We start from the raw sequence: 47,215 nt of genomic DNA, 5'->3' as shown, positions 1-47,215 counted from the left end.
GGTTTCGTCGCGCGAAGCGCCGAGGGGTTCACCCTCTCCCGAAGTGCGGGAGAGGGTCGCGCGCTGTCCGTCCGCGAGGCTGTTTTCGCGGACGGTTCACGCGCGGGGTGAGGGCTCGGGCGGCAGCCTTCTTGCCGCTCCCGCCCCGCATGGCGACGAAGATCCACCAGACGGTCCACTCCGAGAAGCGCGTCAGGCACGGGCGCCGCATCGTGCTGGACTTCCGCGTGAAGGACGACCTCGTCCCCGGCATCCTCCTCCTCCCCGACGCGGACGGGCCCGTCCCCGGCGTGCTGCTGCTGCACGGCTACTCGTCGCGCCGCGAGCACATGGCCGACGAGGTGGGCAAGGCACTCCTGGAGCACGGCGTGGCCAGCCTCTCCATCGACCTGCCGCTGCACGGCACCCGGCACGACCCGCTGCAGCTGCAGGCCGCGCGCAACCCGCTCGCCGTCTTCTCGCTCTGGCGCCAGGCGCGGCGCGAGTGCGCCCTGGCGGTCAGGTACCTGGGCGCGCGCGGCGAGGTCGACCAAGCGCGGCTGGCGGTGGCCGGGTACTCGCTCGGCAGCTTCCTGGCGGTGCTCCTGGCGGCCGACGAGCCCGAGCTGCGCGCCGTGGTCCTCGCCGCCGGCGGCGACCTGCCCGACGGCACCCCGCTGGCCGCCGTCGCGCGCACCTTCGCCGACCCCCTGCGCGCCGTGCGCCGGCTGGCCCCCCGCCCGCTCCTGATGGTGCACGGCAAGAACGACCGCACCGTCAAACCCGCCCAGGCCGAGCGCCTCTTCGCCGCCGCGGGCGAGCCCAGGGAGATCCGCTGGTGGAGCGCCGGCCACATCCTCCCCCCCGAGGCGATCGACTACGCCGCCCGCTGGCTGGCCGACAGGCTCGGGGAGGACCAGGCGCGCCGGACCGGGTGACGCTTGCGGAGATCGGCCGCCTGCTTTTATTCTTGGCAGGATTGTCCTGCCGGTACCTCTCGCCCGCCCCATCTCTTCTTCCCATGCAGAACGCTTCCTCTCCCTCGCTGGCCGCGCGCGCCGTGCTGGCCGTGGTGCTCCTGGTGGGCTTCTACCTGCTCGCCCTGGCGGTCGCGGCGGGCCTGCTCTGGATCCCGTACGCCGAGTGGCGGTACCTCGACCACGTCAGCGTCAAGATCGCGCTCTTCTGCGTGGTCGGGGCGGCGCTCGTGCTGTGGGGGATCGTCCCCCGCCCCGACCGCTTCGACCCGCCCGGCCCCCGCCTGGCCCCGGACGAGCACCCGCGCCTCTTCGCGCTGATCCGCGAGGTGGCCGCCGCGACGGGGCAGGCGATGCCCGCCGAGGTGTACCTGGTCCCTGACCTGAACGCCTGGGTGGCGCAGCGCGGCGGGGTGATGGGGCTCGGCAGCCGCCGGGTGATGGGGCTGGGGCTCCCCCTCCTGCAGACCCTCTCCAGCCGGGAGCTGCGGGCCGTGCTCGCGCACGAGTTCGGGCACTACCACGGGGGCGACACGGCGCTCGGGCCCTGGATCTACAAGACCCGCGCGGCCATCGGCCGCACGCTGCAGGCGCTCGCGGGGCACAGCACCGTGCTCATGAAGCCGTTCGAGTGGTACGGCCTCGGCTTCCTGCGCATCACGCACGCGATCTCGCGGCGGCAGGAGTTCGTGGCCGACGCGCTGGCCGCGCGCGTGGCCGGCTCCGACGCCATGATCTCGGGGCTGAAGGCGGTCCACGGCGCCGGGAACGCGTTCCACCCCTACTGGCTCACCGAGTACGCGCCCGTCCTGGAGCGCGGCTTCCGGGCGCCCCTCACGCAGGGGTTCGCGGCCTTCCTCGCCTCGCCTGAGGTGGTGCGGGGCGTGCGCGAGAGCCTGGAGGCGGAGCTGGCCTCGCCCCGGTCCGACCCGTACGACACGCATCCGCCGCTGCGCGAGCGGATCGCGGCCCTCGCCGGCCTCCCCGCCGGGGCCCCGGGCGACGGCGGCGCGCGGGCGCTGGACCTGCTGGACGACGTGGAGCGCTGCGAGCGCGAGCTGGTGCAGTGGCTGCTCGACGGCAGGGCCGCGTCGCTCCAGCCGCTGGCATGGGAAGACGCGGCGGAGCGGGTGTGGATCCCCACCTGGCGCGAGCAGGCCGCGGAGAACGCCAAGCGCCTGCGGGGGATCACCCCCGAGTCCGTCGCGGACCAGGCGGACCCGCCGACCTGGGCGCCCCTGCGGATGGGCTTCGCCGCCTCGCCCTCGCTGCTGACCGACGAGCACCGCTCCGCGGCGGCGGGGATCCTGGGCTGCGCGCTGCTCACCGCCTTCCACGCCGCGGGCGCGCCGATCCAGGCCCCGGTCGGCGCGCCCGTCACCGTCGAGGTGGACGGGACGGTGGTGCGCCCCTTCCAGCTCCTCCGCGACCTCGCCGCGGGGACGGTCACGCGCGACGCCTGGCGCGAGGTCTGCCGGCGCTCCGGGATCGCGGGCGTCGACCTGGGCTCGCCCGTCCCGGCGCCCGCCGCCGCCGTCTGAAGCGCGAGCGGCGGGCCGGCGGCGGGACCCGCCGTGGACGCGCGGGGGTGACGCGATGACCTGGCGGCGCGCCTCGCTCTACCTCCTGGCCGCCATCTTCGTCGCCGCCGGGGTGCTGCACTTCGCGATCGCCGACTCGTACGTGCGCATCGTGCCGCCGTGGCTCCCCGCGCCGCGGACGCTCGTGTACGTGAGCGGCGCGTGCGAGATCGCGGGCGGGGTGGGGCTCCTAGTTCCGGCCACGCGGCGCGCGGCCGCGCTCGGCCTGGTCCTCCTGCTCCTGGCCGTCTGGCCGGCCAACTTCCAGATGCTCCTGGACGCGCGCGAGTCCGGCGCCCCGCCCTGGTGGCAGGCGCTTCTCCTGGCGCGCCTGCCGCTCCAGCTGGTCCTGGTCTACTGGGTGTGGTGGGCCGCGGCCCGCCCCATGCCGGCGAGGTGATCCCCGAACAAATTGCTCACGCAGAGCAGAGGTAGCAGAGGAAGCCATGCCAGGCGGTGAGTTCTCTGCTTTTCTCTGCTGACTCTGCTGACTCTGCGTGAGATCCGCTGTTTCTCCGGATTCGGCATGTGACGGAGCCGTCCGGCGCGTGCTGGCACCGCCCCTGCGTTACCTCCGGCCGTCGTGGGGTGGAACCAGCACGAGACGGACGGCATGGCACACAGCGGCGGGGATCACGGGAAGCAGCCAGCCCAGCGCAGGGAGCGCTCGGGGAAGGCGCTGGTCGACGCGTCGAACGTGGCGCACTCCAGCGAGGGCGAGAAGGCGCGGCTGCGCAACATCGAGCTGGTGGCCGAGAAGCTGGAGGAAGAGGGGCTCGAGCCGATCCTGGTGGCCGACGCGGCGCTGCGCCACCAGATCGACGAGCCCGAGCGCTACGAGGCGCTGCTGGAGCAGGGCATGGTGCGCCAGGCGCCCGCCGGCACCGACGCCGACTACTTCATCCTCTCCTTCGCGCGCGAGCTGGACGCCTACATCGTCTCCAACGACCGCTTCCGCGACCGCATCGAGAGCTTCCCCGACGCGCGCGAGCGCGCCATCCGCTACATGATCGTCGAAGACGAGGTGGTGTTCGAGCGCCGCAACAAGCGCCGGCACGGGCGGTAGCCCCGCTTGTCCGGCTCCCCGCGCCGGGCTAGAATTCTTCCTCGCCGCCGCCCCCCGCGCGCGGTCCCACGCTTCCCATCCTCCACACCCGCAGCAGTTCCTTGAGAGACATCACCCTCTACCAGGGCGACGGCCAGGGCTGGGTCGAGGTCGTCACCGGCTCGATGTTCAGCGGCAAGAGCGAGGAGCTGATCCGCCGCGTGCGCCGCGCGCTGATCGCCCGCCGGCGCGTGCAGGTGTTCAAGCCCGCCATCGACGACCGCTACTCGGGGGTCGAGGTCATCAGCTCGCACGCGGGCTCCGACGTGCAGGCGGTGCCGGTCAGGAGCAGCGGCGAGGTGGCGGCCCGCGCGCACCCCGGCACGCAGGTGTTCGCCATCGACGAGGTGCAGTTCCTGGACGACGGGATCGTGGACGTGGTCTCGGTGCTGGCCGACCGGGGGGCGCGGGTGATCGTGGCGGGGATCGACACCGACTTCCGCGGCGAGCCGTTCGGCCCCATGCCCAAGCTGCTCTCCATCGCCGAGGCGGTGGACAAGCTGCACGCCATCTGCATGGTGTGCGGCGCGCCGGCCTCGCGCACCCAGCGGCTGGTGGACGGCGAGCCCGCGCCGTACGAGAGCCCCGTGGTGCAGGTGGGCGGCGCCGAGAGCTACGAGGCGCGCTGCCGCCACCACCACGAGGTCCCCTCCGCCCAGCGCTACCAGACGTCGCTGCTGGACCAGATCGGCGGCTCGGCACAGGAGGCGGTGGTGCTCACCCTCGAAGGCTTCCGCAAGCGCGCGTAGCCCGGTCTCCGGAAGACGGTGAAATCGAAGGGGCTCCCCCCGCCGCTGGGGGAGCCCCTTCCTCTCATCCCTCGCCGACCCCGTTACGGGCCGGCGGTGTCGGACATGATGGCCTCCCGCGTCGCGGGGTCGATCGGCGTCATGTCCACCGACTCGTCGCCGGTCGGCTCCGTGTCCGGCGTCTTGGCATCCGTCGGCGCGGCGGCGGCGTCCGAGGGAAGCGAATCGTCGATCCCCGGGACCGGCTGCGTGCCCTTGGGGCGGCCCTCCCAGCAGTACTGCAGCTTCGTCTGCATCACGCTGGAGCAGCGCGGGTTGTTGGAGCCGCGGCACTGGGCGGTGGACCAGGCGATGCTCCGCCGGAACTCGTCGGGCTGCGGGACGGCCTCGCAGAACCCGGGCGTCTCCCTCGCGGCGCGCAGGCAGCCTTCCAGGAACGGGCGGACGTTCACCATCCCCTGCAGCCCCTCGCCGCCGTACGCCAGCGCCAGCCCCACGCACCCCTGCTCGTCGGTGCCGCTCCCCGCGCGCCGGCCCTCCTCGACCACGCCCTCCATCCGGGAGGCGATCCTGCCGGAGTTCTTCGAGATCCACCAGACCGCGGCGCCGACCACGACGACGCCGAGCACCAGCAGCGTCCCGCAGCCGATCAGCAGGTACTTCGCCCACGGCGGCATGCCGGACGAGCGCGGCGGCGGATATCCCTGGCCAGGAGGCGGACGATACCCCTGGTGCCCCTGGCCGGGAGGTGGAAGATGACCCTGGCCGGGAGGCGGAGGAGTGCCCGGTCCGGGGGGCGGAGAATCACCCGGGCCGGGAGGTGGAGCATGGCCCCCGCTGGGAGGCGGAGAATCGCCCGGGCCCGGGGGTGGAGAATGGCCCGGGCCGGGGGGCGGAGCATGGCCCCCGCCGGGAGGTGGAGAATCGCCCGGGCCCGGGGGTGGAGAATGCCCCTGGCCGGAAGGCGGAGGATCTCCCTGGCCGGAGGATGGCGGAGAATGCCCCTGGCCCTGCGGCGGAGGAAATCCCTGACTCGAAGGCGGCCCCTGGTTTGGCGGGGGACCCTGGTTCGGAGGAGGTCCCTGGTTGTTCGGAGGCTGGTTCATCGGCGGGCTGGGAAACGGGTCGGGAGCTGACCTCACGATACCGTCCACCCAAGATACTCCTCACCCCCGCACCAGGCGAGACCGCCGCGATCCAAACTGATTGGAATCACGCAGAGACGCGGAGACGCAGAGAAACCCCGGGAAGTTCTCTCTGCGCCTCCGCGTCTCTGCGTGAGATCTTTTCAGGACTTGTATCCGAACGACGCTCTGCGGAGTGGAATCAGGCCGCCTCGCCCAGCAGGCGCCGCAGCCGCTGCAGCCCCAGGCGGGTGCGGGTCTTGACGGTGCCCAGCGGCTCCCCGGTGGCCTCGGCGATCTCGCTCTGGCTCATCCCGCGGAAGTACGCCATCTCCAGCGCGCGGCGCTGCTCGGGGGGGATCTCCTCCAGCGCGCGCCGCACCGCCGCGCGCGTCTCGGCCGCCTCCACCTCACGCAGGGGGTCGTCCGCCGCCACGGGCACGGGGCCGCGCGGCTCGGCGGCGGCCGCGGCGTCGTGCGCGTCGCGCAGGCGGCGACGGGCGCGCACCCGGTCCAACGAGCGGCTCCGGGCCATCATCACCAGCCAGCTCCCCACCGCCGCGCGCCCGCCGTCGTAGCGGCCCGCCTGGCGCCACGCCTGCCAGAAGGTCTCCTCCACCACCTCCTCGGCCTCGTCGGGGTCGCCCAGCACGTGCAGCGCCAGCGAGTGCACCCCCGGGCACCAGCGGTCGTACAGCTCGGCGAGCGCCGCCTCGTCGCCCGCGGCCATGCGGCGCACCAGCGCGGCGTCGTCTTCCACCGGCTCCGCCGCGGGGGCACCGAGCGCTTGGCCGGCGGGCGCGCCGCGCCGGGAGCGGGATTCCGCAGGCCGCGCGGGGTGGGAGGCCGCGCGCGGCCACCAGGAGATGGCGGCTGGAACGGGGAGGGAGAGCGCCATGTCCATCGTCATCGTCACCTGAGCAAGAGTTCGGAAGGAAGATGATCCGGTCGAACACGAAGTCGATCGAGGGATCGTGCCAGCCGGCATCCGTGCCGCTGCCGCGCCCAACCCACCTGGCAAGGTGAGAAGATTCTTCGGCCCTGCGGCGATCCGTGCGGATGCCGGTTCCGTGTGGCCGGGCCTCAGAATGACAGCGCGCAGCCGCTGATCGGCCGGATCGGCCTCAGCCGTTCGCCACCGCCTCGGGCGCGCCGATCCGGGCCCCGACGTCGACCGTGGCGGCGCCGGCCGCGGCCTGGATGATGGCCTGCAGGCGCGGGATCACGTCCAGGTGGTGGTGCACGGCCTTCCACTCGCGCCCCTCGCGGCGCAGCACCAGCGTCGCCCGCGAGCCCACCTCGATCGTCTCCGGCCCGATCGTCCCCTCGCCGCGCTCGACGCCCGTCACCACCGCCACGTCGGGCGTCACCAGGCGGACCACGACATCCTCGGCCTCGATGCGGCCGCCGCCGAGGTTCTGCGCCCACGCCTCCCAGGCGCCGCGCACCTCGTCCCAGCCCAGGTGCCGGCCGCCGCCGGGGTGCTGGGCGGTGGCCTCGGGCCCGTGCGTCCACAGCTCCAGCATGGCCGAGGGGTCGCCGTTCAGGTCCTGGTTCAGCGCCTGGTAGAAGCGCTTGACGGCCGCGCGGACCTCCTGTTCCGTGCTCATGGTCGTTCCTCGTTCGATGGTGATTCGGGAGATGGGCGTCCTTTCGATGAACGGGGACGCCGGTTGAAGCCGGACCTCAGGCGCGGGCCACCCGCACGCGGCGCGGCGCCCGCCCTTCGCTCGCGCGGGGGACGGCGGCGCCGTGGCGGACTGCCCAGGCGAGCCACGCCGTCCCGATCCCCGTCACCACGCCGCTGCCGACGATGAGCACCCACGGCAGTTGGCTGAGCGGGGCCGGGGGGAGCAGCAGGAGCACGGCGCCCGCCACCAGGCACGCCGCGGCGCCGAGCGGGATCACCCCCGCGCGCAGCAGCGCCACGGCGAGCAGGATCAGCCCGGCCGCGATCACGACGCCGGTGACCACGATCAGCGGGTGCGGCGGCGAGAGGATCGGCCCGTCCGCCGCCACCAGCTCGGGGGCGTGCACGGCCAGCACGGGCCAGACGTAGGCGGTGATGAGCCCCGTGCCGGTGAAGAGCGCGGCGCCCAGGAAGGCCACCGCGTGCGCCGCCGTCTCCAGCCGCCCGGCCGCCTGCCGCCGCTGCGCCGCCAGCCCCGCCACGCCCACGAGGAGCGCGAGCCCGGCGGTGAAGTGGAGGGAGTGCGAGAGGATCCACCGCCCGCTGCGGCCCAGCTCCGCGCCGTCGATGTGCCCCCATGGGTGCGTGGTGGCCCACAGCACGAACGAGAGCCCGGCGGCGGCGAGCGCGGCGGCGGTCGTGCGAGCCAGCGTGCGGTCCTGCATGGCACTCCTCCGGGTGGATTCGCTGCGGCGGGCGGCCCGGAAGCGAAAGCGGCCGCCCCGAGGGACGGCCGCCATGGTAGTCCTGCCGATTGCTCACCGGACAGTCCAAAAACTGCTCATTTCCTGTTCGACTTTTCTCCGCGCGGCGGCTCCCGGCCCGGTGCGCTGCGACGGACCCTGCGCTGATGCCGCTTCCATATGGAACTCCAGGACTCGCTCTTGTAACCCAGGTACGCCGGGCGACGGCGATCGGATGGCCGGCTCCCGGTCCTGTCGAACCTTTCAGACTGGTTTGAGTCTCACACGGAGTTAACGGAGTCAACAGAGAAAAACTCCGTTAACTTCGTTGACTCCGTGTGAGGCATTTCGGATCTCGATCCCGAGCGAATCTCCGTCTACAAACACTTCGCCCCCGCCGGGAAAGTCCCGGCGGGGGCGAGTCGTCGTGTATCGGTGGACCCGATTCGGCTCAGAGGCCGAGCATCCGGTCGACGCGGGCCTCCAGGGCGGGCTTGGTGGTGCCGGCGATGGCGCTCTCCAGCAGGTCCACCAGCTCCTCGCCGAAGTCGTCGGGGCAGCGGCGCGCCACCCGCACCAGCGGCGCGAAGGCCAGCAGCACCGTGCGCGAGGGGTCTTCCTCGTCCTTCCAGTCGTCGCCGCGCCAGCCGTCGTAGTTGGCGCTCGACTTCCACGGCTCGTCGTCGTCCTCTTCCTCCTCCATCTCCTCCGGCACCATCCCGTCGGGAAGGCTGTGCACGGGGATGGAGATTCCCACCATGGCCTTGATCTCGGCGCCGGGTTCGTCCGGCTCCTCGGCCAGCAGCCCCAGCTGCACCGGGTTGCGCAGCGTCTGCTGCAGCAGCTCCAGCGTCTCGGGCGGCAGCATGGCGCGGAAGCTGGGGCGCTCGTTGCGGTCGACGTAGAAGGCCATCGGGACCAGCTCGGTGCCGTCGGGCACCAGCCCCTCGGGGTCCACCTCGCGCATCACGAGCTCCACCGGCTCTTCGCGAATGTAGACGTGCATCTGTATCTCCATGGATGGGAACCGCTTGGGCGGCGCGGGCACACCCGCCGCGCCGACCGCCTTCATACACCGGCTCCGGCCCAGGTTCCGCCGGCCGGGCGCCGGACCGGGCGCGGGAATTGCCGCCCGTCCCGCCCCGCGTATCTTCCCCCCGGCCCCACCCGCCGAACGCGCCGTGGACGCTCCGGGGGAAATGTAGCCGCGCGGCCCCCGGGAAGCACGAACTTTCTACAGGGCCGCAGCCCCGCGCCACCCGCACCCGCGCCCGATGCTCCCCGTCGTCCAGCCCGACGCCCGCGCCGCCCGCCTGGAGCGGGCCCTTCGCGAGCGCGTCCGGGGCGAGGTCCGCTTCGACGCCCACTCGCGCCTGCTCTACAGCACCGACGCCTCGCTCTACCAGATCCTCCCTGTGGGCGTCGTGGTCCCCCGCGACGACGACGACGTGGTGGCCGCCGTCACCCTGGCCGCCGAGGCGGGCGTCCCCGTCCTCCCCCGCGGCGGCGGGACGGCGCTCGCCGGGCAGACCGTGGGCGCCGCGCTGGTGCTGGACTTCTGCAAGCTCATGAACCGGGTGCTGGAGATCGACCCGGACCGCCGCCGCGCCCGCGTGCAGCCGGGCCTCCGGCTCGACCGGCTGAACCGCGCCGCCGCCCCCTACGGCCTCCACTTCGGCCCCGACCCGGCCACGCTGCGCCAGTGCGCCCTGGGCGGGATGATCGGCAACAACTCGTGCGGCGCCCGCTCGCTCGTCTACGGCAAGACGGGCGACCACGTGCACTCGCTGCGCTGCGTGCTGCACGACGGCGCCTGCGCGCACTTCGCCGCGCTGAAGCGCGACGCGCTGGCCGGCGCCCCGGGGCGCGAGGGCGAGCTGGCGCGCGCGGTGATGGCGATCCTGGAGCCGCACCGCGCCGAGGTCCTCGCCCGCTACCCGAAGATCCCCCGCCGCGTCTCGGGCTACAACTTCGACGCGATGCTGGCGGACCCGGAGCTGAACCTGGCGCGGCTCGTCGTCGGCTCCGAGGGGACGCTGGCCACGGTCACCGAGGCCGAGCTGGGGCTGGTCCCCGTCCCTCCCGCACGCTCGCTGGTGCTCCTCTCCTTCCGCGAGCGCTTCACCTCGATGGACGCCGTCCCCGCCATCCTCCAGGAGCGGAATCTCACCGCCCTGGAGATCGTGGACTCGCGGGTGCTCAGGGGCGCGCGGGAGATCCACCTCTACCGCCCCACCGCCGCCATGGCCGCCCCCGACGCGCTGGGGGTGCTCTTCTGCGAGTTCTCGGGCGAGGCGAAGGACGAGGTGGCGGGGCTGGCGCACGACTTCGCCGCGCGGGCGGGCGCGCTCCCCGGATCTCCGCACGCGGGCGTCTTCCTCTCCGAGGCCGAGCAGAACGCCGCGTGGGCGCTGCGCCAGGCGGCCACGGGGCTGCTCTACCTGACCACGCCGTCCAAGGACATCAAGCCGCAGGAGTTCGTCGAGGACACCGGGGTGCCGCCGGAGCGGCTGGGCGACTACACCCGCCGCTTCGAGGAGATCGTGCAGCGGCACGGGACCACCACCGGGTACTTCGGCCACGCCGGGCAGGGGTGCCTGCACATCCGCGTGGACCTGAACCTCAAGCGCGGGGACGACCGCGAGCGCATGCAGCGCATCGGCGCCGACGTCGCCGAGCTGGTGGTGGAGTTCGGCGGCTCGCTCTCGGGCGAGCACGGCGACGGGCTCTCGCGCTCCGAGTTCCTCCCGGTGATGTTCGGCCCCGAGGTGATCGAGCTGCACCGGCGGGTGAAGGCCGTCTTCGACCCCGAAGGGCGGATGAACCCCGGGGGGAAGATCACCCCGCCGTACCAGCGCATGAGCGACAACCTGCGCTTCGGGCCCGACTACGCCATCCATCCCCCCGAGACGTGGTTCCGCTACGACGAGGGGGGGTGGGACGTGGCGGTGGAGAAGTGCAACGGGATGGCCGTCTGCCGCAAGCTGGACGCGGGGACGATGTGCCCCTCCTTCATGGTGACGCTGGAGGAGGAGCACTCCACCCGCGGCCGCGCCAACTCGCTGCGCGAGGCGATGCGCGGGAGCCTCCCCGGGATGCGGAGCCACGAGGTGCTGGAGGCGCTCGACCTTTGCCTGGAGTGCAAGGCGTGCAAGACCGAATGTCCCGTGGGCGTGGACATGGCGCGCTACAAGGCCGAGTTCCTGGCCCAGCACCACCGGGTGCACGGCACCAGCCGCGAGGCGCTCTTCTTCGGGCGCATCCACGACTTCGCGAAGGCCGGCAGCCTGGCGCCGGGGCTCGCCAACCTGGGGAACCGCGTCCTGGGGGGGCTGATCAAGGCGGCCGCGCACGTGCACCCCGACCGCAAGCTCCCCGAGCTGGCGCGCGAGCCGTTCCGCCGCTGGTTCGGGCGGCGGACGGTGAGGAAGGGGGACGGGCGGCCGGAGGTGGTGCTGCTGGACGACACCTTCCACAACTTCTTCCAGCCGGGGCCGCTGCGGGCGACGGTGGAGGTGCTGGAGCGCGCGGGCTACGCGGTGCGGCTCCCGGAGCGGCAGGTGTGCTGCGGGCGGGCGGCCGTCTCCAAGGGCCTGCTCGACTACGCGCGCGACCGGCAGACCGAGCTGCTGGAGACGCTGACCGGCGCGGTGGAGCGCGGGGCGTGGATCGTGGGCGTGGAGCCCAGCTGCATCCTCACGCTCCGCGACGAGCTCCCCGACCTGGTGCGCGACGAGCGGGCGAAGCGCCTGGCCGGCGCGGCGGTGACGCTGGAGGAGTTCCTGGCCGCGCTCCCCGACTGGCGCCCGGGCCGCCTGGAGCGCCGCGCCGTGGTCCACGGCCACTGCCACCAGAAGGCGATCGTCGGCATGGGCCCCACGGCCGAGGTGCTGTCGCGCGTCGAGGGGCTGAAGTTCACGGTGCTGGACTCGGGGTGCTGCGGGATGGCGGGCTCGTTCGGCTACGAGCGCGGCCACTACGACGTCTCGAAGGCGTGCGGCGAGCGCGTCCTCTTCCCCGCCGTGCGCGCGGCGGCGCCGGACGACCTGGTGGTGGCCCCCGGCTTCAGCTGCCGCACCCAGATCGGCGACTTCTGCGGCGGCCGCAAGTCGATCCACACCGCCGAGCTGCTGGCGATGGCGCGGGAATGAAGGACCTCAACAACTATCTTGGGGGACAATCATTCGGCATCGCTCTCTATTCCACAGGTGCTGGCTCGTATACAAACGTCGGTCTTGACCAGAGTAATTCCGAGCGGCACTTTAGCTCCAGTGAGATAACCGAAGCCTTCGCATCGGTGGATTATGATTAGCTTAGAGCCTGTTGCTGAAACTGACAATCAGACTGTCAGGCTGTCTGAGGAAGAAGTTGGGCGGATTCTCGATTTGTACCGAACAGAACACAGGTATATAGCCAATGCGAAGATCTCGAATTTGAAACTAAGGTGTATGATCTTGCCAAGTAGATACCCATATACGGAACACGAAGTATTTTCCTATGTGACCGCTCCGACGGCCACGCTGTACATCGCCCAAATGGCATACGTGCTTATTGGCGGGTTGGTTCTAAGTGCGAACGCATCGGTTTCCAAGTATGCAAATTGGAAAGAGTTTGTCAGATGGCGTGACCACGCGAGTCTTCGTTTTGCAGAAGTAGCCATGCGCTTTCGCGGCTCACTCTCGAACAGCGAGATCCATGAGGCTACAATGGGCATTACAAACATACGTCGTCTCGGGACAGCTGTGTTTTGCACTCTTGAATTTAGCATTGGCGATCGTTTATTTGGACAGGTTCACGCGGTTGAGATCGCAGAGGAGCAATGAGAGCATTTAAATTCGCGGTCCCCCAAGAGAGAGTACAGATCATATTAAATACACTCTACTCGCTGTTCCTTGGGCTCCTCGCAACTCAGTTTGTCTCACAAGTCCAAGATACAAAAGGAAATCTTACAGATGTAGCTGTTCATCTGACGCGGGAGAACTGGCTCGGAGTGGCTTTGCTCGTGACTTACTTCGTGTTCGATTGGCTGACTGCAACTATCACAGTTGATTTGAGGAGACAGATGAACCACCTTCTGATGATCGTGCTTCTGTTCTTTATCAGTTACTTGGGTATTCTCGTTGTCTTCTCGTTTGTGCCGCAGTGGAATTTTTATATACTATTCACAACGTACGCGGTAACTGTGCCTTGGTGGGACCTGCTAGTTCCTCGAAAATCATCATCTGATCCCCCACATTCGCAAGGCCGCCCTAGCGACATTGTGGCGCAACAAGGCGCGTCCCCTCTTGATCATGGCTATTGGGCGACTAACTGCATTCTAGGCCTGCGTTTGACTACCGGATTTATGTTAGTTGGCCTCCTTTTCTTTGAAAGGTTAGGTCCTTCTGAGTTGGATTCGGGATTTCAGCGAGAGATGCTCGCCTTAATCGCGGTGTATGTAGCATTGAAGATCGCACGATATCTTGCTTACGCGCACTATTTTCCGTCAACCGATGGAGGGTCGAGATGATCAATCCCGTTCTTCTAAGTCTAACTATAGCAATCTATTATGCCTTGGTGTTTGGGGTTAGCAGATTGCGAAACCGACGTTTGGAGAACGGAGAACCAACTCAGGTTTTCATTACTGCACCTAAAGAAACGGGTTGGTTCACGCTGTCGATGTCTCTCCTTGGTACTATCGTCGGGGGAGGCATGTTCATCGGCGTTGCGCAACTTGGCTATGAGGGAGGAATTACGCCGCTCGCGTTGGGCATATCGTATCTGATGGGCTCAATCATGATGGGAGTACTGGCTGGACCAGTGCGCCGCGTGCTCCAGGCGCGGGGAGTCACGACACTGTTCGAGTTGTTCGAGGTCTTGTATCCGACGAAAGGCTGGGTGAGCTTTAGTGGATTATTTGCGATCGCTACTCTCCTGGTGTTCTTCTTGATGCTTGCCGCTCAGTATGTGGCTATTGCGATCTTCCTGAGGTTCTTCTGGGGAGTCGATCTTGGCCACGGAATATTGATTGTAGCGGCCATTGTGGGCGGCATCTCTATCCCTCTCTACATCGTGACTGGTGGATTGAGACGCGATCTGATAACCGATTGCTTTCAGGTTGTTGTCATTTCTATAGGTGTTGGATTGCTTTTGGCCAGACTCTCGGTAAACGGTGCTTCCGAACACATCAAGGCGTTGCCAGAGAGTTACTTTCACTTGGGATCAGGTGGTTTCATCTTCTTTGTTGGGTCGTTGTTCTTCGTTGCACCTACCTTTCTCGTGCGTTTTGATCTATGGCAACGCATAGTGACAGCGCGAACAGACGAAGCCGCAAGATTCGGTTTTGTTCTTAGTGGTGTATTGAGCTTCTTTTTCTTTGGAGCTTTTGGTTTGTTGGGACTGTCAGCAAAGGCTGAAGGACTTTCAAGTGCTCAATTCGCTGGTCTTGACATTATTGGCCTCCTGACTACTGATGTCACCTTCCCACTGGTCGTCATTGCCTTCTTCGCTGCGGTACTTTCTTCCGCTGATACGTTCTTGAATGTAGCCTCGATTTCGACTGCTCGCGTTGTTCAATCGGTTAGGAGACGCGCCCGCCTTGCCCATGCCGGCACTGAGTTTCCCAACGAGAAGCAGTCTGATGTGTCGTTGCGAGTTGTCAAAGTGAGCGCCTGGATGGTCGCGCTAATTTCAATGCTTTTCGCTTTTACACTTCGTGATATCGTGGACCTTTTCGCTTCCGCATTTGGTCTTCTCATCGCGTTTGTGCCTGGGTTGGTTGGAGGATTGCTAAAATCCACCCCGCCACAAAAGGCAGCGCTATGGAGTTCTGTAGTAGGGGTTGCGACGGTCTTTCTATTGACGTTCTTCGTACCGCGTGAGGCCTTCTTACCCGGCATTGCGCTAGCGACACTCACCTATTTAATCCTGTCCAGAATGTCTGGATCTAAAGAGCCATATGAAACTGCGAATCAATCAACCGCTTCCACATGAGAGTGCTAGTTGGGCCGCGAGCTGGATCAGAGATATGTGAATGCGTCTCAGAGTTCTACCGCGTTTTGTTGGGCTTTTCCGTTTCACGATGGAGGACGACAGCGGCCACTTCCGCTGGATCGTCGAGCCGCGGGTGCAGGACGGCGAGGCACGCCTGGAACTCGGCGGCAGCCGGGGCTTCGACAGCCTGACGGATGCCGCGCTCGACCAGATCGTGCGCGACGTGAACGCGTGGTACGACGCGAGAGGCTGATTTCGCGCACGACTTCCATCAAACACAACGAGGCGCGAGCGGAACCCACTCGCGCCTCGTCTTTTTCAATCGGATCCGCCCGCTTTCAACCCCCGCAGCCGATCGGCTGGGTGCTGATGACGAAGTTGTCGAAGTAGCGCTCCTGGGCCTTGGGGGCGCCGTCGTTCCAGTAGTTCTCCAGGAAGACGGCGTTGATCCCGTAGGCGCTGTACGAGCCCAGCCAGTTCAGGTTGCTCCGGCGCGCCTCGAGGCTGCCGTTGACCCAGAACTCGAAGACGCCGTTCGCCTGGCCGGCGTCGTTCAGCCGCACGTGCGTCTCGATGCAGTACCACTGCCCCACGTGGGCCGAGTCGAACAGCGGCGTGGTGCCCGTGGCCACGCCCAGCCAGCGCAGGTTGGCGAAGTCGTTGTACATGGTGGTGCGCAGGTTCCCCGCCTCGTCGGTGCCCGAGGCCGGGTCCAGCACCAGGTAGTTGTGCCCGGTCCCGCCGCTCCAGTGGTGGGCGATCATCGCCTGGGCCCAGTTGGAGCCGGCCAGCACGGTGGCGCGCGACAGCTTGTAGCCGCCCCCGCCCGTCCACGCCGGCTCGTGACGCAGGTACACCCGCCAGTAGATCTCGCGGTAGTTCGCCGTGCCCGCGTCCAGCGGGCGGAAGTAGCTGGACGGCGTGCGCCCGAAAGCCGCCCTGAGCGACCCCGCCGCCACCTGCCCCGCCACCCCCCAGCGCGCCCGCATCCCGTGCGAGTCGGCCACCCCCACGCCGGCCGCGCGTGAGAAGCTCCCGCTGTTGGTGACGAACTCGAAGTAGCGGCTCAGCCGGTCCTGCTCGAAGTCGTCGCACCAGATCCACCCCGGCCCCGGCGCCACGCACTCGTTGATCACCACCCCGCCGGACGGCGGAGGAGGAGGGGGCGGAGGCGGTGGCGGCGGGGCGGGCGCGGTGCCCTGGACCATGATCACCGATGTGTCCGCGGCGCTGCGCCAGGTGGCCACGATCTGCGCCGTGCCCGCGGCGCGCGCGGTGACCAGCCCCGTGGAGCTCACCGTGGCGACGCCGGTCTGCAGGCTCGTCCAGGTGGTCCCGCTCGCCTGGATCACGGCGCCGCGGCGGTCGCGCACGGTGGCGGTGAGTTGCACGGTGGCCCCGACGGCGCTCAGCGTGGCCGAGTCGGGGGTGACGGTCAGGGTGCGGTTCTGGACCGCGGCCGAGCCGGACGCGACGGCCACGGCCGCCAGCCCGGCCGCGGCGAGGGCGAAGAGCGCGCGCATGATCCCACCTCCGATTCCGTCCCCCGACAGCAGCGCGTCTCGCCGGCGCCCTGAGGTCGCCCGCGAGGCCAAACCCGGACTGGAGACGCATGAACCGTGGCAGATGCCAGATCCGCGGAGCAGCGGAGGAGACGAGAAGCGGGGATGCAAAACGAGACGCCACCCGCGCTGCAGCACGGGCGGCGTCTCTACTGGTTCGACAGGCTTCCTAACGAAGAGCCGGTCCGTACGGGCTTCTGGAGAGGCTGCTGCATCGGGCTGTCGACCCGACCCCCGGATTCATCATCCGGCTCCTTTCGGACCCCGTTCGACCGGCTTGCGCCGCGCCGTCGGAGCGCAACAGCGACGTCCTGTCCTTCTCAGCCCTTCGATCGGACTCCCGCCGATCCAGGCGCATACGTCGCAGAGCCTTTTCCGCGTTCCCCGGTTTCCTGACGGTCCCCGGGCGCGGCTCCCGAGCGTCCCCGGGATGACTCGCGCGCTGCACAGGAATAGGTATAATCTCCGGCCGCAGAGCCGTCAAGAGTCTTGTCCGCAACGACGACGCGATCTTGTAAGTCGTTGCTGTTTCTTGCTTTCGGTTTGTATTTGGATTCGGCGTGTCTACGGCGCCAAAAATCTAATTCGAATGTTTACGGGGCAGCCGGACCGGCGAAAAACGGCTCCGCGCGCTGCTTTATACGGCCGGGTCGGGAGTGCCCGTAGACGAATTCGCGCTCCGGGCGCGCGCCTCCAGCACGGCGGCGGTGGCCACGAACGCCAGGAGCCCGGCGGCCATGAACTGAGCGAACACCGTCCACCGCAGCGCGTCGGTCATCAGCGCCAAGCGGTGCTCGTACCACAGCTCCTCGAACAGCAGCGGCTCGACCACCTGCGCGCCGAGGGTGGCCAGGAGCAGGTTGGCGGCCGCCGCTTCCCACAGCCGCCCGGGCGAGCGCCGGCGCAGCCAGGCCGCCGCCAGCGCGAAGACGGGGATCGCCAGCGTCCAGTGGCAGTCCAGGTCCAGGCTCAGGCGGTGGTGCAGCGGCCGGGCGGCGTGCCAGTCCACGTGGATGACCGCCACCAGCAGCAGCACGAGCGGCCACGAGACGAGCGAGCGGCGCATGATGCCTCCGGAGGAAGGAGGACGGGGCGGGCGGGTCGAAGGTCCTCTCCAGGCCAGTCTACCGGCCGCGCGAGAGCCGGACAAGGCTGATCCGGGAGGCGCGCTTGCGAGAACGTGATCCGGCACCTCCGTCGTCAGCGCCCGGGCGGTGCTCCCTGGCGGTTCGGGGCCACGATCTCGGCGATCGATTCCACCAGGTTCTCCAGCTCAGTGCCCTGGTTTTCCAGGTTCGTGAGGACTGCCACGCCCACCCTCGCGTCCGGCACCCAGTAGATGATCGAAGTGGCACCCTGCTGATTCCCGCCATGCCACACGGCATCGGGGCGCGCATCGGTGCCGATCGCCCAGCCGAACCCGAATCCGGGCGGCCGGTATCCGGGCGGCAGCGCGACGCCCGCGAGCGTCCGCTCCATCACACCGGCCGACAGCTGGTTCGTCTGCATGCGCGCGACGCTCTCACGGCTGAGAAGCGCGCCGGTCGACAGCGCGGCGAGAAAACGCGCCATGTCCCCGGCCGACGAGACGATCCCGCCGCCGGGCATCCTGCACGACGTGTCTACGAGCTTCGCGTTGCGAAGCGCCCCCGCGCTCGTCACGCCGTAGCCCGACGCCCGGTTGGGGATGATGTCCGTCACTTCGTCGGCACGGGTTCGCGACATCCCCGCGGGGCGGAAGATGTGCTCGCGCAGGTAGTCGATGTAGCGCATGCCCGACGCCCCCTCGACGGCCAGGCCGAGCAGCACGTAGCCGTACGTCGAGTACGTCACTTTCTCGCCCGGTGCGTGCAGCAGCGAATCGCGACCGAACATTTCCAGCGCCTGCTTCAGCTGGTCGCAGTGGCGGGTCGTGTGGTATTCCGCATCGTCCTTGTGATGCCGCACGCCGCTGGTGTGGGTGAGCAGCTGCCGGACGGTGATCGGACGACGCTTGCGCGGATAATCCGGCACGTACATCTGGATCGGCGCATCGAGGTCGATCCGGCCCCTTTCGACGAGCTGCATGACGGCGGCGGCGGTGATCGGCTTCACGTTCGACGCGATCCGATAGACCGTGGTGGTCCTGGCGGGGACGGAGTTCTCGAGATCCGTCATGCCGAACGCCCGCTCGTAGACGATGTCTCCGTCCCTGCTGATCGCGATGCTCAAGCCCGGGATGCGCAGCCGCGACATCGTCGAAGTGATGGCCTGCTCGATGGTCGTGACCTGCGCCTCGGGCAGCTGGGCGCGAACGGGGGCGACTCCGCACAGGACGGCGGTGGCGAGAGCGGGGAGGGACTTCCACATGTTGCCTCCTTGGAGGGCTGCGTTCCTGCGGGCCCGTAGCACGTGAAGTGCCGCCGGGGAGTCGCCGCCGCGCCCGTCCCGCAGTCGTAGCGGACGATTTATGCCGATTCGAGAACCTGATCCGGTAATCTGGCTCGTAGGGAACTTCGATCGCGAATACCGAAGCAGATCGTCAATCAGCTTCAATCGCCCATTTCAACCGTCCGATTCAATCCCCCACTGCAATCAGGTCGTCCCCGGGCCCCGGTCGGCACGCATGCGCGACGGTGGTCCGCGCGCGGATACGGGGGACGGGTAGCGTAAATGCTGGAAATTCGCTAGATTTAAAGCTTGCTCGGGAGCCGATCACGGGTGCTCGCGGCCGCCACGCAAGCGCGGCCGACCTCGCGGGAGCACGAAATCCCCGGGCAAATCCACGAAAACTTAAGGCGCGACGCGAGAAAAACGGCGAGAATGCCGCGCGCCTCCATGCAGCGGACCCGGAAGAGAAAAGCCCGGGCCACACGAGGAAACGAATGCGATTCAACGAGCTCAACCTCGCACCGGAGCTGGTGCGGACCGTCACGGAGCTGGGGTACGAGACCCCCACTCCGATCCAGCAGCAGGCGATCCCGCTGGCGCTGGAAGGGAAGGACGTGCTGGGCCGCGCGCCCACGGGCACGGGGAAGACGGCGGCGTTCATGCTGCCCTCCCTGCACCGGATGCGCGGCAAGGAGGGCCTCAAGGTGCTGGTCCTCTGCCCCACCCGCGAGCTGGCCATCCAGGTGGCCGACAACGCGAGGGAGTACGCGAGGGGCGTCGAGATGTTCGTGGGCGTGGTGTACGGCGGCGTGCCGCTGGACCGCGAGATGCGCGACCTGCGCGCGGGCTTCGAGGTGCTGGTGGCCACGCCCGGGCGCCTGATCGACCACCTGGAGCGCGGCAACGTGGACCTCTCCGAGGTCGAGGTGCTGGTGCTGGACGAGGCGGACCGGATGCTCGACATGGGCTTCAAGCCGCAGATCGACCAGATCCTGCGCCGCGTGCCCAGGGAGCGCCAGACGCTCTTCTTCTCGGCCACCATGCCCAACGCGGTGAAGTCGCTGGCGTACGAGATGCTGCGCGACCCCGTCACCGTCGAGGCGGCGCCGAAGGTCACCACGGCCGAGGGGGTGGAGCAGTTCGTCTACCCCGTGGAGGGGCGCCAAAAGACCGAGCTGATGCTGCACCTGCTCAAGGAGCAGCAGTGGGACTCGGCGCTGGTGTTCTGCCGCACCAAGTTCGGCGCCGACCGGCTGGCCACCCAGCTCACCCGCGCCGGGCACCAGGTGGAGGTGATGCACAGCGACCGGAACATGACGCAGCGCGTGCGCGCGCTGGAGAAGTTCCGCGAGGGCGAGGTGAAGATCCTGATCGCCACCGACGTGGCGCAGCGCGGGATCGACGTCGAGGGGATCAGCCACGTGATCAACTACGACGCGCCCAAGGACCCGGAAGGGTACGTGCACCGCGTGGGCCGCACGGCGCGCGCGGGCGAGACGGGGATCGCCATCACCTTCATGTCGGGCGGCGAGATCGGCGACGTGGCCGCGGTGGAGCACCTGCTGGGCCGCCGCATCCCCCGCGTGCACGTCCCCGGCTTCAGCCTGCTGGGCGAGGGCGACGAGTCGCAGATGGAGCTGCCGCCCACGCCGCAGGAGCAGCGCGCCACCCGAGGCCGCCGCCTGGGCGCCCGCGCCGGCAAGGAGCTCACCCCCGAGGAGCTGCAGAAGCTGCTCAAGGTCGGCTGAGCCAGGCCGGTAGTCGGAAATCAGAGAGGACGGCTCCCCGCGTGGGGGCCGTCCTCTCGTCGTTATCGAGGGTATCTAAAAGAAAAGCCTCACGCAGAGTCAGCAGAGGAAGCAGAGAACACACCGCCCGTGTGGGTTTCCTCAGCTACCTCTGCTTCCTCTGCGTGAGGCCTTTGCTCTTTCCCCGTTTCGCACCGGCATTCATTTTGACGAGAAGCAACAGGTGCCAGGGAGGGGCGCCTCTACTCCACGGACGATCCCGATTCGCATGAGAGCCTTCTGCATGGCCGCCGTCTTCCTGCTGGCGTGGGCGGCGGCGTGCGACAACCCCGCCGACGCCGGGGACCTGGCCGAGTGCCTCCGCGAGCACCCCGCCTCCGTGCGCGACTACAGCCTGGGTGACGTGGTGGTCGACTCGCTGGTCGACGACGACTGCCGCTTCGAGGACCGCTCGCGCCTGGACGTGTACCGCTTCGTCCTCGCGTCCCCGCGCACCGTCACCATCACGCTGCGCTCCGACGACTTCGACGCGTACCTGGTCCTGGCGGACTCGGACAGCACGGTCGTGGTCCAGAACGACGACTTCGAGCTCCCGGCCAGCACGGACGCGCGGATCATCGACATCCTCCCCGCCGGCACCTATTACATCGGCGTGAACTCGCTGGACCGGCGCGAGAAGGGCGTGTACACGCTCTCCAGCGTGGGGGGCGCGATCGCCGCGCCGGCCGCGGACCGCGCGGCGGCGCCGGGCCCGGAGGGCGCGCCGCGCACCCGCCCGCGCCGGCTCCCCGGCGGATCGTAACCCGTTGGGAGGACAGCACGTCCGCGCGGGGAGACACACCCCCGCGCGGCGGAGCGCGGCCGGGCCAGCAGCGGCGCGGATTCCCGGCTCCGGGGCGGCTGGCACACGGGATGCTTGTGCGACGAGCGTTTCCGCCGCGCTTCCGGCGGCGGAGCTCCCGAGACAGAGACGACCGCGGCGCCGTTTGATCCCGCGCCGCGCCGATGTAGATTGCCGGTCGCGCCGGCGGCTCCTGCCGCACCGCCGGCGTCCGCCGCGCGCAGGCGCCGCGGCATGTCCCGCTTCCCGAGTCCCTGAATGCTCGCACGCCCCCAGCGCGGCGCCTCTGCGACCTTCGGCGGCCCGCGCGCGCTCGTCGTGCTCTGGGCCGCGGCCGCGCTGGCCGCGTGCGCGAGCGCCGGCGGCGGGGCGCCGGCCGGCCCCCTCCCCCAGTTCTCGGCCTTCGAGGGGCGCGAGGTGAAGGAGGTGGAGTTCTCGGGCGACCTGCAGGTCCCCGAGGACTCGCTGAACGCCGTGGTCACCACCCGCCCCAGCAGCTGCGGGTTCCTCTTCCTCCACGTCTGCCCCTTCGGCCTCCTCGACAAGGACTACCACCTGGACCTGGAGGTGCTGGCGCGCGACGTGGTGCGCATCCAGCTCTTCTACCGCGACCAGGGCTACTACGGCACGCGCGTGACCCCCTCGGTCACCGACGCGGGCGACGACAAGGTGGCGGTGCGCTTCGCCATCCTCCCCGGCGACCTGGTGCGGCTCACGGCGCTGGAGATCGACGGCACCGAGCGGGCGATCCCCGAGGAAGAGCTCGTCAAGCGGGTGCCGCTCAAGGTGGGCGAGCCGTTCCGGCGCATCGACTTCGTGGCCTCGGTCGACACCGTGAGGAACGCGCTGCTGGAGGAGGGGCACGCCTACGCGCAGGTGCTGCGCAACTACCAGATCGACACCATCGCCGACGCGGCCCAGGTGCAGCTGCAGGCGGTGCCCGGGCCGGTGGTGACGGTGGACAGCATCATCTTCGTGGGCAACTACCGGCTCACCCAGCGCACGGCGCTGCACTCGCTCTCGTTCCGCGAAGGGCAGCGGCTCCGGAGCACGGAGCTGGCCCGGAGCCAGCGCAACCTGTACGACCTGGAGCTGGTGGACTACGCCACCGTGGAGGTGGCGCCCGAGTCGCTGCAGGTGACCCCCGACTCGCTGGAGCTGGACCGCGACAGCATCGGGAGCACGGTGCTGGTGCGCATCGTGGAGGCGCCGCGCTACGCGGTGGACCTCTCGGCGGGGTACGGCACGCTGGACTGCTTCCGCGGCCAGGCCAGCCACACCGACCGCAACTTCCTGGGCGGCGCCCGGCGGCTGGAGGTCTCGGGGCTGGTCTCCAAGGTGGGCGTGGGGACGCCGCTGGACGCGGGGCTGGAGAACTCGCTCTGCCGCGAGTTCAGCCTCGACAACCAGCCCACCCGGGTGGACACGCTGATCGCGCAGGCGATCAACTACCGGCTGGCGGCCGACTTCCTCCAGCCGCGCTGGTTCGGCACCCGCACCAGCATCGGCGCCAGCGCGTACACCGAGCGCATCTCCGAGCTGGGGCTCTACGTGCGCACGGCGCTGGGCGGGCAGGTGGGGTTGATCCGGCAGGTGGCGCCCTTCACCGTGTTCTCCACCACCTTCACGGTGGAGCGGGGGAGCACCCAGGCCAGCGACTTCTTCTTCTGCGTGGCGTACGAGGTGTGCGAGCCCGGCGACATCGCCACGCTCAAGGAGCCGCGCTGGTCGAACTTCCTGTCGCTGGGGCTCCTTCGCAACCGGGTGCGGCTGGACCCCTTCCCCAGCGGCGGCTACCAGGTGCGCCTGGGCACCGACTACGCCTCCAGCTTCATCGGCTCGGAAGACGAGTACCTGCGCGTGCTGGGCGACGGGAGCGTCTACCGCGAGCTGCGCGAGGACTGGGTGCTGCAGCTCAGGCTCACCGGCGGCACCTTCCTGGAGGGGGTGGTGGGCGACGGCTTCATCCCGCCGCAGCGGCGCTTCTACGCGGGCGGGGCCACCACGGTGCGCGGCTACCGCCGCAACCAGCTGGGCCCCCTGGTCTACATCCGCCGCGTGCGCCCCGACGAGGGCGACGACGACGAGAAGCCGGACGTGGACCTGGTGGCCTCGGGGACGGGGGGGACGGGGATGGTGGTGGGCACCGCGGAGCTCACCGCTCCCTCGCCGTTCTTCCGCGACAACCTGCGGCTGGCGGCGTTCGTGGACGCGGGGCGGGTGTGGTCGTCCGACACGCTCACCTCCGATCCCGGCCTGCGCTTCACGCCGGGGGCGGGGCTGCGCTACGCCTCGCCGGTGGGGCCGCTGCGCGCAGACCTGGCCTACAACCCGTACGGGTGCGTGCCGGGGCCGCTCTTCAAGATCACCGAGACCGGCTCGCTGGAGGGGCCGCTGGACCGCGAGTTCGTCCCCACCCGGCGGCGCGTCTGCACGCGCCGGCTGACGCTGCACCTCAGCATCGGGACGGCGTTCTAGGATGGCGCGCCGCCGCCTGGACCGGGTCGCCCTGCTCGTCGTGGGCGTGCTGGCGGGGTTCCTGGGGACCTTCCTGGTGGTGTACCTGTACGTGAACGCGGCGCGCACCCGGGTGGTGGAGGAGCGAGTCCGCGTGGCGCTGGGCCTCCCCGAGCAGGCGTTCAAGCTGGAGGACGTGGAGCCCGACGGGTCTTTGCGGATCCTCCTGCGCGACGTGGCCTTCCTGGACCGGAGCGGCGACACCATCGCCGCCTCGCCCGTGGTCCGCGCGCGGCTCCTGGCCGGCTCGCTGGCGGGGACCGGTCCGATCGTGTTCGACGAGGGCGAGATCGTACGGCCGAAGCTCAGCATGGTGCAGGACGCGCGCGGCGAGTGGAACGTCTTCCAGATCTTCGCCGTGGAGGCGCGCGGCCAGCCGGTGCAGCGTCCCGGCGCGGCCGACGAGGAGTCGGCCGCCCGCCCGCTCGTCTTCCGAAGCTTACGCATCGTCGACGGGCGGGCGCGCATCGCCACGCCGTCCACGCCGCCGCGCCGGGGGCCGCCCGCGCGCTACGCCTCCGGGGGCACGCCCGAGGTGGTGCGCTACCGCGGGCGGTGGCTCAACGTCCACTACGTGAACGACCTGGACGCCACGCTGGGGATGGTGCGCGTGGGCGGCAGCACCGGGTGGCGGGTGGAGATCGCGCGCGCCAGCGCCCGCGTCACCAATCCCGACACGCGCATCGAGGCGCTGGCCGGCTGGTTCGAGGACCGCGGCGACAAGACGATCCGCTTCGACCTCCAGACCTTCCGCACCCCGTACTCCTCGTTCGACGGCGAGGGCTCCATCGCCACGGGCGGGCCCGCGCCGCGCTACGACGTGCGGCTGCGCGCCCACCCGCTCGACCTGCGCGACCTGGCCGGGATGGGCTTCCCCGTGCCGCGCGAGGGGACCGCCCGCTTCGCGCTGGCGATCGAGACGCTCGCCGGCAGCCGCACCCGCTGGACGGTGACCGACGCCGACGTGGCCGTGCTCGACTCGCGCGTCTCCGGGCGCCTGACGGCCGTCACCACCCCCGGCGCGGAGCCGGTCTTCTCCAACACGCGGCTGACTCTTTCGCCGCTCCGCCTGCGCGACCTGGAGACGCTGGGGTTCGCCCAGGACCTCCCCGTCGCCGGCGAGCTGCGCGGAACGGTGGCCTCGCTGGACGTGCTGGAGGCCGGGCGCGGCGGGCCGCTGCGCGTGGACCTGGCGGCGACGCTGACCCCGAAGACGACGCGCGACGTGCCGCCGTCGTCCCTCACCGCGCGCGGCCTGGTGCGCTTCGGCCCGGAGGGGGTGCGCTTCGACGGGCTGCGGGTGAGCGCCGACCCGGTGCACCTGGCGCTCTTCGCCGACGCCGCGCCCGCCCAGCGCGGCCTGCTGCGGGGGACGCTGCGCGGCGGGGCCACCCTCTCGGGGACGCTCGCGCAGCTGCGCATCAGCGGCGGCGACCTGGCGTACGCGGTGGGGACCGCGCCGGAGACGCGCCTCACCGGCCTCTCGGGCGAGCTGTCGCTCGGCAAGACCATGCGCTACCGGCTGGAGGCGCGCGCCGAGCCGCTGGCGCTCGCCACGCTCACCGAGCTCTTCCCCGCCCTCCCCTTCCGCTCGGCCACCCTCTCGGGGCCGATCCGCCTCTCGGGGACCAACCGCGAGGCGCGCTTCGACGTGGACCTGGAGGGGGCGGCGGGGGCGCTGGAGGCGCGCGGGACGCTGGCCTTCGGCGGGGCGGCGCCGCGCTTCGACGTGTCGGGGCGGGTGGAGGCGTTCCGGCCGGGCGGCGTGCTGGCGACGCGGACGCCGGTGGAGGGCCCGCTCACCGGCACCTTCGCGGCGCGGGGGACCACGGAGGACTTCCGCTTCGACGTGAACATGGCGGCGGGCCAGGGCCGCTTCACCCTGGGCGGCACCGTGCGGCGCCCCGGCGGCGGGCCGGCGGTGTTCGACGTAACCGGGCGGGTGGACGACTTCCAGCTGGGGCTCCTCCTGGGCCGCCCCGACCTGCTGCCGGGCCCGGTGAGCGGGCCGATCCGGCTGGCCGGCGGCGGGGGGCAGCCGTACCGCTTCGACGTGGGGCTGCGCGGGCCGCAGGGCGCGCTGGACCTGGAGGGGTGGTTCCAGCCGGGGACGGTGCCCCGCTACGCGGTCAGCGGCGCGGTAGGCGGGCTGGACCTCTCCGGGCTCCCGCTGCTCTCCTTCCTGCCGCGCTCGCGGGTGACGGGGACGGTGTCGGTCGAGGGGCGGGGGACCACGCCGGAGACGTTCGTGGGCCGCGTCGACCTGAACCTGGCGGCCGGGTCCACCATCGGCGGGCTGCCGCTCCTGGCGGGGGTGGCGCGCCTCTCCAGCGACGGCAACATCCTGCGCGTGGACACCCTCCTCTTCGCGGTGCGCGGGGGGCGGCTGGAGGCGCGCGGGGCGCTGGGGATCACCCGCCCGGCCGAGGTGCCGCTCACCTTCTCGCTCGACGTGCCCAACCTGGCCGCCGTCCGCCCGCTGGTCCCCGGGGCCGACACGCTCCCGGACCTGGCGGGGTCGCTCCTGGCGCGGGGGAGCGTGGGCGGGACGATCCGGATGCCCACCTTCGCGGCCACCGGGCAGGCGCGCGGCTTCCGCTACGGGAAGTACGCGGCGGGGTCGCTGGACTTCGACGCGCGCGGGGTGAAGGAGCCGGCGGGGTGGACGGCCACCGCCAAGCTGGACGGGACCGACCTGGAGTCGGGCGGGCTGCGCCTGCAGGCGCTCACCCTGGAGGGGAACGCCTCGCGCGGCCGGGCCTCGTTCGGCCTCTCGGCGCGGCGCGACCCGCAGACCGACCTGACGGCGGCCGGGACGCTGGAGCTGGTCCCGGGCGGGCTCACCGTGCAGGGCGCCATCCTGGACCAGCTGACGCTGCGGGTGGCGGGGACCGAGTGGCGCCTGGCCGAGCGGGCGCGCGTGGGGTGGGCGGCCGAGCGGGGGCTGGCGGTGGAGAACCTGCTGCTGCGGCGCACGGGCGCGGGGAGCGGCTTCCTGGCGATGGACGGCGCCATCCCGCCGCGCGGCAGCGCCGACTTCCGCCTGCACGCCGAGGGGATCGACCTGGCCGAGGCGCACCGCATCTTCCCCGCCTTCCCCGACGCCGAGGGGATGCTGCGGGTCGACGCCACCCTGCACGGCACGGTGGAGGACCCGCGGCTCACCCTGGACGCGCGGGTCGACAGCTTGCGCTTCGGCGGGGCGCTGGCCGACTCGGTGCACGTGGTGGCGAACTACGCGGCCGGGCGGCTGGAGGCGAGCGCGGGGGTGCGGGTGGGCTCTCGCGAGGTGCTGGCCGCCCGCGCCACGGTGCCGATGACGCTCACGCTGGGGGGGATCGTCCCCGGCTTCGACGTGCTGGAGAACGGGCCGCTCACCGCGACGATCGCGGCCGACTCGGTGCCGCTGGGGCTGGTGGCGGCCGGCTTCCCGCAGTTCGTGGAGGACGCGGAAGGGGTGATGCGGGCGCAGGTGGAGGTGCGCGGCACTCCCGGCGACCCGCGGGTGAGCGGGAGCGCCTCGGTGGAGCGCGGCGCGCTCACCGTGGTGCCGCTGAAGGCGCGCTGGTCGGCGATCAACGGCCGGCTCTCGCTGGCGGGCAACGAGATCCGCATCGACTCGCTCAGGGCCCGGAGCGGCAACGACGGGAGCGCCTTCCTGAACGGCACCGTGCGGCTGGACGACCCCACGCGGCCGCTGCTGGACCTGGCGCTCGTCCTGGACGACTTCAAGGTGGCCGACAACCCCGAGCTGGCCGAGGCCGAGGTCAACGCGCGGCTGCGGGTGACGGGGAACTTCCCCGGCGCCTCTCTCACGGGGCGGATGGAGATCAACGACGCGGTGATCTACCTGCCGGAGTTCGGGGCCGAGCGGGAGCGCGAGATCGTGGCCGCGGAGGTGGGCGCGCTGGGGGCCGACACGGCGACGGCGCCGCAGGGGGCGGCGGCGCTCCTGGCGGCGTTCGTCCCGCGCGACCTGCGCATCGACATCGGCGACAACGTGTGGCTGGAGTCGCCCGAGGCGCGCATCCAGATCGCCTCGGGCGACGAGGGGATCACGGTGGACCGGCCGCCGGGCTCGGAGGTGCCGCTCATCTACGGCGCGGTGCAGGCGGTGCGCGGCACCTACACGCTGGAGGTGCTCACCGTCGAGCGCGAGTTCGAGGTGGTGGAGGGCGAGGTGCGCTTCTTCGGGACGCCGGAGCTGAACCCGGCGCTCGACATCACGGCCGCGCACGAGGTGCGCTCGGGGACGCGCGACGAGCCGCTGACGGTGCTGGTGCACGTCACCGGCACCCTGCAGAACCCGCAGGTGGAGCTCACCTCCGACACGCGCCCGCCGCTGCCGTCGTCGGAGCTGGCGGAGCTGCTGGTGTTCGGGCGGCGCTTCGAGGACCTGGAGGGGCTCCCCGACGAGATCACGCGGGGGATCTTCTTCCAGGAGGCGATCGGCAACTGGCTGGCCGGGCAGATCGAGCGGACGCTGATCAAGACCGGCTTCGTGGACTACGTGCGGGTGCGCACCAGCACCGCGGCGGCCTCGGTGGGGGCGTCGGGGGCGAGCGCCAGCACCTTCGGGCTGGGGCTCCTGGGCCCGGTGTCGATCGAGGCGGGGAAGGAGGTGGTCAGCAACGTCTTCGCCTCGATCCAGCTGGTGGACGTGTTCTCGGGGAACGAGAAGCTGGGCGGAGCGATCGACTGGGAGGTGACGCGGCGGCTGCGCCTGCGGGCGGCGTACGAGCCGGTGCGGCGCGACCCGCTGGTGCGGCGCGAGTTCAACCGGGGGAACCAGATCACGGTGGACGCGCGGGCGCGCTGGGAGTACGGCCGCCCCAAGGTGCAGGCCGACATCGGCCCGAGCCGGCGCAGGCGCGACCCCCGCCAGCCGGAGCCCGGCAAGCCGTCGACGCCCACGGGCGAGCCGGCGCCCCCGCCGCCCCCGGAGAGCCCGCAGCGGGACGAGCGGCGGGAGGAGAAGCGAAGATGACGCAGGGCCCGCCCCGGGGAACCGGGGCGGGCCCTGCCGCTTGCTGGCTGAAATCTCGGCGCTTCGCGCGGCGGTCGCGCGGGGAGATTCCTCACGAGCGGCGGCACCGGCGCCGCGCGGGGGCCCTCACCCGCCGCCGTAGAGCGGCAACCCTCTCCCAACTTCGGGAGAGGGTGGACTTTACGTAGCCCGGTGCGGTGGTCGGGACCGGGGGTGCCGGCTGTTCCCTGTTCCCTGTTCCCTGGGGTTGCGTGAGGGATGCGCGCCCGACAGGGCCGGGACGCCGCCGCCACAGGGGTTTCGTGGCGGCGGTGGCCCGGCGCCGTTGGGCACGGCCGTATCGTGCCCTACGGCGCGCGCAGCCCGGCCCGGAGCGCAGCGGAGGGACACGCCCGCACCACGCCGTCGCGGTCCGGGCGGTTGCCGTTGCGCCGTCCGGGCAGTAAGAATCAGCGCGAACCGGCGCGGCTCAGGGGAGCAGCGGCTCCTCGCGGGCGTTGCGGCGGGTGAGCCGCACCACCGTGCTGTCGCCGCGGAGGGTGACGGGGACCTCCCACTCCAGCACCGTCTCGGGGAGCACGTAGGTGGCCACCAGCCACCCCTTCGCGAGCTCGCCGGCCTCGAGCTCGGCGCGGCCCGCGGCGTCGGTGGTGTCGGCCTTCTCGCCGGTGCCGGCGGCGGCGGCGGCCTTCTCCACCGCCTCTTCGTACGGCTCGCGGATCTTCTCCAGCCACGCCGCGCGCGCCTTGCGCAGCGAGTCGGCGCGCGCCAGCAGCGCCTGCCGCTCCGCGCGCACGGCCGCGGGCACGGTGTCGCCGCGCTGGCGGAGCTGCGCCTCCCGCGCCTGGAGGGCCGAGAGGCGCTGGAGCAGTTCCTGCGGAACCTCGGGGATGGTGTCCCCGCGCTCGCCGGCCAGTGAATCGAGAACGGCCTCGCGGTCGTACGGTAGGAGCCGCACGGGGAGGTCGGCCACCGGCTGCCCGTCGAGGGCGGCGTGGACCACCACCTTCGGCCCGCCGCCGCACGCGGCCAGCGCGGCCAGGGCGAGCGCCCCGGGCGGTGGAAGGGTTCGAGGGATTCTCAAGCAACGGCTCCGTTGGAGGAGGCTGGACTGACCGGTCTGACGAGGCAACGTACGGGCGCCCCACCCATCGCACAACGCGTGCGACGGCCGCGCCCGCTCCCTGGCACCGCGACGCTCGTGGCCGCGGCGCTCCTCTTTGCCGTCCCGTCGCGCGCGCAGGCGCCCGGCCCGCTCGACCTCGGCGGGCTGCGCATCCCCGCGCCCACGGGGTACGTCAACGACTTCGCCAACGTCCTGGACCCGCAGTCGGAAGCGGCGATCCAGGGGATCGTGGACGACGTGCGCGCGAAGAGCGGGGGCGCCGAGATCGTGGTGGTCACGCTGCCTTCGCTGGAGGGGCGGCCGATCTTCGAGGTCGCCACCGAGATCGCGCGCGGGTGGAGGATCGGCAGCCGCGGCGAGATCGGCGACTCGCTGCGCAACGTGGGCGCGCTGGTGCTGCTGTCGCTGGGCGACCGCCGGGTGCGCATCCACGTGTCGGAGGGGGCCAACAACTTCATCACGGCGGCCGAGTCGGGGCGCATCCAGGACCAGTACATGCTCCCCGCCTTCCGCCGGGGCGACTACGCCGCGGGGCTCCGGCTGGGGGTGCAGGCGCTGGCGGGCGACTTCGCGCGGCACTTCGGCTTCCAGCTGGACCCGAGCGCGGCCCCCGTGCCGCCCCCCGTTTCCGAGCGGCAGCCGCGGCCGACGACCCGGAGCAGGGGCTTCCCGCCCGGCCTGCTCTTCATCCTCTTCATGGTCCTCTACTTCCTCATCAACCGCAGGGGAGGCGGGGGGCGCGGCGGGCGGCGGCGCCGGCGCGGGTGGGGCGGGCCGATCATCATTCCCTTCCCCATGGGAGGCGGCTGGGGCGGCGGCGGGTTCGGGGGAGGTGGCGGCGGAGGGGGGTTCGGCGGCTTCGGCGGCGGGGGCGGCTGGAGCGGCGGCGGCTCCGAACGGGGCTGGTGAGCCAAGGAGCGAGGAGCGTGAGGATGGGGAAGGAGATCGAGCGGGCGCGGGCCTTCGCGGCCGAGCTGGCGGGGGTGTACGGCGACGAGCTGGTGTCGGCGGCACTCTACGGCTCGGCGGCGCGCGGGGAGTACCGCGAGGGGGTCTCGGACCTGAACCTGCTGGTGCTGCTCAAGGACGCGTCTCCCGCGGCGCTGCGCCGGGGGGCGCGGCTGGCGCGGGGGTGGGTGGCCGAGCGCAACCCGCCGCCGCTGGTGCTCTCGGAAGAGGAGTGGCGCTCGTCGGCGGACGTGTGGCCGATCGAGATGTCGGACATCCGCGACGCGCACCTGGTGCTGCACGGGAGCGACCCGTTCGCGGAGGTGGAGATCGACCCGGCAGACCTCCGGCGCCAGTGCGAGAGCGAGCTGAAGGGGAAGCACGTGCGGCTGCGCGAGCGCTACCTGATGTCGGCCGAGGAGCCGGCGGAGCTGGAGGCGCTGCTGCTGCACTCGTTCCCCACCTTCCTGGTGCTCTTCCGCACCGTGCTGCGGCTGGACGGGGGCGAGGCGCCGCGCGACGCGGAGGGCGTGGTGCGGCTGGCGGCGGAGCGCGCGGGGTTCGATCCCGGGCCGCTGCTGGAGGTGCACCGCGCCCGGCACGGCGGGGCGAAGCTGGAGGCGCGCTCCGACGCGCCGGTGGTGGTGGGGTACCTGGACGCGGTCGAGCGCGTGGTGCGCTACGTGGACCGCTACGTGGACGGGACGGCGTGAGGCTCGTTCCCGGATCTTGCGAGAGGCTGCGAGGATGCAGACGAACCCGCTTTCCCGGAGGAGAACGATGCGGTTCGCGAAGATGGTGCTGGCGGCGGCGCTGGGGCTGGGGCTCGGGGGGTGCGGCTACAACCGCATCCAGGACCTGGACGAGCGCGCCGAGCAGGCGAAGTCGAACATCGGGGTGCAGCTCACCGCGCGCAACCAGTTGATCCCCAACCTGGTGGCCACGGTGAAGGGCGCCGCCGAGTTCGAGCGCGGCACCCAGACCGAGATCGCGCGCGCCCGCGCCGGGCAGCTGCAGCAGGCCGAGCAGCAGCTCACGCAGGCCCGCCAGCAGACGCAGGCCGCGGTGCAGGGCGGCGACGTGCAGCAGATGCAGGCGGCCGACGCGGCCGCCGTGCGCTCGATCGGCACCTACCTGAACATCGCGGTGGAGGCGTACCCCGAGTTGCGGGCCACGCAGAACTTCACGGCGCTGCAGGACCAGCTGGCCGAGAGCGAGAACAAGATCGCGCAGGCCCGCACCGACTACAACTCGGCGGTGCGCGACTACAACACGTACATCCGCCAGTTCCCGCAGACGATCACCGCCAAGATCACCGGCGCCGACCGCAAGGAGCCCTACCAGGCTCCCGCCGGCAGCGAGCAGGCGCCCACGGTCGACTTCAGCCAGCCGAAGTAGGGACGGGATCGGCGGGTCGGGCAGACGCAACGGGGCCGCACCTCGCGAGGGGTGCGGCCCCGAGGTTCCGAGAATAGCCTGTCCCGCGTTAGATTCCTCTGAAGTCCAATCACGGAGAGTGTAACATGAGCGCAGCGATCGTCGTGATGCTTTCAGATGAGACAAAGGCGGAGGTGGACGCGTTGTCACGGGCGGACGGCGTTTCCCAGGACGACATCGTTCGCGCGGCGGTCGAAGAGTACGTCCTTGCGCGTCGGCTCGGTGAGATCCGCGAGCGAGTGGTGCCGCAGGCGCGGGCGCAGGGATTCTTCACGGACGAGGACGTCTTCCGCGCCATCTCGTGAGGCTCGTCCTCGACACGAACGTGCTCGTGGCCGCCTTTGCGACCCAGGGCCAGTGCTACCGGCTGCTCCGCCACTGCGTGAAGAACCACTCGCTCGTCACTTCCGCCTTCCTCCTGCAAGAACTCGAGAGCAAGCTGCTCCGGAAGATCAAGATCGCTCCCGATGACGTCGAGGCGATCATGTCGGCGGTGCGGTCGTACAGTAAGGTGGTAGTCCCGGAGCCGCTCGCGGTGCCTGTCTGCCGCGATCCCGACGATGATTGGGTGCTGGCGACGGCGGTGACGGGACAGTGCCGTTGCATCGTAACCGGAGACCGTGATCTCCTGGTCCTCCGCCGACACGACGCGATCGACATCGTGAGCCCAGCTGAGTTCTGGCGCTTGGAAGACGAGAACGCAAAGGACTAGCTTTCCGAGCCATCCTTGCACATCAGCGACCCCGCGGCATCGAACTGCCGCGGGGTCGTCATCTCAGGTGCTCGTCGCCGTTCGCGGTTGAAGCCTCGCGGGGTTTGCGAGGCTTTCCGTGGTTCCAGCGAGTGTCTTCAGGCACTCGCGCCCGGCACTCGCCCTACGCCACTCGCACCTCCGGCACTCACGCCCTGCCGCCGCACCGGCTCACCCGCCGCAGGGGATGCGGCGCCGCTCCTCCAGGAAGCGGACGCGGCGCTCGTCCTGGGGGATGCGCACCACGGAGACGGGGTAGACCTCGGCGCCCTCGTCGGGGCAGCCGGCGACCAGGGTGGTGCGGCGCACCAGCACCATCAGCGTGTCGCCCTTCTCGCCGCGCCCCACGATCTCGATGCGCTCCTGCGCCGACTTGCGCTTGCCCATCGCCGCCAGCACCAGCATCTCCTTCTGCCAGTCCATCCCCGGCGGCAGCGCGGGCGGCGTGCACCCCGGGTTCACGCCCCAGAACGACTCCCACTCGATCGGCTGGCGGAAGACGGAACGCGAAGAGGGCGAGTTGCAGCGGCGCTCGGCCGCCTGCGCGACGGGCACCCGCGCGCTCGCCGGGAGCGTGGTGAAGCCCTCCGGCAGCGGCGCGTCGTCCGCGGCGCCCCCCGCGTCCCCGCCGCCGCAGGCCGCGAGCAGGGCCAGGCAGAGCGCGGCGGCGAGCCGAAGCGGCCGTCGAGAGTGAAGCATCGCGGTCATGGCGGTATCTGGCGGCAACGGGTCTGTCGCGGTGCGCGGGGTGGCCGGGAAGCCGCGCCGGGGGCGGGCGTGCCCTCCGTTCCCTTCCCAAACGGGGGGTGCGGGAGCATATTCAGGGCGACCCGGCGCGACAAGCCCAGAGGCGGCGAGCCCCCCGCCATCTCGTTGTTGTACTTCGCGTTACCTTCGTTTTCCCCACGAGCGGAAGCACCCCCGGCCGATGTCGTTCGTCCACCTGCACTGCCATTCCGAGTACTCGCTCCTCGACGGCGCCAACCGCATCGAGGACCTGGTGAAGCGCGCCTGCGAGCTCGAGCAGCCCGCCCTGGCGCTCACCGACCACGGCTGCATGTTCGGCGCGTGGGTCTTCCAGGAGCAGGCGAAGAAGGCCGGCGTCAAGCCGATCGTGGGGATGGAGGCGTACGTCGCCCCCGCCTCGCGCTTCGACCGCACCAAGACCAAGGGCGAGAAGGGATACTACCACCTGGTGCTCCTGGCGCGCGACTACCAGGGGTACAGGAACCTCTCCCGCCTCACCTCCATCGGCTACACGGAAGGCTTCTACGGCAAGCCGCGCATCGACCGCGAGGTGCTGGCGAAGCACTCCGAGGGGCTCATCGTCACCTCGGCGTGCCTGGCGGGCGAGGTGGCGCAGCACCTGATGGAAGACCAGTGGGAGGAGGCGCGCCGGGCGGTCGAGTGGCACCAGGAGGTGTTCGGCGAGCGCTACTACCTGGAGGTGCAGGCGCACGACTCCCCGGGGCAGGCGCGGCTCAACGAGCGCATCTTCCGCCTGGCGGCCGAGACGGGCGTGCGCGTGGTGGCCACCAACGACGCGCACTTCCTGAAGGCCGAGGACCACCAGGCGCACGACGTGCTCCTCTGCATCGGGCTGGGGAAGGACTTCGCCGACCCCGACCGGATGAAGTACGACGGCCAGCTCTACTTCAAGAGCCACGCGGAGATCGCCGAGCGCTTCCCCGACCGGCCCGACGTGCTCGAGAACACGCTGGCGATCGCGGAGTCGGTGGACCTCGCGATGCCCAGGAAGTACTACGTCCCCAACTTCCCCACCGAGCCCGAGGGGTACGCGTCGGAAGACGAGATGCTCTCCGCCTGGGTGTGGCGCGGGGCGATGCGGCACTACGCGCCCGCGGGGACGCCGGAGGGCGCGGACCCGAAGGCCGTGCTCCCGGCCGAGGTGGTGGACCGGGTGGAGTACGAGCTGGGGGTGATCACCAAGCTGGGGTACTCGGGCTACTTCCTGATCACGGCCGACTTCATCCGCTGGGCGCGCGACCACGACATCCCCGTCGGCCCCGGGCGCGGCTCGGCGGCGGGGTCGATCGTGGCGTACTGCATGGGGATCACCGACTGCTGCCCGCTCAAGTTCGACCTCCTCTTCGAGCGCTTCCTGAACCCCGAGCGCGTGTCGATGCCCGACATCGACGTGGACTTCTGCTTCGAGCGCCGCGGCGAGGTGATCGAGTACGTGCGCGAGAAGTACGGCCGCGACGCGGTGGGGCAGATCATCACCTTCGGGACGATGAAGAGCCGGGCGGTGGTGAAGGACGTGGGGCGCACCCTGGGCTTCCTCCCCGCGGAGACGGACCGGCTGGCCAAGCTGATCCCCAACGCCCCCAACTTCTCCATGACGGTGGAGGAGGCGAAGGAGAAGATCCCCGAGATCAGGGAGCTGTACGAGAAGGAGGAGCGCTACCGGCAGCTGCTGGACTACTCGAGCACGCTGGAGGGGCTCAGCCGCCACAGCAGCGTGCACGCGGCCGGCGTGGTGATCGCGCCGGGGCCGCTGGACGAGTACGTGCCGGTCTGCACGCAGTCCACCAAGGGCTCCGGCGGCGGGAGCGGCGAGTCGATCATCGTCACCCAGTACGACATGACCTGCCTGGAGAAGGCGGGCATGCTGAAGATGGACTTCCTGGGGCTGAAGACGCTCACGGTGATCTACGACGCCGTGGCCTTCATCCGCGCGCGGCACGGGGCGCTCCGCCACCCGCAGACCGGGGTGGAGTACGCGCGCCCCGAGGACATCCCGCTGGACGACCCCGAGGTGTACGCGATGCTGGCGCGCGGGGGGACGGCGGGGGTGTTCCAGTTCGAATCGTCGCTCGCCACCGACAAGCTGCGCGCCATGAAGGCGGACCGCTTCGACGACCTAGTGGCGGCCAACGCGCTGGTGCGGCCCGGCCCGCTGGACATGGGGATGGACATGGTGTACATCCGCCGCAAGCTGGGGCTGGAGCCGGTGAAGTACCCCTTCGCCGAGCTGAAGGAGGTGCTGGAGCCCACCTACGGCGTGATCGTGTACCAGGAGCAGGTGATGCGCATCGCGCAGATCCTGGCCGGGCTCACCCTGGCCGAGGCCGACGTGCTGCGCAAGGCGGTGGGGAAGAAGGACGCGGAGCTGATCCGGAAGGAGCTGGGGAAGTTCGTGGAGAAGGCCGTGGAGAAGGGCCACGACCGCCGCGCCATCCAGGACCTCTCCGACCAGATCGAGGCGTTCGGGCGCTACGGCTTCAACAAGAGCCACTCGGTGGCCTACGGGCTGGTGGCGTACCAGACGGCGTGGCTGAAGTGCCACTACCCGGCCGAGTTCATGGCGGCGCTGATGTCGTCGGTGGTGGACAAGACCGACGACGTGGTGGCGTACATCCAGCACTGCCGCGAGTTGGGGAAGTTTCTCCCGCGCATCGGGCGCGACGGGGTGGAGGTGCTGCCGCCGCACGTGAACGAGTCGAACTGGAAGTTCACCGTGGTGGGCGAGGGGGTGGGGCAGGTGCGCTTCGGGCTGGGGGCGATCCGCGGCGTGGGCGAGGGGGCGGTGCGCTCGATCCTGGCGGCGCGCGAGGCGGAGGGGCCCTTCACCTCGATGTTCGACCTGCTCTGCCGCATCGACCTGAGGCTCTGCAACAAGCGGGTGCTGGAGGCGCTGATCTGCGCGGGGGCGCTGGACGGCTTCGAGGACGGGGGCGGTCGCAACCAGCTGCTGGCGGGGCTCGACCTGGCGTTCGCCACCGCGCAGAACCTGCAGAAGGAGCGCGAGAGCGCGCAGGACTCGTTCTTCGACGTGCTGATGGGCGGCGGCGACGGGGGCACGGCCACGCTGGTGCAGGCCCCGCCGCTGCCGAAGGTGGAGAAGTGGGCCGAGAGCGAGCGGCTCACGCGCGAGAAGGAGATCCTGGGCTTCTTCATCAGCGGCCACCCGCTCAACCGCTTCCGCGAGGACGTGGCGCTCTTCGAGGGGCGCACCAGCACCGTGAAGCTCCGGACGCAGCGCGACCAGAAGGTGGAGCTGGCGTGCGTGGTGACCGAAGCGGCGCGCCAGGTCTCGAAGAAGGACGGCTCGGAGTGGGGCCGCATCACCGTGGAGGACTTCCACGGCACGGCCACGGTGCTTGCGTTCGGCGACTCGTGGGCTAAATACAAGGATGTGCTCCGGCAGGACGCGGCCGTGGTGATCCGGGGCGCCGTCAGCTCCCGCGAGCGCGACGACGAGGACCCGCCGCTCTTCCTGGACTCGGCGGTGCCGCTGGAGCAGGTGCGCGAGAGCGGCGAGGTGGGCGTGCTGATCGAGCTGGGCTCGGGCGGCCCCGACCCGGCGGCGATCGAGGGCGCGAAGGCGGCGCTGGCGCAGTACGCGGGCCAGGGGCCCGTGATCGTGCTCTGGAGGAACGGCGGCGGCGAGGGCGAGGCGCCCAGGCTGCGCTCGAAGACGCTCAGGGTGGCCCCGCGCGACGAGCTGCTCGTGGCGCTCCGCGAGGCGCTGGGCGACGAGCGCGTCCGCCTGCACCGCGACCCGCCGGCGCTGGGGTCGGTGGGCGGCGGGCGCGAGGAGGGGTGGCGCGGGCGGAGGCAGCGCGGAGGGGGCGAGGAGTAGGGGCGAGGCCTGCCTCGCCGTCCGGCGGCTGCGCCGCCGGGGAGGCCCCCTCCCCCGCGCGACCCTCGGCTGCTCGTTCCTCGCAGCCGGAGGATGCGCTCCCCTCCCCCGCTGCGCGGTAGAGGGGAACCCCCCCGGCGCTTCGCGCGACGACACCGCGCGCGGGAGGCGGTTGAAGCCTCGCGGGGGTTGGCGAGGCTTTCCGTGGTTCCAGCGGGCGGCTTCAGCCGCTCGCGGCGCCGGCGGACCGCGCGAACCCCGCGTGAGGGATGCGCGCCCGTAGGGCCGGGACCGTGGCGGCCGGGCAGTTTCGGCCGACGCGGGCCCGGCGCGGTTGGGCACAGTCGTATCGTGCCCTACCGCGCGCGCAGCCCGGCCCGGAGCGCAGCGGAGGGACACGCCCGAACCCCGCGGTTCCAGGCAGTTGCGGGGCCGCGATTCCGCCTGGTCTGAAGCTTGAACGAATCTGCTTCGCTCTCCTCACGGGAGACGCGGGGCTGGAGGCAGAAGAGTTGGCTACGGTCGCACACCTGGACTTCGAGCGCGCCATCGGCGAGGTGGAGGAGCAGATCCAGAACCTCCGCACGCTGGCGCGCGAGCGTGGGCTGGACGTCTCCACCGAGCTGCGCTCGCTGGAGCGCAAGCTGAAGGGGCTGAAAGAGGAGACCTTCCGCAACCTCTCCCCGATCGAGCGGGTGATGGTGGCCCGCCACCCCAAGCGCCCCTACACGCTCGACTACGTGGAGATGATCTTCGCCGACTTCGTGGAGCTGCACGGCGACCGGCAGTTCCGTGACGACGCGAGCATCGTGGGCGGCTGGGCCCGGCTCGACGGGGAGTCCGTCATGCTCATCGGCCAGCAGAAGGGCCGGGACATGAAGGAGAACCTCAGGCGCAACTTCGGCATGCCCCACCCGGAGGGCTACCGCAAGGCGCTCCGATTGATGAAATTGGCGGAGAAGTTCCGCCGCCCCGTCGTGACCCTGATCGACACGCCGGGCGCCTACCCCGGCCTGGGGGCGGAGGAGCGCGGGCAGGCCGAGGCCATCGCCCGCAACCTGCGCGAGATGGCGGCGCTCCGGACTCCGTCGGTGGCCGTGGTGATCGGCGAGGGCGGCTCGGGCGGGGCGCTGGCGATCGGGGTGGCCGACCGGGTGCTGATGCTGGAGAACAGCGTCTACTCGGTGATCAGCCCCGAGGGGTGCGCGGCGATCCTGTGGAAGAGCGGGAACGAGCGCGAGAAGGCGGCGCAGGCGCTCAGGCTCACGGCCGAGGACCTGGCCGAGCTGGAGGTGATCGACGAGGTGGTCCCCGAGCCCGCGGGCGGCGCGCACTCCGACTGGGAGGCCACCGCCGCGGGCGTGAAGGAGGCGCTCGTCCGCCACCTCGCCGAGCTGCGGGCGGTTCCCGAGGAGGAGCTGCGCCGGGCGCGGTGGAAGAAGTACCTGGGGATGGGACAGTGGCGCTCCGGCCGCTGACCTCCCGACTGCATTGACCGGCCCCGCGGCGGGCGCGAAGCCCGTCGCGAGGACATAGATGGAGGCGAAACCGGTGAGTCTCGAGCTTCCGGTGATCCAGCCTCTCCCCTCTCCCGAGCAGGCCGGCTTCCTGGTGGAAGTCTCCTTCAAGGGGGTGCGGAGGGCGTTCTTCACCTCGCCCGACGTGACGCTGCGCGTGGGCGACTGGGTGCTGGTGGAGGTGGAGCGCGGCCGCGACCTGGGCCGCGTGAAGTCGCTGGGCGGCATCGCGCGCAAGAAGTGCGGCCCCACCGACCCCGTGGCGGGCGCGGTGGTGCTGCGCCGCGCCGAGCCCCCCGAGGTGCGCCAGCTGCACGTGCTGCGGGCCGACGAGGAGCGCGTGCGCCGCAAGACGCGCGAGCTGGTGGAGCAGCACGGCCTGCACATGAAGGTCAGCGACGCCGAGTGGCAGTGGGACCGGAACAAGCTGACCATCTACTTCACGGCCGAGAAGCGGGTCGACTTCCGCCAGCTGGTGCGCGACCTGGCGCGGACCTTCCGCACGCGCATCGAGCTCAAGCAGATCGGGGTGCGCGACGAGGCGGCGCAGCTGGGCGGGGTGGGCCGCTGCGGCCGCCAGCTCTGCTGCGCCACCTGGCTGCGCGAGATCAAGCCGATCTCGCTGCAGCTGGCCAAGGACCAGAACCTCTCGCTCAACCCGCAGCAGATCTCCGGCACCTGCGGCCGGCTGATGTGCTGCCTGACGTACGAGCACGACGCGTATCTCGCCGCCAAGAAGCGCTTCCCCCGCGAGGGGAAGACGGTGCGGACGGTGGTGGGCGCCGAGAAGGTGGTGGCCATCGACATCTGGCGGAACCTGGTGACGCTGCAGGACGAGAGCCGGCAGCGCCGCACCATCGGGCTGGAGCAGCTCAAGGCCGAGACGGTGGCCGCGCCGCCGCCGGGGCGCGAGGGCGCGCCCCCGCCGGAGGCGCGCCCGCAGCTCCCCACGCCCGCGCAGACGCAGCGGCCGCCGCGGCGGCCCCGCACGCCCCCGCCCCCGCGGAGGCCCGAGTGAGCGGACGCCGCTTCTACCTGACCACGGCCATCGACTACGCGAACGGCGACCCCCACATCGGCCACGCGTACGAGAAGATCGGGGCCGATGCGATCGCGCGCTTCCACCGCCTGCTGGGCGAGGAGGTGCGCTTCTGCATGGGGATGGACGAGCACGGGCAGAAGGTGGCGCAGGCGGCCGAGGCGCGCGGGATCACCCCGCAACAGCTGGTGGACGAGCTGGCGGCGCGCTTCGAGGGGATGTGGCGGCGCCTGCTGGTCTCCAACGACCGCTGGGTGCGCACCACGCAGCCGCACCACAAGCGGGGCGTCGCGGCGCTGATCGAACGGATCTACGAACGGAGCCCGGACGACTTCTACGAGCAGACGTACGAGGGGTGGTACTGCGTCGGCTGCGAGCTGTTCAAGACCGAGAGCGAGATCGAGGACGGCCGCTGCGTGCTGCACCCCACGCGCGAGCTGGAGTGGGCCGAGGAGCGCAACCTCTTCTTCCGCCTCTCGCGCTACTCCGACTTCCTCGAGAAGCGGCTGACGGAGACGCCGGAGGTGCTGGAGCCCCGCTCGCGGCGCAACGAGATGCTGGCGCTGATCGAGCAGGGGCTGGAGGACATCTCCATCACCCGCGCGCACCTCACCTGGGCGATCCCTTGGCCGCGCCCCGTGGCGGGAGAGACGCAGGGGACGTGGGTGTGGTTCGACGCGCTGCCGAACTACCTCACCGACACCGGCTACCCCGACGGGGAGTGGGAGCGGTGGTGGCCGGCGCAGCTGCACGTGGTGGGGAAGGACATCGTGCGGCTGCACTCGCTGGTGTGGCCGGCGATGCTGGAGTCCGCCGGGCTGCCGCTGCCGGAGCGGGTGTGGGGGCACGGCTGGGTGCTGTACGGGGGCGAGCGCTTCAGCAAGTCGGCGGGGGTGACGCTGGACGTGGCCGAGGCGGCGGAGAAGTACGGCCCCGACGCGTTCCGCTACTTCCTGCTGCGCGAGGCGCCCTGGGACAGCGACGGCTCGTTCACCTGGGAGCGCTTCGCCGAGCGCTACACGGCGGAGCTGGCGAACGGGCTGGGGAACCTGGCCAGCCGCACGCTCTCGATGGTGGCGAAGTACCGGGACGGCGTGGTCCCCGCGGCGGCGCCGGCGGAGGACGGGGAGATCGGGCGCGTGCTGGAGGACTACCGGCGGGCGATGGGGGCCAACCTGCTGCACGAGGGCGCCGCGGCGGCGTTCGAGCTGGTGTGGCGCGCCAACTCGTTCGTGGCCGAGAAGGCGCCCTGGAAGCTGGCGAAGGACCCCGCCGCGGCGGGCGAGCTGGACGCCACGCTGCACGCGATGGTGCGCTGGCTGGCGGTGATCAGCGTGCTCTTCTTCCCCTTCATGCCGGGGAAGATGGGCGAGCTGTGGGAGCGCCTGGGCGGGGGCCGCGCGATGCCGCGGCTGGACGAGCTGGCGGCGCTGGACGTCTCCGGCTGGAGCGTGGCCGGCGGCGACCCGCTCTTCCCGCGCCCCAAGCGCGAGCCGGTGGCGGCGTAGGCATCCTCTGCATCGAGAAACCAGGAAGGGCCGTCTCCCGTCGCGGAGGCGGCCCTTTCCCGGAATCACAGCCGACCGGCAGAAGCCGCGCCCTCCGCCGGATCTTTCATCCTGCTCTCCCATGTTCCTCACGATGCAGAGCTTTCGCACTTCCCTCGTCGTACTCGCGCTGCTCGCGGCCGCCCCGTCGCTCCCCGCGCAGTCCACGCGTCCGTACGACGGCGGCCGCTTCACGATCGAGCTGCCGCGCGGCATCACCGGGCTGACGCTCATACGCAAGGTGGAAGACCCGGCGTCGGCCTTCGAGGGGTACGTCGGCGGCGGCTACGACGTCGGGCTGGTGATGGTGAACCGCACCGTGCTGCGCGGCGTGCCGAGACACCCCGCGCTGGCGGACTCGGCCGCGCTGCGGCGGCTGCTGACGGACACCTCCGCCGCCCGCGTGCGGCAGCTCAGGGAGGCGCCGGTCGACACCTCGGCCGCGGCGCGCCGCGCGTTCATGCAGGCGATGGGCGACACGTCGCTGGCGACCCGCCGGGCCGGGCTCGAGCTGCTCCAGTCCCTGTTCGTGCGCGGTGACGACTGGATCCGGCTGGAGGGAGACGGCCGCGAGATCGTGACGGAGGACCGGGTGGCGCGCCGCTCCCCCGTGACCGTGGACCTGGACAGGGCGTCCCTGCACGGCATCGCGGACATATCGGTGCCGCGCCAGGGTGGGCTGGAGGTGTGGATGGTGCTGTACGCCGCCGTGGAGCGCACGCCCGCCGTCGAGGCGGCCGCGGCTCGCATGCTGGACTCGTTCCGCGTGAAGCCCGCGCCTGCCGACGCCACGCCGCCGGAGTAAAGGCGGTCCGTGGTCGGAAACGAAGAAGGGCCGTCTCCCGTCGCGGAGGCGGCCCTTTTTCGCGTGTCCGACCATGAACGGCAAAGCCTCATACCATTTCGCAGGGACTCGTTCGGGTATCAGCCCTGAAAAGGTCTCACACAGAGGGCACAGAGAACACAGAGGAACAGCGGAGAGATTGAAGTTCTCTCCGTGTCCTCCGTGTCCTCTGTGTGATGCCAATCTGTTTCTCGCGAACCAGAACATTGCTCGGAAACGTGGTATCACACAGAGAAACAGAGAAGCGGAGGATTTCTCTGTTCCTCTGTTTCTCTATGTGTGAGATCTTTTCAGAGCCGATACCTGAACGATTCTCTGCAAATTGGTGTCATTCTGAGGGAGCGTCCGACGTAAGCTGCATCTGCACGAGAGCCTGGACGCGGCCGAAGAATCCAGCCAATGCGGCTGGGCGCCGGCCGTAGCGAGCGCAGCCAGCCACCAGGAAGGCCGGCTGGATTCTTCAGGCGCCGCCCAACTGCGGTGCGGACGCAGTTTCGGTGCAGCGGCGCCTTCGGAATGACATCCATCTGCACAAACAGTCTCGAGATCCGGTATGAGTGTCGTTTCTGCTGATGCTCGCCCCCCTGGCGCTTCGCGCTACCTCGCCAGCGGTTCGGGCGGCGCGGCGCCGCGCCCGGGCGTCGGCTCAGAAGGCTGGGGCGCGCATCCCGAGCTGCTGCTGCAGCCACAACAGGCGGTCGCGCGCGGCCTCGGCGGTGAGGCCGTGCCCCGCGTCGTACCAGCGGATCGTCTTCGGATCGCGCACCGCGGCGTGCAGCAGCTCGGCGTCGCGCGGCGGCACGAGGTTGTCCTGCCGCCCCGACTGCAGCAGGAGGGGCGTCGGCGACGCGAAGCCGACGTACTTGATCGGCTCGATCGGGATCATCGACTCGAGCCAGCGCCGCCGCTCCGTGCAGGTGAGCCCGGCGAAGGCGCTGCCGTCCTCGGGGCCGGTGAAGTGCGAGACGAGCCCGCCGTCGGCTACGACGAGGATGCCCGTCTTGAGCCGCCGCTCGATGCCGACGAAGAGCGCGCCCATCGCCCCGCCGTAGCTGATGCCCACGTAGCCGAGCCGACCCGCGTCCACGTCCGGGCGCGCCACGAGCAGGTCCACGGCGCGCTGCAGGTCGGTCATCAACTGCACCTGCTCCGCGCTGTCAGCCTCGGTGAAGCGCACCGGGCTGCCCCCGCGCCGCGCGAACGGGGCGTCGAGCGCCGCCACCACCGCCCCGTGGCGCGCCAGCACCACCGCCTGGCCCGTCATCTGCTCGGCGTTGCCCGGCATTCCGTGCATCAGCAACAATCCCGCGAACGGGCCCACACCCTCGGGCACGAAGAGCCGCCCCGTGGCGCGGCCGGCGCCACGCGGGCTGCGGAAGCTCAGCTCGTGGATCTCCACACCCGGCTCGGTGCCGATCGGCTGGAGCACCGGGTCGTAGGCCGCCGCGCGGTCGTAGGCGAACGCGGTCAGGGCGGAGGCGGGTGCCGGCGCGGCGCTGAGCGTCGGGACGGTGCAGGCGTCGACGGGCGGCTCGGGATCGGCCGGCTGGCCGCAGGCACCGGCGAGCGGGAACCAGAGCAGTGGAGCGAGACCGACGGAGCGCATCAGCATGGTGGTACCTCGGCAGGAGCTGGAACTCGGGACGCCCATCCCGGCTGCACTCGTCGACAACCCCATCGGGTAGGGGACGCGCAGGACGACCCGCACCGGAGATCGCGTTCGCACTTCGCCCTGCCTGGCCAGCGGATGCGGCCGGAGCCGGAACTGGATCGCCTCGCTGGTGGTCCCCTTCCCGCCCTCCCTGTGGAAGGGGGCGCGGGTGCTGGTGGAGACCGCTTCGATGCGGCGGTGCTCGACGAGCCGAAGCGCGACGCCATCACGCCGAACACCGTCCAGGACGGAGACAGCGTCACTCGCAGCTCACTGCCGGCCGGTAGACCTGGTGCTGATGGCTGCCGTGGTTGCCGCCGATATTGGTGCCGCCGCCGGGGACCCAGATCAGCCCGCTGACATAGGCTGAGCCGTAGACGCCGTGGACGGGGGTAGGCATCCCGGAGAGTGGTGACCACTGGTTGGTCCGCGGATCGTAGTAGTCATGGTCGGGAAACATGCCGGCCGGTCCCTCGCCGCCCCAGACGTGGAAGCAGCCCCGGGCCATGACGCCGTTCATGCCGCTGCGGGCCCGCAGCATGGGGGCTGCGGTCGTCCAGGTCCGCGTTTGCGGGTCGTAGACTTCGTGCACTGCCGTCATGTCGGGCGACAATCCGTGGCCCAGACGCCCTCCGACGACGTGGATGCGGCCGTTGATCGCCGCGCCGGTAATGTGGTTGCGCTGGGAGGGTAGCTCCGGCAGCACCTCCCAGCGATCGGTCGCCGGGTCGTAGACGGCGAAATCGCTTCCCCGCGGCGGGCGTCCACCGGCGACGTAGATCTTGCCGTCGTGCACGATGGCCACCCCGGCGCCGCGCGCCGTGGGCATCGGCGCCTTCGTGACCCACACACCCGTGGCCGGATCCAGTTCGTAGACCGTGTCCTGGTAGCCCTGGTCCGAGACATCCGAGGTTTGGCCGCCGATCAGATAGACTTTTCCGTTGACGCTGGCCGCCATCCCGTGGTTGTTGGGCTGCGGGAGCGGCGGTCCCAGCTCCCAGCGGTCGCTCGCGACGTCGTAGACCTGGACCGTACGGGCCGTCACCCGACTCGCCGGATAGCCGCCGAGGAGGTAGAGCTTGCCGTTCGATTCGGCGAACGCCAGCTCGGAGTTGGGTTCGATCAATGGCGCCCGGAGCCCCCATTGGCCGGCGACCGGGGTCGAGCCCGGCGCCAGCACGCGAACGCGAACGGAGTCACGCACGTCCGCGTGGTTGGAGAGCGTAGCGACTACATACGTCGAGCCGATCGCGACGCCCCTGATCGCGCCGCTGGCATCCACGGTAGCCACGCCCGGGTCGCGGGAGACGAACTGCGCCGGCTCACTGGCGTTGAGCACCGTGGCGGTCACCGAAGCGGAAACGCCTACGTCCACGGTGACGCTGTCCGCGGAAAGCGTGAGCTGCGGATCATCGCCCTGTTCAACCGGGTCCTTGCCGCACGCCAGGAAGGCGGCAGCCGACAACGATGCAGCCACCAGCGCGATTGCCCGTTTCATCAGCACTCTCCAGGGAAGATCATGGATTCGACGATGGGGCCCACCAGCTGCTCCTGCTTCGCCAGCGGCTCCGGTGGACGAGACCGCCGGACGCCGGGGCGCGGCGCGGATCGGTCGTCCCCGTCCGCTCGTCCACCGCCTCGTACGCTGCATCGGCTCCCGTCCGGTACCCGGATGGACGCAGGGGTGCACGCGGAGCGGAAGATCGCTAGGTTACGACGCGTGCTCCGGCTCACGTCATTGATATATCAACGATCCAGGGCGCAATGTCTGACACCCGGCTGCAGGACGTACTTTTTTATTCGCTCGAATCCGCCTCCAAGGCGTACCGGCGGTTCGCGCAGGCCCGCCTGCACGCAGCGGGGATCGACATCACCATCGACCAATGGCTGGTGCTGAAGACGATCCACGAATCCCCCGACGTCACGCTACAGCAGGTCGGCGTCGCGGTATTCAAGGACTTCGCCTCCGTCACTCGTATCGTTCAGCTGCTCGAGCGAAAGGGCCTGCTTCACCGCAAGCCACATCCGAACGACGGGCGCCGGTCCGAGCTCGTGCTCACGAGCTCGGGGGAGTCGGTGATCCGCACGGTGGAGCCGATCGCACAGGCCAATCGCAGGCAGGCGCTGGACGGAATCGATGCCGAGCAGGTAGCGCGGCTGCGTGCGGTGCTGAAACGGATCATGGAGAACTGCGACGCGCGGCGATGAATGCCGGCGCGTGCCTCGACCGCGCGCGGCGGCGTCGAGAAGCAGGTGTCCTCGAGGACGGACCAGGCACGCTCGGCTGGGGCGCATTCCGGACGCACGATCCGTAGATGCCCTGCGCGCGCGGCTGTCGGTCGAAGAGGACGAATGGGTGATCTCCGAGACCAAATCGTCGCTCGGCGAAGACCGACGGCCGATCGGGAGGAACCGCGGTGCGTCTGGAGCCGTCCGCGGCGTCACGGTGGGGCAATCGCGGGATCATACCACTTTTGCAGAGCATCGTTCGGGTACAGCTTTCTGATAAAGCCTCACACAGAGGACACAGAGAAACTTCGATCGCGTCTTCAGTTCCTCCGTGTTCTCTGTGTTCTCTGTGTTCTCTGTGTCCTCTGTGTGATTCCAATCTGTTCGGAACCAGAACAATGCTCGGCGATCTGGTATTCCAAACTTCGTAATCGGCCGGTCGACTCCCCTCTATATTATACCGGATTCTAGGAATCAGTGTGCAATCCGGTCCTCTCGCGAACCATGTCATTCCGAGCGGCGCCGCAGCACCGATCCGGATTTCACACCTCAGCTGGGCGGCGCCCGAGGAATCTACTCACCCCGCCCGGACGCTGGCTCCATGCATCGGTCCGGCCTCCTGCCGGCCGCGAGTAG

36 protein-coding genes are annotated in these 47,215 nt (G+C 70.5%); 24 read left to right on the top strand and 12 right to left on the bottom strand.

The genetic code is table 11. The annotated features are described in order from the left end of the window. Nucleotides 1–149: 149 nt before the first annotated feature. From VF746_12110 to VF746_12090, 5 genes are all read left to right on the top strand, one after another. A complete protein-coding gene (locus VF746_12110; GenBank protein ID HEX8693160.1) occupies nt 150–917 on the top strand; it encodes an alpha/beta fold hydrolase in 768 nt (255 codons plus the stop codon). An 83-nt stretch (nt 918–1,000) separates the two neighbouring features. Continuing rightward, a complete protein-coding gene (locus VF746_12105) occupies nt 1,001–2,497 on the top strand; it encodes a M48 family metallopeptidase (protein ID HEX8693159.1) in 1,497 nt (498 codons plus the stop codon). 55 nt (nt 2,498–2,552) lie between these two features. Further along, nucleotides 2,553–2,936 carry a DoxX family protein gene (locus tag VF746_12100; GenBank protein ID HEX8693158.1) on the top strand — a complete coding sequence of 128 codons (384 nt, stop codon included), beginning with the start codon at nt 2,553–2,555 and terminating at the stop codon, nt 2,934–2,936. Nucleotides 2,937–3,149: 213 nt separating this feature from the next. After that, the gene (locus tag VF746_12095) at nt 3,150–3,602 is read left to right on the top strand and encodes a hypothetical protein (GenBank protein ID HEX8693157.1); all 453 of its coding nucleotides are present in this window, start codon (nt 3,150–3,152) and stop codon (nt 3,600–3,602) included. Between the two features lie 101 nt (nt 3,603–3,703). Then, entirely contained in the window at nt 3,704–4,390 is a 687-nt protein-coding gene (locus VF746_12090) for a thymidine kinase (protein HEX8693156.1), read from the top strand. A gap of 83 nt (nt 4,391–4,473) precedes the next feature. Here the strand turns inward: VF746_12090 and VF746_12085 are convergent, their stop codons facing one another. The 5 genes from VF746_12085 to VF746_12065 form a co-directional block, all read right to left on the bottom strand. Then, nucleotides 4,474–5,067, bottom strand: coding sequence for a hypothetical protein (locus tag VF746_12085; GenBank protein ID HEX8693155.1), 594 nt, complete (start codon nt 5,065–5,067; stop codon nt 4,474–4,476). A gap of 649 nt (nt 5,068–5,716) precedes the next feature. Continuing rightward, on the bottom strand, nt 5,717–6,424 hold the full coding sequence (locus VF746_12080) for a sigma-70 family RNA polymerase sigma factor (GenBank protein HEX8693154.1): 708 nt from the start codon (nt 6,422–6,424) through the stop codon (nt 5,717–5,719). A gap of 214 nt (nt 6,425–6,638) precedes the next feature. Continuing rightward, entirely contained in the window at nt 6,639–7,124 is a 486-nt protein-coding gene (locus VF746_12075; GenBank protein ID HEX8693153.1) for a nuclear transport factor 2 family protein, read from the bottom strand. 76 nt (nt 7,125–7,200) lie between these two features. Beyond that, nucleotides 7,201–7,869, bottom strand: a complete 669-nt coding sequence (locus VF746_12070; protein ID HEX8693152.1) for a hypothetical protein — start codon at nt 7,867–7,869, stop codon at nt 7,201–7,203. Nucleotides 7,870–8,338: 469 nt separating this feature from the next. After that, nucleotides 8,339–8,893 carry a hypothetical protein gene (locus VF746_12065; GenBank protein HEX8693151.1) on the bottom strand — a complete coding sequence of 185 codons (555 nt, stop codon included), beginning with the start codon at nt 8,891–8,893 and terminating at the stop codon, nt 8,339–8,341. Between the two features lie 268 nt (nt 8,894–9,161). On the opposite strand from VF746_12065, the gene VF746_12060 reads away from it, so the two are divergent. From VF746_12060 to VF746_12045, 4 genes are all read left to right on the top strand, one after another. After that, nucleotides 9,162–12,038, top strand: coding sequence for an FAD-linked oxidase C-terminal domain-containing protein (locus VF746_12060; protein HEX8693150.1), 2,877 nt, complete (start codon nt 9,162–9,164; stop codon nt 12,036–12,038). Nucleotides 12,039–12,949: 911 nt separating this feature from the next. Further along, a complete protein-coding gene (locus tag VF746_12055) occupies nt 12,950–13,396 on the top strand; it encodes a hypothetical protein (GenBank protein HEX8693149.1) in 447 nt (148 codons plus the stop codon). Beyond that, complete coding sequence (locus tag VF746_12050; protein HEX8693148.1) at nt 13,393–14,859, top strand: hypothetical protein; 1,467 nt, start codon at nt 13,393–13,395, stop codon at nt 14,857–14,859. Before VF746_12055 ends, VF746_12050 begins: the two co-directional genes overlap by 4 nt. An 88-nt stretch (nt 14,860–14,947) precedes the next feature. Further along, a complete protein-coding gene (locus VF746_12045; GenBank protein ID HEX8693147.1) occupies nt 14,948–15,112 on the top strand; it encodes a hypothetical protein in 165 nt (54 codons plus the stop codon). A gap of 85 nt (nt 15,113–15,197) precedes the next feature. Here the strand turns inward: VF746_12045 and VF746_12040 are convergent, their stop codons facing one another. The 3 genes from VF746_12040 to VF746_12030 all read right to left on the bottom strand — a co-directional run bounded on the left by VF746_12040 (nt 15,198) and on the right by VF746_12030 (nt 18,770). Then, complete coding sequence (locus VF746_12040) at nt 15,198–16,382, bottom strand: Ig-like domain-containing protein (GenBank protein HEX8693146.1); 1,185 nt, start codon at nt 16,380–16,382, stop codon at nt 15,198–15,200. Between the two features lie 676 nt (nt 16,383–17,058). Continuing rightward, the gene (locus tag VF746_12035; protein HEX8693145.1) at nt 17,059–17,487 is read right to left on the bottom strand and encodes a hypothetical protein; all 429 of its coding nucleotides are present in this window, start codon (nt 17,485–17,487) and stop codon (nt 17,059–17,061) included. Between the two features lie 134 nt (nt 17,488–17,621). Beyond that, nucleotides 17,622–18,770, bottom strand: coding sequence for a serine hydrolase domain-containing protein (locus tag VF746_12030; GenBank protein HEX8693144.1), 1,149 nt, complete (start codon nt 18,768–18,770; stop codon nt 17,622–17,624). A gap of 515 nt (nt 18,771–19,285) precedes the next feature. Here VF746_12030 and VF746_12025 point away from each other — a divergent pair. The 4 genes from VF746_12025 (at nt 19,286) to VF746_12010 (ending at nt 28,884) form a co-directional block, all read left to right on the top strand. After that, nucleotides 19,286–20,539, top strand: a complete 1,254-nt coding sequence (locus VF746_12025; protein HEX8693143.1) for a DEAD/DEAH box helicase — start codon at nt 19,286–19,288, stop codon at nt 20,537–20,539. Between the two features lie 268 nt (nt 20,540–20,807). After that, nucleotides 20,808–21,341: a PPC domain-containing protein gene (locus tag VF746_12020; GenBank protein HEX8693142.1), complete on the top strand. Its 534-nt coding sequence runs from the start codon at nt 20,808–20,810 to the stop codon at nt 21,339–21,341. A 297-nt stretch (nt 21,342–21,638) separates the two neighbouring features. Continuing rightward, nucleotides 21,639–23,858 carry a BamA/TamA family outer membrane protein gene (locus VF746_12015; GenBank protein HEX8693141.1) on the top strand — a complete coding sequence of 740 codons (2,220 nt, stop codon included), beginning with the start codon at nt 21,639–21,641 and terminating at the stop codon, nt 23,856–23,858. A gap of 1 nt (nt 23,859) precedes the next feature. After that, nucleotides 23,860–28,884 carry a translocation/assembly module TamB domain-containing protein gene (locus VF746_12010; GenBank protein HEX8693140.1) on the top strand — a complete coding sequence of 1,675 codons (5,025 nt, stop codon included), beginning with the start codon at nt 23,860–23,862 and terminating at the stop codon, nt 28,882–28,884. A gap of 469 nt (nt 28,885–29,353) precedes the next feature. On the opposite strand, the gene VF746_12005 is transcribed toward VF746_12010, so the two are convergent. Further along, a complete protein-coding gene (locus tag VF746_12005) occupies nt 29,354–29,968 on the bottom strand; it encodes a hypothetical protein (GenBank protein HEX8693139.1) in 615 nt (204 codons plus the stop codon). A 78-nt stretch (nt 29,969–30,046) separates the two neighbouring features. Between VF746_12005 and VF746_12000 the strand changes: the two genes are divergently transcribed. The 5 genes from VF746_12000 (at nt 30,047) to VF746_11980 (ending at nt 33,107) form a co-directional block, all read left to right on the top strand. Beyond that, the gene (locus tag VF746_12000) at nt 30,047–30,919 is read left to right on the top strand and encodes a TPM domain-containing protein (GenBank protein HEX8693138.1); all 873 of its coding nucleotides are present in this window, start codon (nt 30,047–30,049) and stop codon (nt 30,917–30,919) included. A 23-nt stretch (nt 30,920–30,942) separates the two neighbouring features. Next, the gene (locus tag VF746_11995; protein ID HEX8693137.1) at nt 30,943–31,671 is read left to right on the top strand and encodes a nucleotidyltransferase domain-containing protein; all 729 of its coding nucleotides are present in this window, start codon (nt 30,943–30,945) and stop codon (nt 31,669–31,671) included. Between the two features lie 67 nt (nt 31,672–31,738). After that, nucleotides 31,739–32,356: a LemA family protein gene (locus tag VF746_11990; protein ID HEX8693136.1), complete on the top strand. Its 618-nt coding sequence runs from the start codon at nt 31,739–31,741 to the stop codon at nt 32,354–32,356. 125 nt (nt 32,357–32,481) lie between these two features. Further along, nucleotides 32,482–32,700, top strand: coding sequence for a ribbon-helix-helix protein, CopG family (locus VF746_11985; GenBank protein HEX8693135.1), 219 nt, complete (start codon nt 32,482–32,484; stop codon nt 32,698–32,700). Continuing rightward, complete coding sequence (locus tag VF746_11980; GenBank protein ID HEX8693134.1) at nt 32,697–33,107, top strand: putative toxin-antitoxin system toxin component, PIN family; 411 nt, start codon at nt 32,697–32,699, stop codon at nt 33,105–33,107. Before VF746_11985 ends, VF746_11980 begins: the two co-directional genes overlap by 4 nt. Before the next feature lie 210 nt (nt 33,108–33,317). Here the strand turns inward: VF746_11980 and VF746_11975 are convergent, their stop codons facing one another. Next, nucleotides 33,318–33,854: a hypothetical protein gene (locus VF746_11975; protein HEX8693133.1), complete on the bottom strand. Its 537-nt coding sequence runs from the start codon at nt 33,852–33,854 to the stop codon at nt 33,318–33,320. A gap of 220 nt (nt 33,855–34,074) precedes the next feature. Between VF746_11975 and dnaE the strand changes: the two genes are divergently transcribed. From dnaE to VF746_11950, 5 genes are all read left to right on the top strand, one after another. After that, nucleotides 34,075–37,752: a DNA polymerase III subunit alpha gene (gene dnaE, locus VF746_11970; GenBank protein ID HEX8693132.1), complete on the top strand. Its 3,678-nt coding sequence runs from the start codon at nt 34,075–34,077 to the stop codon at nt 37,750–37,752. A gap of 512 nt (nt 37,753–38,264) precedes the next feature. Next, on the top strand, nt 38,265–39,230 hold the full coding sequence (locus tag VF746_11965) for an acetyl-CoA carboxylase carboxyltransferase subunit alpha (GenBank protein ID HEX8693131.1): 966 nt from the start codon (nt 38,265–38,267) through the stop codon (nt 39,228–39,230). Nucleotides 39,231–39,303: 73 nt separating this feature from the next. After that, nucleotides 39,304–40,287, top strand: a complete 984-nt coding sequence (gene ricT / locus VF746_11960) for a regulatory iron-sulfur-containing complex subunit RicT (protein HEX8693130.1) — start codon at nt 39,304–39,306, stop codon at nt 40,285–40,287. After that, complete coding sequence (metG, locus tag VF746_11955) at nt 40,284–41,816, top strand: methionine--tRNA ligase (GenBank protein ID HEX8693129.1); 1,533 nt, start codon at nt 40,284–40,286, stop codon at nt 41,814–41,816. The genes ricT and metG overlap by 4 nt, the downstream gene beginning before the upstream one ends. A gap of 133 nt (nt 41,817–41,949) precedes the next feature. Next, nucleotides 41,950–42,660 carry a hypothetical protein gene (locus VF746_11950; protein ID HEX8693128.1) on the top strand — a complete coding sequence of 237 codons (711 nt, stop codon included), beginning with the start codon at nt 41,950–41,952 and terminating at the stop codon, nt 42,658–42,660. Between the two features lie 685 nt (nt 42,661–43,345). On the opposite strand, the gene VF746_11945 is transcribed toward VF746_11950, so the two are convergent. Both VF746_11945 and VF746_11940 read right to left on the bottom strand, forming a co-directional pair. Continuing rightward, nucleotides 43,346–44,311 carry a prolyl oligopeptidase family serine peptidase gene (locus VF746_11945; protein ID HEX8693127.1) on the bottom strand — a complete coding sequence of 322 codons (966 nt, stop codon included), beginning with the start codon at nt 44,309–44,311 and terminating at the stop codon, nt 43,346–43,348. Between the two features lie 298 nt (nt 44,312–44,609). Further along, complete coding sequence (locus VF746_11940) at nt 44,610–45,848, bottom strand: kelch repeat-containing protein (protein ID HEX8693126.1); 1,239 nt, start codon at nt 45,846–45,848, stop codon at nt 44,610–44,612. Nucleotides 45,849–46,114: 266 nt separating this feature from the next. On the opposite strand from VF746_11940, the gene VF746_11935 reads away from it, so the two are divergent. Continuing rightward, nucleotides 46,115–46,558, top strand: coding sequence for a MarR family transcriptional regulator (locus tag VF746_11935; protein ID HEX8693125.1), 444 nt, complete (start codon nt 46,115–46,117; stop codon nt 46,556–46,558). The last annotated feature ends 657 nt before the right edge of the window (nt 46,559–47,215 follow it).

It is taken from the genome of Longimicrobium sp. (genome assembly GCA_036389795.1).
Taxonomy (GTDB): domain Bacteria; phylum Gemmatimonadota; class Gemmatimonadetes; order Longimicrobiales; family Longimicrobiaceae; genus Longimicrobium.
This window is presented reverse-complemented; position numbering and strand designations above follow the sequence as displayed.

Excerpts from the sequence above, each read along its gene's own strand:
- dnaE (HEX8693132.1), top strand. The coding sequence starts at position 34,075 with ATGTCGTTCGTCCACCTGCACTGCCATTCCGAGTACTCGCTCCTCGAC.
- VF746_12055 (HEX8693149.1), top strand. The coding sequence starts at position 12,950 with ATGAACCACCTTCTGATGATCGTGCTTCTGTTCTTTATCAGTTACTTG.
- VF746_11945 (HEX8693127.1), bottom strand. The coding sequence starts at position 44,311 with ATGCTGATGCGCTCCGTCGGTCTCGCTCCACTGCTCTGGTTCCCGCTC.
- VF746_12085 (HEX8693155.1), bottom strand. The coding sequence starts at position 5,067 with ATGCCGCCGTGGGCGAAGTACCTGCTGATCGGCTGCGGGACGCTGCTG.
- VF746_12070 (HEX8693152.1), bottom strand. The coding sequence starts at position 7,869 with ATGCAGGACCGCACGCTGGCTCGCACGACCGCCGCCGCGCTCGCCGCC.
- VF746_11950 (HEX8693128.1), top strand. The coding sequence starts at position 41,950 with ATGCAGAGCTTTCGCACTTCCCTCGTCGTACTCGCGCTGCTCGCGGCC.
- VF746_12075 (HEX8693153.1), bottom strand. The coding sequence starts at position 7,124 with ATGAGCACGGAACAGGAGGTCCGCGCGGCCGTCAAGCGCTTCTACCAG.
- VF746_12030 (HEX8693144.1), bottom strand. The coding sequence starts at position 18,770 with ATGTGGAAGTCCCTCCCCGCTCTCGCCACCGCCGTCCTGTGCGGAGTC.
- VF746_12060 (HEX8693150.1), top strand. The coding sequence starts at position 9,162 with ATGCTCCCCGTCGTCCAGCCCGACGCCCGCGCCGCCCGCCTGGAGCGG.
- VF746_12015 (HEX8693141.1), top strand. The coding sequence starts at position 21,639 with ATGCTCGCACGCCCCCAGCGCGGCGCCTCTGCGACCTTCGGCGGCCCG.
- VF746_12065 (HEX8693151.1), bottom strand. The coding sequence starts at position 8,893 with ATGCACGTCTACATTCGCGAAGAGCCGGTGGAGCTCGTGATGCGCGAG.
- VF746_12110 (HEX8693160.1), top strand. The coding sequence starts at position 150 with ATGGCGACGAAGATCCACCAGACGGTCCACTCCGAGAAGCGCGTCAGG.
- VF746_12105 (HEX8693159.1), top strand. The coding sequence starts at position 1,001 with ATGCAGAACGCTTCCTCTCCCTCGCTGGCCGCGCGCGCCGTGCTGGCC.
- VF746_12100 (HEX8693158.1), top strand. The coding sequence starts at position 2,553 with ATGACCTGGCGGCGCGCCTCGCTCTACCTCCTGGCCGCCATCTTCGTC.
- VF746_12020 (HEX8693142.1), top strand. The coding sequence starts at position 20,808 with ATGAGAGCCTTCTGCATGGCCGCCGTCTTCCTGCTGGCGTGGGCGGCG.
- VF746_12095 (HEX8693157.1), top strand. The coding sequence starts at position 3,150 with ATGGCACACAGCGGCGGGGATCACGGGAAGCAGCCAGCCCAGCGCAGG.
- VF746_12080 (HEX8693154.1), bottom strand. The coding sequence starts at position 6,424 with ATGACGATGGACATGGCGCTCTCCCTCCCCGTTCCAGCCGCCATCTCC.
- VF746_11975 (HEX8693133.1), bottom strand. The coding sequence starts at position 33,854 with ATGACCGCGATGCTTCACTCTCGACGGCCGCTTCGGCTCGCCGCCGCG.
- VF746_11995 (HEX8693137.1), top strand. The coding sequence starts at position 30,943 with ATGGGGAAGGAGATCGAGCGGGCGCGGGCCTTCGCGGCCGAGCTGGCG.
- VF746_12010 (HEX8693140.1), top strand. The coding sequence starts at position 23,860 with ATGGCGCGCCGCCGCCTGGACCGGGTCGCCCTGCTCGTCGTGGGCGTG.
- VF746_11985 (HEX8693135.1), top strand. The coding sequence starts at position 32,482 with ATGAGCGCAGCGATCGTCGTGATGCTTTCAGATGAGACAAAGGCGGAG.
- VF746_12050 (HEX8693148.1), top strand. The coding sequence starts at position 13,393 with ATGATCAATCCCGTTCTTCTAAGTCTAACTATAGCAATCTATTATGCC.
- VF746_12025 (HEX8693143.1), top strand. The coding sequence starts at position 19,286 with ATGCGATTCAACGAGCTCAACCTCGCACCGGAGCTGGTGCGGACCGTC.
- VF746_11940 (HEX8693126.1), bottom strand. The coding sequence starts at position 45,848 with ATGAAACGGGCAATCGCGCTGGTGGCTGCATCGTTGTCGGCTGCCGCC.
- VF746_11935 (HEX8693125.1), top strand. The coding sequence starts at position 46,115 with ATGTCTGACACCCGGCTGCAGGACGTACTTTTTTATTCGCTCGAATCC.
- VF746_11990 (HEX8693136.1), top strand. The coding sequence starts at position 31,739 with ATGCGGTTCGCGAAGATGGTGCTGGCGGCGGCGCTGGGGCTGGGGCTC.
- VF746_12035 (HEX8693145.1), bottom strand. The coding sequence starts at position 17,487 with ATGCGCCGCTCGCTCGTCTCGTGGCCGCTCGTGCTGCTGCTGGTGGCG.
- VF746_12045 (HEX8693147.1), top strand. The coding sequence starts at position 14,948 with ATGGAGGACGACAGCGGCCACTTCCGCTGGATCGTCGAGCCGCGGGTG.
- VF746_12040 (HEX8693146.1), bottom strand. The coding sequence starts at position 16,382 with ATGCGCGCGCTCTTCGCCCTCGCCGCGGCCGGGCTGGCGGCCGTGGCC.